Origin of the sequence: Candidatus Halobonum tyrrellensis G22 (genome assembly GCF_000495475.1) — an archaeon.
GTDB classification, from domain to species: domain Archaea; phylum Halobacteriota; class Halobacteria; order Halobacteriales; family Haloferacaceae; genus Halobonum; species Halobonum tyrrellense.
This window is the reverse complement of the sequence record NZ_ASGZ01000028.1, coordinates 111,505-168,471: the sequence shown is the minus strand read 5'-3', so window position 1 is coordinate 168,471 and position 56,967 is coordinate 111,505. Positions and strand designations below refer to the sequence as shown.

55 protein-coding genes (2 of these 55 cut by a window edge) are annotated in these 56,967 nt (G+C 71.8%); 31 read left to right on the top strand and 24 right to left on the bottom strand.

The window, feature by feature from the left end; genetic code table 11:
- A protein-coding gene (locus tag K933_RS08855) for a 2Fe-2S iron-sulfur cluster-binding protein (protein WP_023394378.1) crosses the window boundary here: on the top strand, window positions 1-325 show its 3' portion. 11 nt of this gene lie to the left of the window's left edge; the window shows 325 of its 336 coding nt (coding positions 12-336); its start codon lies beyond the left edge, outside the window; its stop codon occupies window positions 323-325.
- A 1-nt stretch (window position 326) separates the two neighbouring features.
- Here the strand turns inward: K933_RS08855 and K933_RS08850 are convergent, their stop codons facing one another.
- From K933_RS08850 to K933_RS08840, 3 genes are all read right to left on the bottom strand, one after another.
- On the bottom strand, window positions 327-1,148 hold the full coding sequence (locus K933_RS08850) for an aminoglycoside N(3)-acetyltransferase (RefSeq protein ID WP_023394377.1): 822 nt from the start codon (window positions 1,146-1,148) through the stop codon (window positions 327-329).
- A gap of 172 nt (window positions 1,149-1,320) precedes the next feature.
- Window positions 1,321-2,625: an MBL fold metallo-hydrolase gene (locus K933_RS08845; protein WP_023394376.1), complete on the bottom strand. Its 1,305-nt coding sequence runs from the start codon at window positions 2,623-2,625 to the stop codon at window positions 1,321-1,323.
- 4 nt (window positions 2,626-2,629) lie between these two features.
- Window positions 2,630-2,944 carry a hypothetical protein gene (locus K933_RS08840; protein WP_023394375.1) on the bottom strand — a complete coding sequence of 105 codons (315 nt, stop codon included), beginning with the start codon at window positions 2,942-2,944 and terminating at the stop codon, window positions 2,630-2,632.
- A 53-nt stretch (window positions 2,945-2,997) separates the two neighbouring features.
- Here K933_RS08840 and K933_RS08835 point away from each other — a divergent pair, with 53 nt between their 5' ends.
- From K933_RS08835 to K933_RS08805, 7 genes are all read left to right on the top strand, one after another.
- A complete protein-coding gene (locus K933_RS08835; RefSeq protein ID WP_023394374.1) occupies window positions 2,998-3,675 on the top strand; it encodes a hypothetical protein in 678 nt (225 codons plus the stop codon).
- 234 nt (window positions 3,676-3,909) lie between these two features.
- The gene (gene pyrB, locus K933_RS08830) at window positions 3,910-4,839 is read left to right on the top strand and encodes an aspartate carbamoyltransferase (protein ID WP_023394373.1); all 930 of its coding nucleotides are present in this window, start codon (window positions 3,910-3,912) and stop codon (window positions 4,837-4,839) included.
- A complete protein-coding gene (gene pyrI, locus K933_RS08825) occupies window positions 4,836-5,297 on the top strand; it encodes an aspartate carbamoyltransferase regulatory subunit (protein ID WP_023394372.1) in 462 nt (153 codons plus the stop codon). Before pyrB ends, pyrI begins: the two co-directional genes overlap by 4 nt.
- A gap of 303 nt (window positions 5,298-5,600) precedes the next feature.
- Entirely contained in the window at window positions 5,601-6,455 is an 855-nt protein-coding gene (locus K933_RS08820; RefSeq protein ID WP_023394371.1) for a hypothetical protein, read from the top strand.
- Between the two features lie 514 nt (window positions 6,456-6,969).
- Entirely contained in the window at window positions 6,970-7,632 is a 663-nt protein-coding gene (locus tag K933_RS08815) for an AIM24 family protein (RefSeq protein WP_023394370.1), read from the top strand.
- A 241-nt stretch (window positions 7,633-7,873) separates the two neighbouring features.
- Entirely contained in the window at window positions 7,874-8,623 is a 750-nt protein-coding gene (locus tag K933_RS08810) for a DUF7344 domain-containing protein (RefSeq protein WP_049947718.1), read from the top strand.
- A 49-nt stretch (window positions 8,624-8,672) separates the two neighbouring features.
- Window positions 8,673-9,914, top strand: coding sequence for a mandelate racemase/muconate lactonizing enzyme family protein (locus tag K933_RS08805; RefSeq protein WP_023394368.1), 1,242 nt, complete (start codon window positions 8,673-8,675; stop codon window positions 9,912-9,914).
- A gap of 79 nt (window positions 9,915-9,993) precedes the next feature.
- Here the strand turns inward: K933_RS08805 and K933_RS08800 are convergent, their stop codons facing one another.
- The 3 genes from K933_RS08800 to K933_RS08790 all read right to left on the bottom strand — a co-directional run bounded on the left by K933_RS08800 (window position 9,994) and on the right by K933_RS08790 (window position 13,078).
- Window positions 9,994-10,476 (bottom strand): MOSC domain-containing protein, encoded by a 483-nt coding sequence (locus tag K933_RS08800; RefSeq protein WP_049947733.1) that lies wholly within the window; start codon window positions 10,474-10,476, stop codon window positions 9,994-9,996.
- Between the two features lie 130 nt (window positions 10,477-10,606).
- Entirely contained in the window at window positions 10,607-11,863 is a 1,257-nt protein-coding gene (locus K933_RS08795) for a Glu/Leu/Phe/Val family dehydrogenase (RefSeq protein ID WP_023394366.1), read from the bottom strand.
- Window positions 11,864-12,187: 324 nt separating this feature from the next.
- Window positions 12,188-13,078: an HpcH/HpaI aldolase/citrate lyase family protein gene (locus K933_RS08790; protein WP_023394365.1), complete on the bottom strand. Its 891-nt coding sequence runs from the start codon at window positions 13,076-13,078 to the stop codon at window positions 12,188-12,190.
- Window positions 13,079-13,246: 168 nt separating this feature from the next.
- On the opposite strand from K933_RS08790, the gene K933_RS08785 reads away from it, so the two are divergent.
- The 4 genes from K933_RS08785 to K933_RS08770 all read left to right on the top strand — a co-directional run bounded on the left by K933_RS08785 (window position 13,247) and on the right by K933_RS08770 (window position 15,699).
- Window positions 13,247-13,768: a MaoC family dehydratase gene (locus K933_RS08785; protein WP_023394364.1), complete on the top strand. Its 522-nt coding sequence runs from the start codon at window positions 13,247-13,249 to the stop codon at window positions 13,766-13,768.
- A 91-nt stretch (window positions 13,769-13,859) separates the two neighbouring features.
- Complete coding sequence (locus tag K933_RS08780) at window positions 13,860-14,579, top strand: PH domain-containing protein (protein ID WP_023394363.1); 720 nt, start codon at window positions 13,860-13,862, stop codon at window positions 14,577-14,579.
- Window positions 14,576-15,163 (top strand): PH domain-containing protein, encoded by a 588-nt coding sequence (locus K933_RS08775; RefSeq protein WP_023394362.1) that lies wholly within the window; start codon window positions 14,576-14,578, stop codon window positions 15,161-15,163. Before K933_RS08780 ends, K933_RS08775 begins: the two co-directional genes overlap by 4 nt.
- A gap of 95 nt (window positions 15,164-15,258) precedes the next feature.
- Window positions 15,259-15,699: a DoxX family membrane protein gene (locus K933_RS08770; RefSeq protein ID WP_023394361.1), complete on the top strand. Its 441-nt coding sequence runs from the start codon at window positions 15,259-15,261 to the stop codon at window positions 15,697-15,699.
- A 21-nt stretch (window positions 15,700-15,720) separates the two neighbouring features.
- Here the strand turns inward: K933_RS08770 and K933_RS08765 are convergent, their stop codons facing one another.
- The 6 genes from K933_RS08765 to K933_RS08740 all read right to left on the bottom strand — a co-directional run bounded on the left by K933_RS08765 (window position 15,721) and on the right by K933_RS08740 (window position 21,701).
- Window positions 15,721-16,110 (bottom strand): hypothetical protein, encoded by a 390-nt coding sequence (locus K933_RS08765; RefSeq protein ID WP_200862306.1) that lies wholly within the window; start codon window positions 16,108-16,110, stop codon window positions 15,721-15,723.
- A gap of 161 nt (window positions 16,111-16,271) precedes the next feature.
- The gene (locus K933_RS08760; RefSeq protein WP_023394359.1) at window positions 16,272-18,071 is read right to left on the bottom strand and encodes an acyl-CoA carboxylase subunit beta; all 1,800 of its coding nucleotides are present in this window, start codon (window positions 18,069-18,071) and stop codon (window positions 16,272-16,274) included.
- 91 nt (window positions 18,072-18,162) lie between these two features.
- The gene (locus K933_RS08755) at window positions 18,163-19,158 is read right to left on the bottom strand and encodes a phosphatase PAP2 family protein (protein ID WP_023394358.1); all 996 of its coding nucleotides are present in this window, start codon (window positions 19,156-19,158) and stop codon (window positions 18,163-18,165) included.
- Between the two features lie 500 nt (window positions 19,159-19,658).
- Window positions 19,659-19,886, bottom strand: a complete 228-nt coding sequence (locus tag K933_RS08750) for a hypothetical protein (protein WP_023394357.1) — start codon at window positions 19,884-19,886, stop codon at window positions 19,659-19,661.
- Window positions 19,887-19,961: 75 nt separating this feature from the next.
- A complete protein-coding gene (locus K933_RS08745) occupies window positions 19,962-20,816 on the bottom strand; it encodes a class 1 fructose-bisphosphatase (RefSeq protein ID WP_023394356.1) in 855 nt (284 codons plus the stop codon).
- A gap of 75 nt (window positions 20,817-20,891) precedes the next feature.
- Entirely contained in the window at window positions 20,892-21,701 is an 810-nt protein-coding gene (locus K933_RS08740; protein WP_049947731.1) for a class I fructose-bisphosphate aldolase, read from the bottom strand.
- Window positions 21,702-21,924: 223 nt separating this feature from the next.
- Between K933_RS08740 and K933_RS08735 the strand changes: the two genes are divergently transcribed.
- Window positions 21,925-22,818, top strand: a complete 894-nt coding sequence (locus K933_RS08735) for an alpha/beta fold hydrolase (protein WP_023394354.1) — start codon at window positions 21,925-21,927, stop codon at window positions 22,816-22,818.
- 18 nt (window positions 22,819-22,836) lie between these two features.
- Here the strand turns inward: K933_RS08735 and K933_RS08730 are convergent, their stop codons facing one another.
- A complete protein-coding gene (locus tag K933_RS08730; RefSeq protein WP_023394353.1) occupies window positions 22,837-23,493 on the bottom strand; it encodes a DUF7409 domain-containing protein in 657 nt (218 codons plus the stop codon).
- A 128-nt stretch (window positions 23,494-23,621) separates the two neighbouring features.
- Between K933_RS08730 and K933_RS08725 the strand changes: the two genes are divergently transcribed.
- From K933_RS08725 to K933_RS08700, 7 genes are all read left to right on the top strand, one after another.
- Complete coding sequence (locus tag K933_RS08725) at window positions 23,622-24,473, top strand: 3-hydroxyacyl-CoA dehydrogenase family protein (RefSeq protein WP_023394352.1); 852 nt, start codon at window positions 23,622-23,624, stop codon at window positions 24,471-24,473.
- A gap of 96 nt (window positions 24,474-24,569) precedes the next feature.
- Window positions 24,570-26,390 carry a sensor histidine kinase gene (locus tag K933_RS08720; protein ID WP_023394351.1) on the top strand — a complete coding sequence of 607 codons (1,821 nt, stop codon included), beginning with the start codon at window positions 24,570-24,572 and terminating at the stop codon, window positions 26,388-26,390.
- A gap of 25 nt (window positions 26,391-26,415) precedes the next feature.
- A complete protein-coding gene (gene mvaD / locus K933_RS08715) occupies window positions 26,416-27,438 on the top strand; it encodes a phosphomevalonate decarboxylase MvaD (protein ID WP_023394350.1) in 1,023 nt (340 codons plus the stop codon).
- A gap of 283 nt (window positions 27,439-27,721) precedes the next feature.
- Window positions 27,722-28,867 carry an NAD(P)/FAD-dependent oxidoreductase gene (locus K933_RS08710; protein WP_023394349.1) on the top strand — a complete coding sequence of 382 codons (1,146 nt, stop codon included), beginning with the start codon at window positions 27,722-27,724 and terminating at the stop codon, window positions 28,865-28,867.
- Between the two features lie 245 nt (window positions 28,868-29,112).
- The gene (locus tag K933_RS17955; RefSeq protein ID WP_023394348.1) at window positions 29,113-29,262 is read left to right on the top strand and encodes a rubrerythrin-like domain-containing protein; all 150 of its coding nucleotides are present in this window, start codon (window positions 29,113-29,115) and stop codon (window positions 29,260-29,262) included.
- Between the two features lie 92 nt (window positions 29,263-29,354).
- Entirely contained in the window at window positions 29,355-32,192 is a 2,838-nt protein-coding gene (locus tag K933_RS08705; protein WP_049947717.1) for a DEAD/DEAH box helicase, read from the top strand.
- Window positions 32,193-32,313: 121 nt separating this feature from the next.
- On the top strand, window positions 32,314-32,673 hold the full coding sequence (locus K933_RS08700; protein WP_023394346.1) for a group I truncated hemoglobin: 360 nt from the start codon (window positions 32,314-32,316) through the stop codon (window positions 32,671-32,673).
- A gap of 21 nt (window positions 32,674-32,694) precedes the next feature.
- Here the strand turns inward: K933_RS08700 and K933_RS08695 are convergent, their stop codons facing one another.
- Entirely contained in the window at window positions 32,695-33,108 is a 414-nt protein-coding gene (locus tag K933_RS08695) for a DUF7522 family protein (protein ID WP_023394345.1), read from the bottom strand.
- Window positions 33,109-33,218: 110 nt separating this feature from the next.
- On the opposite strand from K933_RS08695, the gene K933_RS08690 reads away from it, so the two are divergent.
- Complete coding sequence (locus tag K933_RS08690; protein ID WP_023394344.1) at window positions 33,219-34,004, top strand: class I SAM-dependent methyltransferase; 786 nt, start codon at window positions 33,219-33,221, stop codon at window positions 34,002-34,004.
- Window positions 34,005-34,035: 31 nt separating this feature from the next.
- On the opposite strand, the gene K933_RS08685 is transcribed toward K933_RS08690, so the two are convergent.
- Complete coding sequence (locus tag K933_RS08685; RefSeq protein ID WP_023394343.1) at window positions 34,036-36,315, bottom strand: AAA family ATPase; 2,280 nt, start codon at window positions 36,313-36,315, stop codon at window positions 34,036-34,038.
- Between the two features lie 209 nt (window positions 36,316-36,524).
- Between K933_RS08685 and K933_RS08680 the strand changes: the two genes are divergently transcribed.
- A complete protein-coding gene (locus K933_RS08680; protein ID WP_049947716.1) occupies window positions 36,525-37,913 on the top strand; it encodes a hemolysin family protein in 1,389 nt (462 codons plus the stop codon).
- A 134-nt stretch (window positions 37,914-38,047) separates the two neighbouring features.
- Window positions 38,048-38,914 (top strand): universal stress protein, encoded by an 867-nt coding sequence (locus tag K933_RS08675; RefSeq protein ID WP_023394341.1) that lies wholly within the window; start codon window positions 38,048-38,050, stop codon window positions 38,912-38,914.
- A 19-nt stretch (window positions 38,915-38,933) separates the two neighbouring features.
- On the opposite strand, the gene K933_RS08670 is transcribed toward K933_RS08675, so the two are convergent.
- The 3 genes from K933_RS08670 to K933_RS08660 form a co-directional block, all read right to left on the bottom strand.
- On the bottom strand, window positions 38,934-39,377 hold the full coding sequence (locus K933_RS08670) for an acyl-CoA thioesterase (RefSeq protein ID WP_023394340.1): 444 nt from the start codon (window positions 39,375-39,377) through the stop codon (window positions 38,934-38,936).
- 164 nt (window positions 39,378-39,541) lie between these two features.
- On the bottom strand, window positions 39,542-41,758 hold the full coding sequence (locus K933_RS08665) for an amino acid permease (protein ID WP_023394339.1): 2,217 nt from the start codon (window positions 41,756-41,758) through the stop codon (window positions 39,542-39,544).
- Window positions 41,755-42,207, bottom strand: a complete 453-nt coding sequence (locus K933_RS08660; RefSeq protein WP_023394338.1) for an NAD-binding protein — start codon at window positions 42,205-42,207, stop codon at window positions 41,755-41,757. The genes K933_RS08665 and K933_RS08660 overlap by 4 nt, the downstream gene beginning before the upstream one ends.
- 203 nt (window positions 42,208-42,410) lie before the next feature.
- On the opposite strand from K933_RS08660, the gene K933_RS08655 reads away from it, so the two are divergent.
- A complete protein-coding gene (locus K933_RS08655; RefSeq protein WP_023394337.1) occupies window positions 42,411-42,899 on the top strand; it encodes an Lrp/AsnC family transcriptional regulator in 489 nt (162 codons plus the stop codon).
- A gap of 69 nt (window positions 42,900-42,968) precedes the next feature.
- Here K933_RS08655 and K933_RS08650 read toward each other — a convergent pair whose 3' ends face one another.
- Window positions 42,969-44,324: a sodium/calcium exchanger protein gene (locus tag K933_RS08650; RefSeq protein WP_023394336.1), complete on the bottom strand. Its 1,356-nt coding sequence runs from the start codon at window positions 44,322-44,324 to the stop codon at window positions 42,969-42,971.
- 215 nt (window positions 44,325-44,539) lie between these two features.
- A complete protein-coding gene (locus tag K933_RS08645) occupies window positions 44,540-44,734 on the bottom strand; it encodes an HVO_2922 family protein (RefSeq protein WP_049947730.1) in 195 nt (64 codons plus the stop codon).
- A gap of 457 nt (window positions 44,735-45,191) precedes the next feature.
- Between K933_RS08645 and ileS the strand changes: the two genes are divergently transcribed.
- Window positions 45,192-48,440, top strand: a complete 3,249-nt coding sequence (gene ileS / locus K933_RS08640) for an isoleucine--tRNA ligase (RefSeq protein WP_023394334.1) — start codon at window positions 45,192-45,194, stop codon at window positions 48,438-48,440.
- A 66-nt stretch (window positions 48,441-48,506) separates the two neighbouring features.
- Here the strand turns inward: ileS and K933_RS08635 are convergent, their stop codons facing one another.
- Window positions 48,507-49,319, bottom strand: coding sequence for a class I SAM-dependent methyltransferase (locus K933_RS08635; protein WP_023394333.1), 813 nt, complete (start codon window positions 49,317-49,319; stop codon window positions 48,507-48,509).
- 241 nt (window positions 49,320-49,560) lie between these two features.
- Here K933_RS08635 and K933_RS08630 point away from each other — a divergent pair, with 241 nt between their 5' ends.
- On the top strand, window positions 49,561-50,046 hold the full coding sequence (locus K933_RS08630) for a metal-dependent hydrolase (RefSeq protein WP_049947729.1): 486 nt from the start codon (window positions 49,561-49,563) through the stop codon (window positions 50,044-50,046).
- A gap of 154 nt (window positions 50,047-50,200) precedes the next feature.
- On the top strand, window positions 50,201-50,821 hold the full coding sequence (locus tag K933_RS08625; RefSeq protein WP_023394331.1) for a peroxidase-related enzyme: 621 nt from the start codon (window positions 50,201-50,203) through the stop codon (window positions 50,819-50,821).
- A 377-nt stretch (window positions 50,822-51,198) separates the two neighbouring features.
- Here the strand turns inward: K933_RS08625 and K933_RS08620 are convergent, their stop codons facing one another.
- The gene (locus K933_RS08620) at window positions 51,199-51,399 is read right to left on the bottom strand and encodes a heavy-metal-associated domain-containing protein (protein WP_023394330.1); all 201 of its coding nucleotides are present in this window, start codon (window positions 51,397-51,399) and stop codon (window positions 51,199-51,201) included.
- Between the two features lie 238 nt (window positions 51,400-51,637).
- On the opposite strand from K933_RS08620, the gene K933_RS08615 reads away from it, so the two are divergent.
- Together K933_RS08615 and K933_RS08610 are read left to right on the top strand one after the other, a co-directional pair.
- Window positions 51,638-54,247 carry a heavy metal translocating P-type ATPase gene (locus K933_RS08615; RefSeq protein ID WP_023394329.1) on the top strand — a complete coding sequence of 870 codons (2,610 nt, stop codon included), beginning with the start codon at window positions 51,638-51,640 and terminating at the stop codon, window positions 54,245-54,247.
- 107 nt (window positions 54,248-54,354) lie between these two features.
- Window positions 54,355-55,068, top strand: coding sequence for a ferredoxin--NADP reductase (locus K933_RS08610; protein ID WP_023394328.1), 714 nt, complete (start codon window positions 54,355-54,357; stop codon window positions 55,066-55,068).
- On the opposite strand, the gene K933_RS08605 is transcribed toward K933_RS08610, so the two are convergent.
- Window positions 55,069-55,254, bottom strand: a complete 186-nt coding sequence (locus K933_RS08605; RefSeq protein ID WP_023394327.1) for a hypothetical protein — start codon at window positions 55,252-55,254, stop codon at window positions 55,069-55,071.
- Window positions 55,254-55,475: a zinc ribbon domain-containing protein gene (locus K933_RS08600; RefSeq protein WP_049947715.1), complete on the bottom strand. Its 222-nt coding sequence runs from the start codon at window positions 55,473-55,475 to the stop codon at window positions 55,254-55,256. Before K933_RS08600 ends, K933_RS08605 begins: the two co-directional genes overlap by 1 nt.
- Window positions 55,476-55,715: 240 nt before the next feature.
- Here K933_RS08600 and K933_RS08595 point away from each other — a divergent pair, with 240 nt between their 5' ends.
- Both K933_RS08595 and K933_RS18340 read left to right on the top strand, forming a co-directional pair.
- A complete protein-coding gene (locus K933_RS08595; RefSeq protein ID WP_023394325.1) occupies window positions 55,716-56,693 on the top strand; it encodes an aldo/keto reductase in 978 nt (325 codons plus the stop codon).
- A 143-nt stretch (window positions 56,694-56,836) separates the two neighbouring features.
- Window positions 56,837-56,967, top strand: partial view of a hypothetical protein gene (locus K933_RS18340; protein ID WP_161631412.1) — the 5' portion only. 7 nt of this gene lie beyond the right edge of the window; 131 of the gene's 138 nt are visible here — the first part of the coding sequence; its start codon is at window positions 56,837-56,839; the stop codon falls past the right edge of the window.

Below are 56,967 nucleotides of genomic sequence, written 5' to 3'. Positions count from 1 at the left end.
CACCGTGGAGTTCGTCGGCACCGGCGAGACGGTGGAGATATCCGACACGCAGACGATCCTCAGCGCCTGTATCGACGCCGGGATCGCCCAGGAGTACTCCTGCCGCGTCGGGATGTGTCTCGCCTGCTCGGCGGAGATAGTCGAAGGCGAGGTTGCACAGCAGGCCGCCGTCGCGCGCGGGCTGACCGAGGAGGAGGCGGAGACGTACGCGCTGACGTGTATGGCCCGCCCGCAGTCGGACCTCAAACTCGACCGCGGGAAGTACCCCCCGAGCATCGAGGACGACGCCGCCGGCGAGACCGGTCCGGCCGCGGCCGACGACTAGCTCACCGGTTCTCCGCCATCCACTCGACCGCGAAGTCGACCAGCGGCCGCATCCGACACAGCGTCGAGTCGGCGGTGCCGACGGTCCCGCGGCGCATTCCGTCCTCGCCGTCGCCGCGTTCGCGCTCGAACGCCGCCTCTATCTCGCGGAAGTCGTCGCGGCTCACGGGTTCCTCGAACGTGACCCACCGGCGCTCGCCCCCGTCCAAGACGGGACCGCCGTTCGACTCGTACGCCTTCCCCTCGTAGTCGGCGCGGTACTCCGCGAGGTGGAGCGACGTGTTCGCCTCGACGCCGACCCGGAGCACGAGCGCGTCCATCTCGTACAGCGCCCCGAGCGGCGACGCCTCGCCCAGCGGCGAGTCGTACGCGTGGTCGGCGACGACCCGGTCGGCGTCGGCGCCCCGCGCCGCAAACGAGTGGGTCGGGTGGCGGCTCCGGACCGCACCCGGGTAGTCGCGGAGACACTCGGGGACGGCACCCATCCCCCGCGACGGCGTGAGTTCCGGGCGGAACGGCGGCGCGGTCTCCCGTATCGCCTCGACCCACTCGTCGGGGACGGGCGGGTTCCCCCAGCCCGCGGGGTCGGACAGTTGCGTGGAGTGGGTCGGCACCGCGACCGTCCCCGACGCGCCGACCGCCGCCAACAGCGCGTCGACCGCCGCGGGCACGCCGCCGGGCATCCAGCCGATGGCCGACAGCGACGAGTGGACGAGCGCCGTCTCGCCCGCCCCGACGCCCAACTCGCGCAGGTCCGCCGCCACCCGGTCGACCGAGAGCGGCGCGTCGGTCCGCTCGACCGTCTCGCGTTCGCCGTCGTGCATGGGTGGAAGGGGAGCCGCGAGCCGAAAACCGCTCCGCCCGCGTGCCACCCGGTCGCACGCCGGGGTCGTCGGTCGCACGCCGGGGTCGTCGGTCGCACGCCGGGGTCGTCGGTCGCACGCCGGAGTCGCGCGTGACTCCCCGACCGGGGCGTCCCGGACCCGCCCGGGCGGCTCACTCCACCGCGCAGTTGTTCGGCCCGAGTTCCGCCTCGAACGCCTCGTCGTCGTCCATCGTCTCGCGGCCGAGGTTGACCGCGACGATGCGCTCGTAGTTGGCGGGCCGCGGCGGGAGCGACCCCGCGACCCGGTCGACGAACGCCTCGCGGTCGAGCGACAGCGCGGGCATCCCGCGCACCTCCGCGAGCGGCGCCGCGTACGTCCCGCGGGTCGCGTCCGCCGGGTCCGCGAAGTGGCCCGGCGCGACCAGCGTCGCGTCGGGGAGCCCGAGCAGGCGGTCGTGGAGCGTGTCGAACGTCGTCCCGGCGTACTCGCGGGCGGCCGCGTCGCCGGATTCGAGGTCGGGCCGCCCGACGCTCCGGAGGAACAGCGCGTCGCCCGTGAACAGCACGCCCGCGTCGGTGTCGGCAGTCGCGTCGTCCGCGTCCTCCGCGGTCCCGTCCTCGCCGCCCCGACTGTCAGTCCCCGTCCCGTCCGCGTTCGCCGCCGTCACGCCGGGGTCGGTGTCGCCGTCGTGGAGCAAGAACGCGGTGAGTTCGCTGGTGTGACCCGGCGCGTGGACCGCGTCGAGCGCACGCTCCCCGAGCGGGAGGCGGTCGCCGCCCGCGAGGAAGCGCGCGTCGAACGAGACGCCGCGCTCGCGCGCGCCCGTCGGGAGCACCGGCACCGCGTCGGTCGCCTCGGCGACCGCGCGCACGCCGCTGACGTGGTCCGCGTGGACGTGGGTGTCCACCGCGTACCGGAGCGTCGCGCCGTACTCCTCGGCGGCGGCGGCGTACCGGCCGGCGAACGCCCGGAGCGGGTCGACGACCGCGGCCTCGCCGTCGGCGACGACGAGGTAGCCCAGACAGCCCGAGGAGGGGCGCTGGAACTGGACGACCGTCGCCCCCGCGGGCGCGTCGAGCGGTTCGGCGAGGTACACCCGCGCCCACGCCGCCATTCCGCCCGCGAGGTTGACCGCGTCGACGCCCGCGTCGGTCAGCATCCCCGCCACGTCGGCGCTGGCCTCGCCGCGGCCGCAGACCGCCACCACCGGCTCCGAGAGGCTCTCGGGCACGAGCTCCGCGGGGTCGCCGGTCGCGCCCGCGGCGACGAACTTCACGTGCGGCACCTGCGCGGCGGTCACCGACCGGCCGTCGACGTGCCACGCCTCGAACTCGTCGCGGTCGCGCACGTCGAGTATCGACACCGGGTCGCCGTCGCGCAGGCGGCGCGCGAGCGCCTCGGGGGCGAGCGGTTCGCCGGCCGCCGCCCACCCGGCGTCGCCGGCGTCCGCGTCGCTTCGACCGCTCTCGCCCATCGCGTCACTCCCGCCGCTCGAACGCGTGACGCACGACGGGCGAGTCGTCGTCCCACTCGAACTCGTCGTGGACCCGTTCGAGCCGTTCCCTGTACGCGTCGAGGTCCTCCGACCCCTCCGCACGGGCGTCCGCGTCGGTCAGGTCGCCGAGCGTGCGCTCCTCGACGGCGGTCACCTCGAACTCCGTCCCCGCTAGCTCGAACGTGTCGCCCTCGTCGGCGTAGCGGTTCCCGCGGTGCATCTGGGTTATCTCGCCGTCGCGCGCCGCCCGACGGACGTGTTCGTTCGGCAGGAGCGTCCCGGCGTCGATGGTCGCCATACCGGACGTACGGTCCGGGGAACCCTTAATCTCCGCCCCGACGACGGGCCGACATGGACGCCGCGACGTTCCGCGACCGACTGGAGACCGAGAAGGCGACCGAACTCGACCGGCTCGGGTCGAACAAGTCGCTCGTCGCGCTCACCGACGCCGCGCTGGAGGCGGGGGTGGTGCTCCGCGCGGCCGCCGACAGCGAACACGCCGCCCACGTCACGTTCTCGGGGTGGGCCGCCGACGCCGACGGCGGCGGCGACGCCGACGGGAGCGGAGACGGCGCGCGCGACCTGTTCGCGTGGGTGGCCGACCGCGAGGCGACCCACCGCGACCGGGTGGTCGACTCGCTCGCCGCCCTCGACGACGGCGCCGACTACGAGCCGTCGGACGGCGGCGACGGCGGGCCGATGCACGCCTACCTCCGCGAGCGGGCGGACCCGATAGAGCGGGTCGCCGCGGGGCTGGTCGGCCGGCCGCTGGTGAGCGTCCGGAGTCACGTCCAAGTCGTCTCCTTCTTCGTCAACGAGGCGGACGAGACCCGCGCGGACCTCTTCCGGGAACTGCGCGCGGAGACCGAGGAGGAACTCGACCGCGGGCTGGCGTACCTCGACGACCACTGCGAGGGCGACGACTGGGAGCGCGCGCGGATGGTCGCCGAGTACACCGTCCAACTCGCGTACGACGACTACGCCGACGCGCTCGGACGGTTGGGCATCGACGTGAAGCCGGTGTGCTAGGCGGGGAGGGAGAACCGGACCCGCGCGCCGCCCGCGGACCACTGCCGCCGGGTCGGGGCGGCGTCGCCCGGCCCCTGCCACGACCGACCCGCCCGCCGGGACACGACGGCGGCGAGTCGTTACGATTCTCGAAGCCGCGCCGACGCGGGGACGCATCGACGTGCAAAACCGCGTGACTGCGCCGGGATCTCTCACCCGAGAGATTGAAGGCTCGGCCCGACCCCCACACGAACGATGCGACACGACAACCTCCTCTCGGCGGGGCAGTTGAGCCGGGAGGACATCGAGGCGGTGTTGGACCGCGCCGCCGAGGTGGCCGCCGACCCGGGGCGCGTCGCGGAGCGACAGGCGGGCCGGCTGCTCGCGCTGTGTTTCTTCGAGCCGAGCACCCGGACCAAGATGTCGTTCGACACCGCGATCAAGCGGCTGGGCGGCGACACCGTCGACATGGGGACGGTGGAGTCCTCCTCCGTGAAGAAGGGCGAGTCGCTCGCCGACACCGTCCGCGTCATCGAGGGGTACGCCGACGGCATCGTGCTCCGCCACCCGAGCGAGGGCGCGGCCAAACTCGCCAGCGAGTTCGTCGACGTGCCCGTCGTCAACGCGGGCGACGGCGCGGGCCAACACCCCAGCCAGACGCTGCTCGACCTGTACACGATGCGCGAGAACGCCGGACTCGACGACCTCACGGTGGGGATCATGGGCGACCTCAAGTACGGCCGGACGGTCCACTCGCTCGCGGAGGCGCTCACCAACTTCGACGCGCGGATGCACTTCGTCAGCCCCGAGTCGCTCAAACTCCCGCGGGGCGTCCAGTTCGACCTCCACGAGGCGGGCGCCAGGTTACGCGAACACACGGACCTGGAGGCGGTGTTGCCCGACCTGGACGTGCTGTACGTCACGCGGATCCAGCGCGAGCGGTTCCCCGACGAGAACGAGTACCAGCAGGTCGCCGGCGAGTACCGCATCGACGCCGACACGCTCGACCGCGCGCGCGACGACTTCACCGTGATGCACCCGCTCCCCCGCGTCGACGAGATAGCGCCCGACGTCGACCCGACCGAGCAGGCGGCGTACTTCGAGCAGGCGCACAACGGCGTCCCCGTGCGGATGGCGCTACTGGACGAACTGCTGGGCGGGGACGACGGGGGGGCCGGGCGGTGAGCGAACACGAACTCCGCGTCGCGAAGATCCGCAACGGCACCGTCATCGACCACGTCACCGCGGGACAGGCGCTCAACGTCCTCGCGGTGCTCGGCATCGACGGCGACGGGGGGTTGGGCGTCTCCATCGGGATGAACGTCCCCTCGGACAAACTCGGGACGAAGGACGTGGTGAAAGTCGAGGGGCGGGAACTGTCGCAAGGCGAGGTGGACATCATCTCGCTTCTGGCGCCGGAGGCGACGGTGAACATCGTCCGCGAGTACGAGGTGGTCGAGAAGAACCGGGTCGAACGCCCCGCCCGCGTCGTCGGCCTGCTGTCGTGTCCTAACCACAACTGCATCACCAACGCCGACGAACCGGTCGACTCCGCGTTCGCCGTCGTCGACGATGGCGTCCGGTGTGAGTACTGCGGCGAGATCGTTCGCGAGGGGATCGGCGACCACCTCGCGGTCGACTAGCCGCCCCGGACCGCGCCGACCGCCGGGCGACCCCCGGACCCGCGGGCGGGCGGGGGCCGCCGCCCCGCCGTCCGCGGTCGAAACCACTTAGTTGGGACCCGTCGTACGCCGGGGTATGTCGAAGCTCAAACTGCTCGTCCTGCTCGGTGTCGTCGCCGCCCTGTACGTCGTCCTCTCCTCGGAGAGCGAACCGGTCGAAGTCGAAGTCGACCAGTAGACTCGACGGCCGCCGGCCGCGCGGCCGGCGGGTCGACGCACCCTCCTCCGAACGACTTACCCCCGCTAGCCCGCTACTCCCGAGTCATGACCGACTACGGGGTCGTCACGCGAAACGCCGAGGAGGTGGCGTGGTCGGCGTTCGACCGCGGCTTCTACGAGGTGAAGGACGTCACCGGCCGCTCGGCCGAACCGCTCGCGGACGCGACCAGCATGGTGTCGTGTTTCGCCGACAACGCCGCCGCGGAGTCGAACCCCGACCTGGTTCCGGTCGACGCCGCGGGCGACCCCGCGACGCGGGACCGCGAGTACTTCGACTGGGCGCACGTCTGCCCGACCAACCCGGACTACCGCGCGGGCCTACTGGAGATCGTCGAAGACTGCGCCGCCGTCGCGCCCGACGTGCGCCTCGACGACGTGGGGTTCCCCCGCGAGGGGTTCTGTCACTGCGACCGGTGTGACCGGCTGTTCGCGGAGAGCGAGTACGACGACCGGGGCGCGTGGCGCGCGTCGGTGATCACCGGGTTCGTCGCCGACGCCGCCGACCGCGTGCCGGGCGACCTCTCGCTTGCGGTCCACCCCGACCCGTACCCGGGGCACCTGTTCGACCGCTCCGGGGTGGACATCGAGGCGCTCGCGGCCCACGTCGACCGGTTCGTCGCCCCGTTGTACGACACCGCCTACGGGACGACCCACTGGCTGGAGACGATCGCCAAGGGGTTCGAGAGCCGGCTGTCGGGCGTCGACGCCGCGCTGTCGGTCGAGTTGTACGCCGTCGACGTCGACGTCGACGCGCTGGTCGGCGCGATAGAGGTGGCGAGCGCGTACGCCGACGAGGTGACGCTCGGCTACGACGCCAGTCAGGCGGCGGCCGCGCTCCGTCGGATGCGCGCCGACGAGCGGGAGGGCGTCACGCACGGCGACGCGAGTGGCGCGGAGTGACGCCCCCGACGGGCGCTCTCGACCGGACTCGTCCGGTCGGGGGCTAGGCTGACCGGGTCGAGTCACACCGAGTCAGGTCGGGTCACGCGAACGGGCCGTACGTCAGCGCCCAGACGACGCAGATTCCGAGCAGGCTGATGAGGAGCGCGAGCGCCGCGAGTCCGACGAGCAGCCGGGCGGTCGCCGCCTCGTCCGAGGCCATACCCGTTCGACGCCGGGCGCACGGATAGCTCCGACGCCCCGCTCGCCGTCCCGACTCGCGGGGCGCACTCGACCGCGTCGCGGGGGTCGACTCTCCGGCGCGGGCGGCGGGCTTCAGAGCCGGGGCGGGCTACGTGTTCGTCGCCGGCGGCGACGAGGCCGTCGGCGCGTTCGAGCGGACGGTCGATGCGTCCCGACGGCGTGACGACGCCCGGTCGGACGCCGCCGACGTAGCCGACGGGCCTCGGGTACACTTATCGTGGTAGCGGAACGTGTTTCCGGTAGCCGTCCGCCGACGGCTCGGAGCACACACATGGACCTCGACGAATTCGTCAACACGCACGCACCGCAGGAGACCGGCGCCCCGTTCGAACTCGAGAACTCGAAACTGCTCGACGTCTCGCTCGACGGGACGGTCATGGCGAAGGCGGGGACGATGGTGAGCTACACCGGCGACATCTCGTTCGAGCGCAAGTCCGCGGGCGGGCTCACCGGCATGCTGAAAAAGCAGGTGACGGGCGAGGGTGCGGTGATGATGGAGGCGACGGGGAGCGGCCACCTGTATCTCGCCGACCACGGCAAGGAGGTGCAGATCCTCGAACTCGACGCCGACGACGAGATCAGCGTCAACGGCAACGACGTACTCGCGTTCGACTCGGGCGTCGAGTGGGACATCAGGATGATGGACTCCATCGCGGGCACCTCCACGGGCGGGCTGTTCAACGTCTACCTCGCGGGTCCCGGCAACGTCGCGATCACCACGCACGGCAAGCCGATCGTCATCCCGACGCCGGTCAGCACCGACCCCAACGCGACCGTCGCGTGGAGCAGCGACGTCTCGCCGTCGACCAAACGGGACCTCGACATCAAGGGGTTCCTCGGCCGGTCGTCCGGCGAGACGTTCCAACTCCACTTCGGCGGCGAGGGCGGCTTCGTGATCGTCCAGCCGTACGAGGAGTCGACGCCCGGCCAGTAGGTCGGAGGCGAGCGGCGTCCCCGCCGCGTCTCGACGGGCATCCGGGCGGACGCGGCCGACACCCGGGCGGACACGGCCGACACCGGGGTCGTCACCGCCGACGCCCGGTCGCTCGCGGCCGAGTCGAATCCGACACCCCCGTCCGGCCGCGCCGCTCGGGGAAACGTATATGTACCCCTACTCATCACCTCGGTGGGGTTTCGGCCGGTGAGGTGAAGCGGTGGTCACCCCCCGGTCCGGTGTGTCATCGAACACCGGCGGAGAGGGGGGATCGGCGAGCGCTGGGAACGGGCCGGGCTGGCGGGTCGACGCGCCCGGGGTCGCGGTCGGTCGCGGGCCGACGGCGGTCGACCCGGACGACGTGTTCGGCGCGGTCCGCGAGCGGCCGCGTCGGTACGTGATACACGCGCTCGCGCAGTCGGACGGGCCGGTCGCGGTCGACGACCTGGCCGACCGCGTCGCCGGGTGGATGGACGGCACGCGCGGGTCGTGGGGGCCCCGCGACACTGCCGAACCGCGCGGCACGCCCGAGGCGCACGGCAGTCCGAAGGCGCTCGAAACGTCCGGAGCGCGCCGGGAAACGGCGAACCCGGCCCCCACGGCGCCGGGGGCCGACGCGGGACCGACCCCGGCGCGGATGCGGCTCGCGCTCCAGCAGGTCCACCTGCCGAAGATGGCGGAGGCGGGCGTCCTCGAGTACGAACCCGACCGCGGCGTCGTCCGGTCGACGGCGGCGACGGCGGCGGTCCGCTCATCGCTGGAGGCGGTCCCGCCCGCGGACGTGCCGTGGCGACTGCACGCGGCGCTCGTCGTCGGGGCGTTCCTCGTCGGGGTCGCGGTGGTGGGCGGGGCGGCGCCGGTCGACTCGCTCCCGTCGCTGGTTGGTGTGTTGCTCCCCGCGGCGGCGGTCACCGTCGTCGGGGCGTCGCTCGGCGCGACGCTCCGCGGGCGGCGCCTCGGCCGGGACGGTCCGCCGCCGAGACAGCTCTGAGCCGCCGTCGTTCCGAAAACGTTACCGGATTTCGAGTGAAGATGCGACCATGAGCAGGGACTACCGGTCGCTCCACGACCCCAACGCGGAGTACACGATGCGGGAGCTGTCGGCGGACACGATGGGCGTGGCGGCCAAGCGCGGCGGCGGGCGCGACGTCGAGATCACGGACGTGCAGTGTACGATGGTCGACGGGAACTTCCCGTGGACGCTCGTGCGCGTGTACACCGACGCGGGCATCGTCGGCACCGGCGAGGCGTACTGGGGCGCGGGCGTCCCCGAACTGATCGAGCGGATGACGCCGTTCGTGGTCGGCGAGAACCCCCTCGACATCGACCGGATCTACGAGCACCTGATCCAGAAGATGTCGGGCGAAGGCTCCATCGAGGGCGTCACCGTCACCGCCATCTCGGGGATCGAGACGGCGCTCCACGACGTGGCGGGGAAGATCGTCGAGCTTCCGGCGTACCAGTTGCTCGGCGGGAAGTACCGCGACCGGATGCGCGTCTACTGCGACTGTCACACCGAACAGGAGGCCAACCCCGAGGCGTGCGCCGACGAGGCCGAACGCGTCGTCGACGAGTTGGGCTACGACGCGCTCAAGTTCGACCTCGACGTGCCGACCGGGTTCGAGAAGGACCGCGCGAACCGCCACCTCCGCCCGGGGCAGATCCGTCACAAGAAGGACATCGTCGAGCAGGTGACCGAGCGCGTCAAAGACGAGGCCGACGTGGCGTTCGACTGCCACTGGTCCTTCTCGCGCAACTCCGCCCAGCGACTGGCGAACGAACTGGAGGAGTACGACGTCTGGTGGCTCGAAGACCCCGTTCCGCCGGAGAACCTCGACGTCCAGCAGGACGTCACCGAGTCGACGGTGCTGCCGATCGCGGTCGGCGAGAACCGCTACCGCGTGACCGAGGCGCGCCGGCTGATCGAGGCGGGCGCCGTCGACATCATCGCGCCCGACCTCCCGAAGGTCGGCGGGATGCGCGAGACACAGAAGATCGCGAACGTCGCCGACCAGTACTACGTCCCCGTCGCGATGCACAACGTCGCCTCCCCCGTCGCGACGATGGCGGCGGTCCACGTCGGCGCCACCATCCCCAACGCGCTCGCCGTCGAGTACCACAGCTACGAACTCGGCTGGTGGAACGACCTCGTCGAGGAGGACGACCTGATCGAGGACGGCTACATCGACGTGCCCGAGGAGCCGGGGCTGGGCGTGACGCCCGACCTCGACGCCGTCGGCGAGCACATGGTCGACGGCGAGGAACTGTTCGACGAGGCGTAGCTTCGTCGAACACGCGGCGCATCGCGTCGAGTCGTTCGACGGGGCGTAGCGACGCGGCGTCGCCCGAACCCGACGCCGCCTACCCGCCGCCGAGCGCGCCCCTGAGCCGGTCGGCTATCTTCCGCCCCTCGCTGCGGGCGTCCTCCTCGACCACTCCGAGTTCGTCGCCCACCGACACCGACCCCGGCTCGCTCACGTCGGCGCAGATGCCGCCCCGGCGGTTCTTGAGCGCGCGGGTGACGCCCTCCTCGTCGGCCACCTCCTCGACGTGCGCACACGGCGGCCGGGGGCGCGTCCCGCGGAAGACGGCGTCGCCGACCCGGAAGGTGGCGCCGAGTAAGTCGTGGAGTTCGTCCGTGCCGACGCCCGAGAGCACGACGTTCCGGCGGTGGCGGCCGTCGGTCAGGTCGATGCCGTACTCGTCGCGGATCGCCTCGACGGCTTCACGCGCGACGAACGTAACCTCGCAGACGTCGTACGGCGAGTAGTACCCCGTCCCCGACTGGTAGCGGTCCCCCTCGATCCCTCCCTCGACGCAGTCGATGCTGTCGTGACTCTCCATCGGCGCGGACCCCTCGCGCGCGGTGAACAGCTGTTCGACCCTGACGCTCACGGCCGTCGGTCGGTGCCACGCGAGGAAAGGTGTTCGGCTCGCGTACGCGGCGTCGCCGGCACCGACCGCGTCGCCGACGCTACGGCCAGTTGCCGCTCTTCCGGTAGGCGTCGACGACCCGCTGGACCGCGACGACGTACGCCGCGGTCCGGAAGTTGGGCAGGTCGCGCCGTTCGAACGCCTCGGTCAGGTCGTCGAACGCCGAGACGATGTGGCGTTCGAGTTCGTCGTTGACGCGCTCTTCGGGCCAGTAGAACCGCTGGCGGTTCTGGACCCACTCGAAGTAGCTGACGGTCACCCCGCCCGCGTTCGCGAGGATGTCCGGGAACACGTACACGTCGGCGTCGGTGAGCACGTCGTCGGCGCCGGGCGTGAGCGGCCCGTTGGCCGCCTCGACGACCACGTCCGCGCGTACGTCCTCCGCGAGGTCGGCGTCGATGGCGTTCTCCAGCGCCGCCGGGATCAGGAGGTCGACGTCGAGGGTGAGCAGTTCCTCGTTGGTCATCGACTCCTCGCTCTCGGCGTAGTCCGACACCGACCCGGTCTCGTTTTTGTGCTGTTTGACGTCCCGCGGGTCGAACCCGTCGGCGTTGTAGATGGCGCCCGACGAGTCCGACACCGCCACCACGTCCGCCCCGAGGTCGTCGACGAGCGAGGCGGCGACGCTGCCCGCGTTGCCGAACCCCTGGACCGCCACGTCCGCCCCCTCCATCTCCTTGTCGAGATACGAGAAGGCCTCGCGGGCGGTCAGCATCACCGACCGGCCGGTCGCCTCGACCCGGCCCTCGCTCCCGCCGGTGTCGAGCGACTTGCCGGTGACGACGCCCGGTTCGGTCCGCCCCTCCAGCGTCTCGTAGGTGTCCTTGATCCAGTTCATCTCCCGCTGGCCCGTGTTCACGTCGGGCGCGGGGATGTCGGTGTCCTCGCCGATGAACGGGCGGAGTTCCTCGGCGAACGCCCGGGTCATCCGTTCGAGTTCCGCCGTCGAGTACTCCGCCGGGTTGACGACGACGCCGCCCTTCCCGCCCCCGTACGGGATGTCGACGACCGCGCACTTGTACACCATCCACCCCGACAGCGCCTTCACCTCGTCGCGCGAGACGTTCGGGTGGTAGCGGATCCCCCCCTTGTACGGCCCGCGGTCGCCGTTGAACTCCGAGCGGAACGCCTCGAACCGCTCGACGGTCCCGTCGTCGCGCTCCACCGACAGGTTGAGTTCGAGCACCCGTTCGGGGTGTTTCAGCCGCTCGATGACGTCGTCGCCCGCGTCGAGATACGCCGCCGCGTCGTCGATCTGCTCTTGGAGGCTCTCGAACGGATTGACTTCCCCTGACATCGGTTTAACGTCCCCGCTCGCGCGGTTAGGTCTGTCGACCGCGTTCTCGGGCGTCTGCCGCGCGGATTCGGCCGATCCCGAGCCGGCGGTGACGAGTGACGACCCGTTTCGGCCGATACTGTACGAGGTAGTAGTATCACGCGTCACGGGATAGCGCGCCCGAGACGCTCCGTCCGCCGCGTCGACCCCGGCATCCTCGCGAGCGCGGGCGGCGTGACCGCGAGCCACGTCGAGCGACTCCAAGACACCACCCGCCGGCGGTGGTCGCTCGCCCGGGCGACCCGGGAACTCGACGGCGGCTACTCGCCGTCGCGGCGCGGCGCGCTACGCTTCGGGCTCCCCCCGGTCGTCGCCGTCCGACTCGTCCCTGTCGTCCTCCGCGGCCCGCGCGTACGCCAGCACCCGTTCGGCGCGCGCCACCAGCGGCGCGTCCACCATCTCGCCGTCGACGGCGAACACCCCCCGGTCGTCCGCGTCGGCCGCCGCGCGCGCGTCGAGCACCTTCCACGCCCACTCGACCTCCTCGGTGGCGGGCGCGAACGCGTCGTGGATCGCGTGAACCTGCGCGGGGTGGATCGCCATCTTGCCGTCGTAGCCGAGACCGGCGGCCGCGCGCGTCTCCGCGCGGAGCCCCGCCTCGTCCTCGAAGTCGGTGTACACCGTGTCGACGGCGTCGACGCCCGCGGCGGCGGCGGCGGTCACGACCCGCTGGCGGGCGTACAGGACCTCGGTCCCCTCGGCGGTCCGGGTCGCGCCCACGTCGGCCGACAGGTCCTCGGCGCCGAACGCGAGCGCGTCGGTCGGAGCCGCGTCGGCTATCTCGACGGCGTTGACGACGCCGCGGGCCGTCTCGACGAGCGCGAGCACCGGAACCGCACAGCCGTGTTCGCGCAACTGCTCGCCCAGATCCTCGACCGCCTCGCCCGACGCCGCCTTCGGGAGCATCACCGCGTCGAAGTTCCCCCCGCCGTCGTCCGCGAGCGCCTCCAGGTCCCGGTACGTCTCGGTCCCGGTGAGGCGCACGCACACCTCCGCGTCGGGGGCGAAGTCGGGGTCGTCGAGCACCGCGCGGACCGCCGCACGCGCCTCGGACTTCCGGGCGGGCGCGACGGCGTCCTCCAGGTCGAACACGAGCGTGTCCGCGCCCGTCCGCGGCGCCTTCCGCATCAGTTCCGGTCGGTCGCCCGGCGAGAACAGGACGCTCCGTCTGACCATGCCGGCGGTTGGGTGGGAGGCGGCTTGAATCCGACCGCCGCCCCGCTCGCCGCCCGCGCCCCGACCCCCGCGCACCGCCGCCGTCCCGCTCCGTCCCGCCGTCCCATCCGTCCCACCGCTCCGCTCGGCCGGCCACAGGGCTTTGTTCTCCCCCACGCACTCCCCTCCATGGCCGGCAAGTACTACGAGGAGTTCACGGTCGGCGAGACGATAGCGCACGAGAAGCGCCGGACGGTGAGCGAGCGGGACAACCAGGCGTTCTGCGACCTCACGATGAACCAGCAGCCGCTCCACCTCGACGCCGCGTTCGCCGCCGATACGGAGTTCGGCGAGCGGGTGGTGAACGGGCTGTACACGATGGCGCTCGCGACCGGTCTCTCCGTCCCCGACACCACCGACGGCACCGTCGTCGCCAACCTGGGATACGACGAGGTGTCCCACCCGAACCCCGTGTTCCACGGCGACACGCTGTACGCCCGCTCGACGGTGACCGACAAGCGCGAGACCGGCGACGGCGAGCGCGGTGTCGTGACGATGCGCGTCGAGGCGTTCAAAGTCGACGGCGAGGACGGGACGAACGGCGACGACGGGGACAGGGACGGCCAGGGGGACACGCTGGTCTGCGAGTTCGAGCGGACGGTGTTGAGCCTGAAGCGCGAACACGCCGAACAGGAAGCCGCCGAGGAGTAGCGGGAGCGGGCGGACGAACGCGAGCGCCGAGCCGTCGGGGACCCCCGCCGGCGGCCGGGGATTTATCCCGCCGGCCGCGACACCCACGGGTGTGCGTTCGCCCTCCACGCCGTCCGACGACCCCGCGGCGAGCGAATCGCCCGGCGGCCCGGACAGCGACGGCCGCGACGACGCCGCCACCGACGACCCGGCGTTCGACGAGTCGCTCCCCGAGGGGTTCGACTGGCTCTCGCTCGACCCCGACGAGCGGGTCGTCTGGACGGGCAAGCCCCACTCGATGAGCCTGCTGCCCGCGCTGCTCGCCGGGATACCCCTCCTCGTGGTCCTGATCGGCGCGCTCGTCATCGCCTCGGAGTACCTCCGCCGCGAGAACACCGAGTACGTCGTCACGACCGACGCGCTGTACAAGAAGCGCGGCGTGTTCTCCCGCGACGTCAAGCGGGTCGGCTTCGAGAAGGTGCAAGACACCTCCTACACCCAGGGCTTCTTCGGCACGCAGTTCGGCTACGGCACCGTCGAGATATCCACCGCCGGCGGCTCCGGCGTCGAACTCAGCTTCGACAACGTCGCCGACCCCCGGCGGGTGCAGGAACTCGTCAACGACCGACTCCGGGCGGGCGAGACGCGCGAGTCGGACAGTGCCGACGTGCTCGACGACATCCTGACCGAGTTGCGCGCCATCCGCGCCGCCGTCGAGGACGGGGAGGACGAAGGCGAGGCGACCGACCGCGCGCCCGGATCCGAGGCGGGGCGCGACCGGCCGGCCGCGACCGACGGCGCCGACCCGGACGCCGACGACTCGGGGCGATGAGCGACCGGTCCGGCGTCCCGCCGTCGCTCCCGCTCGCGCCCGACGAGGACGTGGTCTGGAGCGACCGGCCGCGGCTGTCGGCCGCCGCGCCGGCCGTCGTCGCGGGCGTCCTCGTCGCCGTCGTGAGCGTCGGCGCCGCCCTCGCGCCGGCGGTCCGGCTCCGACTCCCGACGTGGCTCCCGCCGCTGGTCGCCCTCGCGGGGGTGTTCGTCGGCGCGCTCGTCGCCGGGTGGCCGCTGCTGTCGCTGCTCAACACCCGGTACGTCCTCACCGACCGCGCGGCGTACGTGAAACGCGGCGTCGTCGGCCGGTCGGTCTCGCGGGCGCGGCTGTCGATGGTGCAGGACAGCGCCTACGCCCAGTCGCTCTCGGGGTCGGTGTTCGGCTACGGCACGGTCGAACTCCGGACCGCGGGCGGGCAGTTCGACTTCCGGCGGGTCGACGACCCGGCGGGCGTCCGCACGCTGGTGGACCGCCAGCGCGGCTCCGGGGACGCCGACCGACTCCCCGGGACGCCCGACCAATGGCGCGCCGTCCTCGCGGAGGCGCGCGCGCTCCGCCGGACGGTCGAACCCGACCGGTAGCGCCGGGTCGGTCGACGCCGCCCGGGCGGGCCGAGCGCCGACGACCGCCGCGGCTCGGCCGCATCGGTTTTCCCGCCGGCACCCCTGCCGATCCCATGTCACGGTCGATCCGCGGGACGGAGCGCGCGCTCGCCGCCCGCCTCCCGCCGGCGGCGACGCTCGCGCGGTGGGCGCTCGCGGCGTTGCTGCTGCTCGCGGGCGTCCACAAACTCGTCGACCCCGGCGCGTGGACCGACTACGTCGTCGACTGGCTCGAACCGTTCGTCGTCTCGCCGCTCTGGTTCATCCTCGCCAACGCCGCCTTCGAGCTAGCGATCGGCGCGGCGCTGCTCGCAGACCGCTACACGCCCGAGGCGGCGCTCGTGACGGCGGTGTCGCTGTTCGGCACGTCGGGCTACCTCGCGGTCGTGTGGGTCACTGCCGGCCGGTTCGGTCCCTCGATGGTGCGCGACTTCGGGCTGGGCGGGTTGGCGCTCGCGGTGTTCGCGGCGGCCGTCGCCGACGGGTCGCACGACGAGCGAGCGGAGGGAAAGTAGCGGGAGGAGCGGGGTCGAGAACTACGAGACGACGAGGATCAGCCCGGCGTTGACGCCGAGCGCGACCAGCCACGGGAGCGCGAGCGCGACGGGGACGACCCCCCGGTAGAGCGACGGGAGGACGGCCCGCCACCCGAGCGCGAGCGCGGTCGCGGGGAGCTTCAGCGCGGCCATCCCCACCAGCCCGTGGGCGCCGAGCACCGACGCGGCGACCGGGTTCTGCTCGACAAGTCCGATCGACAGCCCGTAGCCCGTCAACAGGAGGTCGCCGACGAGCGCGAACGCCACCACCGCCCACAGCGCCCGCTCGCGCCGCGCGAGCGTGTCGAGCGCCTCCGCGACCCGCCCGCTCGGCTCCTCGGAGTCGTCGGCCGGTTCGAACGCCGTCCGCGTCACGCTTCGTATCGACACCCTGGTCACCTGTCTCGGAGCACGGATCGGGGGGCCATTGTTATCGGCGCGATACTCCGCCGGAACGACCCCGTTCGGCGGGGCGAACGACTCCCTTCGGCCGTCGCGCCCGCTCGGTATGGAGTCGGTACGCCGGCGCGAGCGGTCCCGTGGTCGGGGCGTTACAGCACCGTGCCGTGTTTCTTGTCGGGCAGCGACTTCTCGACGTCGGCGTAGAAGTCGAACCGGCGGACGAGTTCCGTCCGGAGGTCGCTCGGCGGCACGATCTCGTCGATCACCACCTCGCTCGCCATCCGGTGGATGTCGATGTCGCGGCGGTACGCCTCCCGCAGTTCCGCCTCCCGCTCGGCCCGTTCGTCGGGGTCGTCGATGTCGTCCAACCGGTTGGCGTACACCGCGTTGACCGCCGCCTCGGGTCCCATGATCCCGATCTCGCCCGACGGTAGCCCGATCACCGACTCGGGGTCGTACGCCGGTCCGCCCATCGCGTAGATGCCCGCGCCGTACGCCTTCCGCACCACGACGGTCTGTTTGGGCACCGTCGCCGACGAGGTGGCGTAGATGAGCTTCTTCCCCGCCTCCAAGATGCCCTCGCGTTCCACCTCCGAGCCGGCCATGAACCCCGGCGTGTCACAGAGGTACAGCAGGGGTATCTCGTAGGCGTCGCAGGTCCAGACGAACTCCGCGGCCTTCTCGGCGGCGGCCGGGAAGATGGCGCCGGACCGCCGCGCGGGCTGGTTCGCCACCACGCCCACCGGCCGGCCGTCGATGCGGGCGAAGGCCGTGACTATCTCCGCGCCGTACTCGGGTTTGAGTTCGAGCACCGACTCGGCGTCCGCCAGCCGCGCGAGCAGGTCGCGGGCGTCGTACGGGCGGTTCGGCGACGCGGGGACGAGTTCGTCGATCCCCTCGGGCGGGTACTCGGGCGGCTTCGGGTCGCCCCGCGGGGGGCTCTCGCCCGCCTTGTCCGGCAGGTAGCCGATCAGGTCGGCGACGAGTTCGCGGGCGTGTTCCTCGTCGCGCGCGACCAGGTCGGCGCTCCCCGTGTGTTCGGCGTGGACCGCCGGGCCGCCCAACTCCTCCATCTCTATCTCCTCGCCGGTCACCATCTTCACCATCCGCGGGGAGGCGATCGCCATCGCGGACATCCCCTCGACCATGACGGTGAAGTCGGCGAACACCGGGGTGTAGGCGGCGCCCGCGATACACGGGCCGTAGAGGACGCATATCTGCGGGACCCGGCCGGAGAGCATCGAGTGGTTGTAGTAGTACTTCCCGATCCCCTCGCGGTTGGCGAAGAAGCCCGCCTGCTCGTCGATCCGGCCGCCCGACGAGTCCATCAGGTACAGCACGGGCTTGCCCGACTTGAGCGCGCGCTGTTGCATCCGGAGGAACTTCTCGACGCCGCGGCGGGCCATGCTCCCCGCCTTGACCGTGAAGTCGTTCGCCATGAAGTGGACGGACCGCCCCTCGAACGTCGCCGCGCCGGTGATCAGGCCGTCGGCGGGTAGCCGGTCGGAGTCGTCCGCCTCGTCGACCTCGGGACTCGCGGGGTGCCAGTCGTCGAACGCCGCGAACGTGCCGTCCTCGAACTCCAGGCGGTTCCGGGGGTCGCCCCCGCCGGCCCGTTCGCGCTCCCCGCCCTCGCCGTCGCCCGCGCCGCCGAACCAGAGGTCGAGGCGGTCGCGGACGAACAGTTTCCCCTGCTCGGGCAGGCGACGCTTGTACTTCTCGGGACCGCCCGCGAGGATGTCGGCTATCTCCTCGCGGAGCGCCGCCTCGCGGTCGGTCGGCCCGCGGTCGTCCGACCGCGGGTACGCCGTCGCGGGCGCCGCGGCGGTCGCCGCCGGGTCGTCCCCCCCGGCGTACACCTCGATGTCGACCCCGAGGTGCTCCGCGAGCGCCGACGCGATGGCGCTCGCCTCCTCGTCCGTGGCGCCGGACCCGACGTGAACTTTCACGCCGAACGATCCGGCAGAATACCGGAAAGCGTTTTCCCCCGCGGACGCCGCCGGTCGGCCGCCGACCCGGAGCGGGCCGGGCCGGGCCGGGTCAGCCCGCGTCCGCGGGACCGAACCGGTCGACGAGCGTCGGCGCCGCCACCGTCAGCCCGCCGAGGAGCGCGGTCGCGGCGACGACTATCGGGAGCGACAGGGTCAAGAAGTACGTCACCACCCACAGCGCACCCGTCGGGAGCCCCACGATGAGCGCACCCTTCGACGCGAGTTCGCGCGACGGCCGGACCAGGTACCACGCGACCCCGCCGCCGAGCGACGCGCCGAACCACTGACCCACCGGCGGCAGCGCCCCGGCGGGGGGGAGCGCCGTCGCGCCCAGGGCGGCCGCCCCGACCGCGGTGCCGAGTCCGAACACCCGGAGCGGGCGGTGGTCGCCGATCCAGATGGCGGCGCCCAGCAGCGCCGACCCCGCGAGTATCCCGCCGACCACGTCGACCACGAAGTGGACGCCGATGACGACCCGCGACAGCGACACCAGCGCGACGCCGAGCGCCGCGGCCGCCCACCGCCGCCGCTCGCTCCCGACGTTGAGCGTGTACGCGAGCGCGCCAAACACCACGGTCGTCCCGAGGGCGTGCCCGCTGGGGAAGGCGAACCCGTCGCCGACGAGCGTGTTCCGGACCGCGCCGTCGACCACCGGCGGGAGCCACGTCGGGACGGTCGCCTCGGTCGCCCCCGCCGGCCGGGAGTAGCGGAACAGGTGTTTGAGCAGGTCGACGAACGAGAAGCCCGCGAACGTCGCCGCCAGCACGAACGCGCCGCCGGCGGGACTCTCGACCACCGACCGCTCGACGCCGACGAGGAACACCAGCATCGCTACGACCAGCAGGAACCAGGGGTCGCCCAGTTGGGTCAGCGCGCCCATCGCGACGAGCACCGGTTCCGAGGAGGTCAACCCCGAGACCCCGAACCCGCGCGACGGGGAGGGGACCACCCCGACCGAGACGGAGACCCACGCGGCGAACGCGGCGAACACCACCGCGACGAGGGCGGCGACCCACCCCCACCGCTCCCGGCCGTCGACGTTCACGCGACGACCCCCCGCGGACCGCGCTCCGCCGGCGTCGCCGCCGTCGTTCCCGTCGCCCTCGTCGGTCCCCTCACCGCCGGCGGGGCCGACGGCGGCGCCGTTCGCGCCGATGTGGACGACTCGCCCGGCGTGACCGCGACGCTCCCGCCGCGGCCCGCCGGGGCGCCGCTGGAGGCTCGGTCGGAACCCAACCGTTCCATTGGACGCGATATGGAGGCCGACGTATTTGAGCGATCTGGCATCGGGGCCGAGGTGGAGGCGAGCCGTCGTCCGAGCGCCGCCGAAACCCGTCGGGAGCGCTCCGCTCGACCCGCGTTATCCCTCGTTATCCCTCCGGGCGGCTCGGCCCGAAGACCTCGCCGCCGTCGTATCGCGGTTCTCGGTCGCTCGCTCCGCACTCAGTCGCGCAGTATCTCTCTGGGCGGCTCGGCCCGAAGACCTCGCCGCCGTCGTCCCGCGGTTCTCGGTCGCTCGCTCCGCTCGCTTCCTCGAACCGCGCTTCAGTCGAACATCTTGTCGTCGAACTCCGGGATGTCGAACCCGCCGTCGCCGCCCCAGCCGTCCATCACGCGGCTCTGGTACAGCGCCATCGCCACCTGCGGGACCGCCTGTGCGGGGACCGCCGAGGGGTCGTCGAACGCCTTCTCGGCCCACTCGTTGTACGTGTCGACCACGTCCATCCCGTCCTTGAAGCTCCGCAACATCAGCTCCTTGTACTTGTCTCTCATTGCCCGGACGAGGAGGGGGTCGAAAGTAGGTCCGTCGGTTCCGGCTCTCGTCGTCCTCCGGTCTCGGAGCCGGCCTCAGGCCAGCGCCGCTTCCAACCGGTCGACCAGCGCCGCGTTGCCGACGTGGACCGGCGTCCGCTCGTGGAGCGACGCCGCCTCCCGGTCGAGCACCGACCCCTCGCCGTCGGACGAGCGGCCGCCCGCCGCCTCGACGAGGTACCCCACCGGGTTCGCCTCGAACTGGAGTCTGAGCTTCCCCTCCGGCGCCGACTCCAGCGCGGGGTAGCCGAACACGCCGCCGTACGTCAACACCTGGCTCACGTCGGCCACCATCGCGCCGCCGTACCGGAGTTTCAGCTCGTCCTCCTCCAGTTCCTCGACGTACGACGCGAACGCGTCGGGCCAGTCGGGCACCCGCCCGCCGAAGCCGTACACCGTCGGCTCCTCGGGCAAGGAGAGGTCGCCGAGGTCCTCCCGCTCGCCGTCGGCGACGAGGTAGTCGCGCGCCGCGCCGTCGCGCGCACAGACCATCGTCGTCACCGGGCCGTACAGCACGTACGCCGCGCCGAGCAGATCCCGGCCCGACGCGGGCAGGTCGCCGTCGTACACCCCGACGATGGTCCCCATCGGGTTGTTCGACTTGAGGTTCGACGAGCCGTCGAGCGGGTCGCACGCGACCGAGACGCCGCCCGACTCGTCGGCCTCGACGACCGCCTCGCGCTCCTCGCTGGCGTACGCGCCGACGCCGTCGACGCCGGTCAGCCGGTCGGCGAGCAGGTCGTCGGCGTGCGCGTCCGCCGCCAGCATCGACTCGCCCGAGGGGTTCTCGTCGTCGAGGTACGCCCGGCGGCCGGGGAGGCTCGCGCGCACCTCGGGCGCGCTCGCGGCGACGGCGTCGAACACCCGCTCGGCCACGGAGTCGGAACTCACGCCGACCGCTCCCGCGCCGGCGGCCGCGTTCGCGAAGCCGACACCGACCCGCCCGCCCGGTCGCCGGCGGTGCGCTCAGTCATCCGCGGGGGCGGTCCCGCCTTCGAGCGCTTCTTCGGCGCTCTGCTCGTCGAAGATGACCGCTTCGAGCGCGTCGAGGATCTCCTCGGGATTCTCCCGCTGGAACACGTTCCGCCCGACCGCCAGCCCCGAGGCGCCGTTCGCCACCGCGGCCTCGACCGTCGAGAGGAACGCCTCGTCGTCGGTCTTCGACCCGCCCGACATGACCACCTTCGCCGGGCCGGCCATCTCGACGGCGTGTTGCATCGCCTCGGGCGAGCCGGGGTACTTCACCTTCGCGATGTCCGCGCCGAGTTCGAGCCCCAGCCGCGTCGCGTACGCGATGGTGTCGGGGTCGGTGGTGCTCTTCATCCCCTGCCCGCGGGGGTACGACCACATCACGACGCCCATGTCGTTCGCGCGCGCCTTCTCTTGGGCCTCGGCGAACTCCTCGGCCATCTCCACCTCGTGGTTCGACCCGCCGTACAGCGTGAAGCCGATGGCGTCCGCGCCGAGGTCGGCGGCGTAGTCGACCGACCAGTTGACCGCCGAGTCCGGCTCGCCCACCCACATGTTCGACGTGCCGTTGAGTTTGGCGAGCAGCGCCATGTCGTCCTCGTAGGAGGGGTAGTACGCCTCCGCCATCCCCTTGCCCACCGCGACCGACGTCACCGCGTCGTGGGTCGCCAACTCGAATATCTGCTCGGGGTCCGCCGTCTCCGGGTTGGGCTCGAAGTCGACCGGTCCGTGTTCGAGACCGTGGTCGTACGCGAGGATGAGCGTCTTGCCGTCGCGCGTGATGGCGTCGTCCGCTTGGGGGAGCATCTCGTCTGACGACGTGGCGTCGGACACCATAAGTATCGCGGCACTACGCGTCGAAAATTTATTCGTAGCCGAGTTGCGACTCGGCGTCGGACGGCGGTGCGCCGCCAGTGGGTCCGCTACCGGTCGGGCGTCGCCGCCGCCGTCCGCGACCGGTGTCCCGCCCGCCGGCCGGAGGCGGGTCGACCGCACAAGCGTGATGCGTCCGCGGTCCCTCCGGCCGACGATGGCTCACTCCGCGCCGTCGCTCGACGCGGTGCCGTCCGCCGAGTCGCGCGTCCGGGAGGTGAACGGCGTCCGCCTCCACGTCGTCGAAGCCGGCGACCCCGACGGGCCGGCGGTCGTCCTCCTCCACGGCTTCCCCGACTTCTGGTACGGCTGGCACGAACAGCTTCCGCCGCTGGTCGAGGCGGGCTACCGCGTGGTCGTCCCCGACCAGCGGGGGTACAACCGGAGCGACAAGCCGGTCGGCGTCGGGTCGTACACCCTCCCGACGCTGTCGGCCGATATCGCCGCGCTCGTGCGGGCGGTCGACCGCGACGCCGCCCACGTCGTCGGCCACGACTGGGGCGGCATCGTCGCGTGGGACCTCGCGCTCCGCCGCCCGAGCGTCGTCGAGAGTCTCGCGACGCTCAACGCCCCGCACCCGGGCGCGTTCGAGCGACGGCTCCGGCGCGACCCGGGACAGCTGGCCCGGAGCTGGTACGCCGGGCTCTTCCAACTCCCGTGGCTGCCCGAGTGGGCGCTGACCCGCGACGACGCCGCGCTGCTCGCGTGGATGCTCAAGGGGACGGCGGCGCCGGACACGTTCGGCGACGCGGAACTCGCGCGCTACCGCGAGGCGTGGACCCGCGAGCGCGCGGTGGCGTCGATGGTGAACTGGTACCGCGCGTTCCCCCGTTCGCCCCGGCCGACCGGGCGCGCGTCGCCGCCGACGCTCGTCTGCTGGGGCGAGCGCGACCCCGCGCTCCGGCCGCGGCTGGCGCGCGAGAGCGTCGACCGCTGTGCGGACGGCCGGCTCCGGCGGTTCCCGGACGCCTCACACTGGGTCCACCGCGACCGGCCCGACGAGGTGAACGCGGCGCTACTCGACCACCTGCACCGCGAGCGCGAGGAGTAGCGGAGAACCGACCCCGACTCAGAGCGACGCGTCGGCGGCGTCGCGGAGCCGTCGGAGCCAGTCGGCGTCCCGGCCGAGGGCGTCCGCGACGGCCGTTGGGTCGACAGCCGCGAGCGCCCGCACCGAGGTGATGCCCGCCTCCGCGAGCGTCGCGCCCGCCTCGTCGTCCACCCCGTCGAGCGCCGTCACCGGCGTCGGCCGGGAGCGCTCGCGCCACGCCGACTCCGCGGCGATGGGGTCGCCGGAGCCGTCAGCCTCCGCGGCCGCGTCCCCGGAGCCGACGGCGGCCGGCGGCGTCTCGTCCGCCGCGTCGTCGGTCGCCGCCTCGCCGGCGGCCTCCCAGTCGCCCGACGAGGCGGCGACCCACGCCCGTTCGTCGTCACCCAGCCCGCGTATCTGGGCGGACCGGCGCTTCAGGTCGTCGCCGTCCTCCGACTCGAACGACCACGACAGCGAGTGCTCGCGGCGGATGCGCGCGGCGACGCCGGGGTTGACCCCCGCGTCGACGAGCATCCGGAACGACACCGACTTGCCGCGCACGTCGTCGGCATCGAACGACGCCTCCGAGAGGACGGCCGCCGTCGCCGGGCCGACGTGCTTGAGCGCGACCGGGTCGGGGTCCGCCGACTCCGCCGATTCCGCGGGTCGGTCGGACTCCTCGGACTCATCGGGCACGAGCGTTCGCCTCCGGGTAGGTGTCGTCGCGCTGGTTCTTAACGTTTCCCTGCCACCAACCGACGAGTTGCGCCCCGGAGGGCGACCGCGGCGGCATCCTTACGGTCCGCGACGGCCGACGTCGGCGCATGCGCGGACTCGCGGAGGTCGACACGGTGGCGGTCATCGGCGCCGGGACGATGGGCAACGGCATCGCGCAGGTCGCCGCGACCGCCGGCTACGACGTGGTGATGCGCGACGTCGAGACCGACCTGGTCGAACGCGGGGTCGACGCCGTCGAGTCGTCGCTCTCGCGGCTGGCGGAGAAAGGTGAGGTGGACGACCCCGAGGCGGTCCGCGCGCGCATCGAGGGGACGACCGACCTCGCGGCCGTCGCCGACGCCGACCTGGTGGTCGAAGCGGTGGTCGAGGAGGTCGGCGTGAAACGCGACGTGTTCGCCGACCTCGCGAGCGTGACCGACGACGACGTGGTGCTCGCGACCAACACGTCGACGCTGTCGGTGACGGAGATAGCCGCCGCGACCGACCGGCCCGACCTGGTGGTGGGTCTCCACTTCATGAACCCCGTCCCCCTCATGCGCGGCGTCGAGGTGGTGGTCGGCGAGCGGACCGACCCCGAGACCGTCGCGTTCGCCCACGAGTTCGCCGAGCGACTCGGGAAGGAGACGTGGGAGAGCGACGACAAGCCGGGGTTCGTCACCAACCGGATCTTGATGCCGTGGCTCAACGAGGGGGTCCGCGCGTACGACGAGGGTGTCGCCTCGAAGGAGGATATCGACCGGGGGATGAGACTCGGCACGAACGTCCCGATGGGACCGCTCGAACTCGCCGACCACATCGGACTCGACGTCTGTCTGCAGGCGAGTCGGACGCTCCACGACGAACTCGGCGACCGCTACAAGCCCGCCTACCTCCTCGAACGGAAGGTGGCCGCGGGCGACCTGGGCAAGAAGACCGGCGCGGGGTTCTACGAGTACTGACGACGGGTTCCCGACGACCCACCGGCCGGGTCCGTTCCGCCGTCTGATACGCGCGGCGTCAACCCTTTGTTCCCGCGGGCCGGGCATCGGACGACGTTGCCTTCGGCGATCACGAACGCGCTCGCGTTCCTGTTGGTGCTCGCCGCGGTCGGGTCGGTAGCGGTCGCGCTCCGCGTCCGCCGGGGCGACAACGGCGGGCGGTGGCTCGCGGTGGTGATGGTCGGGGCCGCGTGGGTCGGCGTGCTGACGGCCGCCGGCTTCTACGCCGGGTCGGCCGAACGCCTCCTGCTGGCGCGGAAGGTGCGCTACGCGGGCTACGCCGTGATCCCGCCCGCGTGGTTCCTGTTCGCGGCCCGGTTCACCGACGCCGACCGCCTCGCCGGCCGGCGCGCGGTCGCGGCGCTCGCCGGGTTCGTCGCCCTCACCCTCGCGGTAGTCGCGACGACCCACGTCCACGGGCTGTTCTACACGGGCGAGGCGAGCTACCGCCTCGTCGACGGCGTCCCCGACCTCTCGGCGACCCGCGGCGCGTACTTCGACCTGTACATCGGCGTCACGTACGTGCTGATAGCCGTCGGGACCGCCCTCCTCCTGCTACAGGCGGTGCGGACCCGCCGGGCGTTCCGGCGACAGGCGCTGACGCTGGCCGTCGCGGCGCTCGTCCCGTGGACCGCCAACGCGGCGTCGCTGGTGTGGCCGACCGCCTTCCCGTTCGACCCGACGCCGGTCGCGCTCCCCGTCTCGGGGGCGCTGATCGCGACCAGCCTGCGGCGACACCGGCTGTTCGACACCGCGCCGGTCGCCCGCGATATCGTCGTCGACCGCCTCGACGACGGGGTGCTCGTCCTCGACGGCGACGACCGCGTGCTCGACTTCAACCCGGTGATGGAGGCGTTGCTCGTCGCGGGAACCGAGGTCGGCGACCCGCTCGCCGACGCCGCGCCGCCGGGCGTCGTACGCGCCATCGGCGACGCGACCGGCGACGGCGGGGCGAACGGCGACGCGACGGACAACGGCGGGACGGACGACAGCGACGACGGAGACGCGTCGTCGGACCGGGGGGTCACGCTCGCGGTCGGTGGCGACCGGCGAACGTACGACGTCCGGGTCACGCCGCTTTCGGGTCGCGTCGCCGGCGCCGGCCGGGTCGCGCTGTTCCGCGACGTGACGCTCCGCGAGCGGCGCGAGCGGGAGCTGGCGGCGCGCAACGAGCGGCTCGACCGGTTCGCGGGCGTCGTCAGCCACGACCTCCGCAACCCGCTCAACGTCGCCGAGGGCTACCGCGAACTCGCCGCCGCCGACCGCGACTCCCCGTACCTCGACCGGGTCGCCGACGCCCACGAGCGGATGGAGACGATCATCGACGACCTGCTGTTGCTCGCGCGCGGCGATGCGGTGGAGCCGCGGTCGGTGCGGCTGTCGACGCTCGCCCGGGAGGCGTGGGAGACGGTCGACACGCTGGAGGCGACCCTCTCGGTCGAGTCGGACCGCCGCCTGCGCGCGGACCCCACACGCACCCGCCGGCTGTTCGAGAACCTGTTCCGCAACGCGGTCGAACACGGCGGCGACGGCGTCCGGGTCGAGGTCGGCGCCACCGACGACGGGTTCGCCGTGGCCGACGACGGCCCGGGGGTCGACCCCGCCGACGCGGACGACCTCTTCGAGGCCGGCCGGTCGGGCGCCGGCAGCACGGGGTTGGGTCTCGCCATCGTGCGGACGGTCGCCGAGGACCACGGCTGGAGCGTCGGCCTCGACCGCGACGCCGCGGGCGCGCGGTTCGTCGTCTCGGGCGTCGCGGACGCCGCCGATGCGCCGGTCGACGCGGACACGGACGCCGACGACCGCGTGGGTCGCGGCGACCGCCCCGGCACCGGCCGCGACTCCGACCGCGACCCGCCGGGCAGTCGGAACGACTAACCCCCGGCCGGCCCCTCCGGCGGGTATGAAGGCGACCGCGACCGCCCACCCGATCCAGGGGCTGGTCAAGTACCACGGGATGCGCGACCCCGAGATGCGGTTCCCGTATCACGACTCGATCAGCGTCTGTACCGCCCCCTCACGGACCACCACCACCGTCGAGTGGCAGCCCGACGCGAGCGCCGGCGACGACGACCTGACCATCGACGGCGAGTCGGTCGAGGGGCGCGGCGCCGAGCGGGTCGGGATGGTCGCCGACCACGTCCGCGAACTGGCCGACTTCGACCACGGGCTGCGCGTGGTCTCGGAGAACTCCTTCCCCTCGAACGTCGGGTTCGGGTCGTCGTCGTCGGGCTTTGCGGCGCTGGCGGTGGCGCTGGTCGAGGCGGCGGGACTCGACATGAGCCACCCCGAGATGTCGGCGGTCGCCCGCCGCGGCTCCTCCTCCGCGGCCCGGGCGGTGACGGGGGCGTACTCCTGTCTGTACGCCGGGTTGAACGACGAGGACTGCCGCTCCGAGCGGCTGGCGGTCGGGACGGCCGACGGCTCGGCGGGCGGCGCGCCCGAGGGGTTCGACCCCGAGGAGGACCTCCGCGTGGTGACGGCGCTCGTGCCCGCGTACAAGGAGACGGAGGCGGCCCACGAGGAGGCCGAGGCCAGCCACATGTTCGACGCGCGGCTGGCGCACGTCCACGAACAGCTCCAGCGGATGCGCGACGCGCTCCGCGACGGCTCCTTCCCGGGAATCTTCGAACTCGCGGAGCACGACTCGCTGTCGCTGACCGCGACGACGATGACCGGCCCCGCGGGCTGGGTGTACTGGCAGCCCGAGACGCTCGCGGTGTTCAACGCCGTCCGGGAACTCCGCGAGGAGGAGGACGTCCCCGTCTACTTCTCGACGGATACGGGCGCGAGCGTCTACGTCAACACCACCGCCGACGCCGTCGACCGGGTCGAACGACGGGTCGCCGAAACCGGCGTCGACACCGAGGTGTGGGAGGTCGGCGGTCCCGCCGAGGTGCTCGCCGAGTCGAAGGCGCTGTTCTGAGTCGGAACCGGCGGTCCGGACGGGCGAGGTGGCCGAACCTGGTGGTCCGGACGAACCGGCGCGGACTCGGCGCCGTCGCTCCGAGCGCGCGTGGGCGAACTGGCGGTCGAGTACTGGAGGGCGAACGCCGCGGCGGTCGACCGCGCGACCGCGAGCCGCCGCGGGCGAGGGTCAGGGCACGGGGGCCGTGCCCGCCCCATCCGGGATGAACGTTCGGTCCCGGTCGCGGCCGTCCCGCCCCGCCGTCGGTACGCTCTTTTCGCCGCGACCCGTACACCGACCGATGCATGTCGCCGTTCTCGGTGCCGGCTACGCCGGACTGTCGACCGCGCGCCGCCTCGAGTCGAGACTGCCACCGGAGGTCGACCTCACCGTCGTCAACGACGGTCCCGACCACGTCCTCGTCCACGAGGTTCACCGCGCGGTGCGCCGGCCGGCCGTCGCCGACGCCATCACCATCCCCCTGTCGGACGTACTCGACAGGGCGACGGTCGTCGACGCGCGCGTCGAGTCGGTCGACGCCGAGGCGGGCCGGGCCGACCTCGACGCGGGCGAGACGCTGTCGTGGGAGTACGGCGCGCTCTGTCTCGGCTCGGAAACCGCCTACTACGGCATCGACGGGTTGTCCGAACGCGCGACGCCGCTGAAGTCGCTGTCGGACGCGGCGGCGATCCGCGAGCGGTTTCTGGCCCTCTGTGACGCCGGCGGCGGCCAAGTGGTCGTCGGCGGCGCGGGCCTGTCGGGGGTACAGGTCGCCGGCGAGTTGACCGCGCTCGCGGAGGAACGCGGGCTGGCCGTCCCCGACGACATCGAGGTGGTGTTGGTCGAGCAGTTGGAGGAGGTGGCGCCGAACTTCCCCGCGAACTTCCGGCGGGCGGTCCGCGAGGAGTTGACCGACCGCGGCGTCGACGTCAGGACCGGGACGACCGTCGAGCGGGTGACCGACGGCGGTGTCGAGACGGACGCCGGCCCGCTCGCGTACGACCAACTCGTCTGGACCGGCGGCATCACGGGCGACGACGCGACCGGCGGCGACCGACCGACGGTGCGAGCGGACCTCCGGCTGACCGACCGCACGTTCGCGCTCGGCGACGCCGCCCGCGCGGTCGACGCCGACGGCGAACCCGTGCCCGCGAGCGCCTCGGCGGCGATCCGGATGGGCAAGACCGCCGCCGAGAACGTCGGACGGCTGGTCGACCACGAACTGAACGGGTCGGCCGACGAGTTCGACCCCCGGCTGGAGCGCTACCGGTTCGACGTGCCGGGGTGGCTGGTCTCGGTCGGCGACGGCGCGGTGGCACAGATCGGTCCGACCGTCCTCCGCGGGACGGCCGCCCGGGCGAGCAAGACCACGGTCGGCGCGGGCTACCTCACGTCGGTCGGCGCCGTCCACAACGCCGTCAACCTCGCCGAGGAGGAACTCCTGTAGGGCACTCACGCCGGGACGACCGGCCGCGCGCGGAAGTTGCGTCGGGCCGACCGCCGATTCGACCGGCGGCCGCCCGGACGCCGCGGCGCACGCGGACGCACCCCCGATGTGGGCGCTCGATCCGGTTCGCGCCGGGTATCGGTCGAACTATCGATCGTTCGTCAACCCGATGCGTTCTAGGATACTATACGCGTAATATCGATACCCGGGGAACGTTTAACCGTGTCACTAACCCACACGATACTGTGCCAGCCATCCAGATCGACCCCTACGAGACGACGGACGGGCTGTTCGAGTGCGTCGACTGCGGCCACCGCGAGACGGCGGCGACCCACCCCGGGGCGTGTCCCGAGTGTGACGGCGAGGTCCGGAACATCGCGATCAGCCGGGAGTAGCCACCCGTCCGCGGGGCGCGCGAGCCGGCGAGCGGACGGTCGGATCGACCGGGAGCGCGGGGCTTAACAGCCTCGCGCCCCTACTTTGGGTGATGAGTGATACGGCGGAGGCGGCCGGGATGGACGCCTTCGCGGCCCTCGGCGACCCGGTTCGGGCGGCGCTCTCCGAACGCGGATTCACCACGCCCACGGAGCCGCAGCGCCGCGCCATCCCGCCGGTCGCGGACGGGCGGGACGCGCTGGTGATCGCACCGACCGGGACGGGCAAGACGGAGACGGCGATGCTCCCCGTGTTCAGTTCGCTCGCGGAGACGCGGCCCGCGGGGCTGGGCGCGCTGTACGTCACGCCGCTGCGCGCGCTCAACCGCGACATGCGCGAGCGGCTGGAGTGGTGGGGGGAGTACCTCGACCTCGACGTGCAGGTCAGACACGGCGACACCTCCGACTACCAGCGGAGCAAGCAGGCTGACGACCCGCCCGACGTGCTCGTGACGACGCCCGAGACGCTCCAGGCGATGCTGACGGGCGAGAAGCTCCGGAAGGCGCTGTCGGACGTGCGCCACGTCGTCGTCGACGAGGTGCACGAACTCGCGGCGTCCAAGCGGGGCGCGCAGTTGACGGTCGGGTTAGAGCGGGTCCGCGCGCTCGCGGGCGACTTCCAGCGGGTCGGTCTCTCGGCGACCGTCGGCGACCCCGAGGAGGTGGGGAAGTTCCTCACCGGCGACCGGGGCTGTGAGATAGTCGAGGTGGACGCGGGCACGAACGTGGAGTTCACGGTGACGACGCCAGAGGTGACCGAGGCGGACGAGCGGCTGGCGGGCGAACTCGCGACGGACCCCGAGATAGCCAGCCACGTCCGCGCCATCCGCGATATCGTGCGGGAGAACGAGTCGACGCTCGTGTTCGTCAACACCCGCCAGACAGCGGAGGCGCTGGGGTCGCGGTTCAAGACGCTCGAGGAACCGATCGGCGTCCACCACGGCTCGCTGTCGAAGCAGGCGCGGATCGAGGTGGAGGACGCGTTCAAGGCGGGCGAACTCGACGGGTTGGTCTGTACCTCCTCGATGGAACTCGGCATCGACGTGGGTCGGGTCGACCACGTCGTCCAGTACAACTCCCCGCGGGAGGTCGCCCGACTGCTCCAGCGGGTGGGGCGGGCGGGCCACCGGCGCGGCGAGACCAGCCACGGGACGGTCGTCACCGACCACCCAGACGACACGCTCGAAGCGCTCGCCATCGCGCGCCGCGCCATTGCGGGCGACGTGGAGTCGGCGGGCATCCACCACGCCAGCCTCGACGTGGTGGCCAACCAGACGGTCGGGCTGTTGATGGACTTCGGCGAGGTGGATATCCGGAACGCACACGACCTGCTCACGGCCGCGTACCCGTTCCGCGACCTCCCCGAGGAGCAGTTCCGCGCCGTGATCGAGGAGCTGTCGGGCAACCGCCTGCTCTGGCTCGACGAGGAGCGCGACGTGATCGAGAAGTCGGGCGGGACGTGGCAGTACTTCTACGCCAACCTCTCGATGATCCCCGACGAGGAGACGTACGAGGTGTACGACATCTCCTCGCGCAGACAGATCGGCACGCTCGACGAGCGGTTCGTCGTCAACTTCGCCGCCCCGGGCGAGACGTTCATCCAGCGCGGCGAGATGTGGCGGATCAACGACATCGACGACGACGAGAGCGAGGTGAACGTCGCGCCAATCGAGGACCCCGCGGGCGAGGTGCCGTCGTGGACCGGCCAGGAGATACCCGTCCCTCGGGCGGTGGCGAGCGAGGTGGGCGAGATGCGCGGCGTCGCCGAACCCCAGTTCGCGGGCGGCGCCTCCCGCGACTCCGTCGCGCGGGAGTTCGCGAACCGGTACCCGACGGACGTCCACACCGCCGCGGGCGGGCTGGAGGGCGTCGAGCGGCACGTCGAGGCGGGCCACCCGATGCCGACCGACGGCCGGGTCGTCGTCGAGGGTCGCGGGCGGTCGATAACGCTCAACGCGGCGTTCGGCCACGAGGTCAACCGGACGCTCGGCCGCCTGCTGTCGGCGCTGATCGGCCAGCGCACCGGGTCGTCGGTGGGGATGGAGGCGGACCCCTACCGCGTGGAGTTGGAGGTGCCCGCGAAGGTCGACCCCGGAACCGTGATCGAGGTGTTGGAGGGGACCGACCCCGCCCACGTCGAGGCGCTGCTCGAACTCGCGTTGAAGCACTCGGACACGCTGAAGTTCACGCTCGCGCACGTCGCCGCCAAGTTCGGCGCGCTCAAGCGCTACCAGGGGAGCGGCCGGTTCGGCGCCGACCGCCTGATGGCCGCGCTGGAGGGCACCCCGGTGTTCGACGAGGCGGTCCGGGAGGTGTTCCACACCCAACTCGCGGTCGACGAGACGGCGGACCTGCTCGCGAGCATCCAGTCGGGCGAGGTGGAACTCGTCGCCGCGCGCGACCGCACCCCGCTGGGCACGGGCGGGCAGTCGTCCGGCCGGGAACTGCTCGTGCCCGAGAACGCCGACGCGTCGGTCATCGAGACGATCAAAGACCGGATCATGGACGACCGCGTCATCCTGCTGTGCGTGCACTGTCGGGAGTGGGACCACACGACGAAGGTCCGCCGCGTGCGCGACCAGCCGGAGTGTCCGGAGTGCGGGTCGACGCGGATAGCGGCGCTCAACCCGTGGGCCGACGAGGTGGTGAGCGCGGTCCGCGCCGACGAGAAGGACGACGAACAGGAGAAACTGACGCGGAAGGCGTTCCGGTCGTCGAACCTCGTGCAGGCGCACGGCAAGCGCGCGGTGGTCGCGCTCGCGGCCCGCGGCGTCGGCCCGCACAACGCCGCGCGGATCATCGCCAAACTCCGCGAGGACGAGGACGACTTCTACCGCGACATCCTCGCCCAAGAGCGGCAGTACGCGCGGACCCAGAGCTTCTGGGACTGAACTGCCGACGCCGTGCGGTCGCGCCGTCCGGGCGTCCGCGGCGGGCGGGTGTCCCGTGGCGGGCGAGACGCGTTCGGGAAAGCCACTATACCCCTTCGGTCCCCAGCCACGCCCGGACACGATGGCCGACTCGATCTACGCCGATATCGGCGGCAGGGACGCGGTGGAGGCCGTGGTCGACGACTTCTACGACAGGGTGCTCGCGGACGAGCACCTCGTGGACTTCTTCGACGGGATGGACATGGTCGAACTCCGCGCCCACCAGGTCCAGTTCATCAGTTCGGTCGCCGGCGGACCGGTCGACTACTCGGGGGCGGAGATGCGCGAGGCGCACGACCACCTCGACATCGACGACGACGACTTCGACCGGGTGGCGACCCACCTCGAAGCCGCGCTCCGCGAGAACGGCGTCGGCGACGACCACGTCGACGCGATACTCTCGGAGGTGGAGGCGCTCCGGGCGCCGATCGTGGGGCGGTAGCCGAACGGCGTCACCGTCGGCTCAGTTCGACGACTCCGCCTGCCCGCCGCTCTGCCACTCGTCGAGCGTCGAGGCGACCGCGCGCGCGAGTTCGTCGAAGTCGCGGAGTTCGAGGCCGTCGGTGGTGACGACGACGCCCGCGCTGTCGGTGGCGATGCGGACGAGGTAGCCGTTCTCGAACACCCGGAGCGTGTAGCGGTAGTCGCCGAGTTCCGACGCCTGGTAGGTGTCGGTGGTCAGCTTGAAGTCCTGCCACTCGGTGCCGATGAACCCCATCAGGTCGACGTCCTGTTCGAGGTCCTCGCGGAAGTACACCCGCTCGAAGTCGCTGCGCGTGAAGTACGTCACCGAGCGGAGTTGGTCGCCGACGGTGGTCCGGCACGTCGCCGTGAGTCGCTCTTCGGCCTCGTCGGGGAGGATGTCTGCCTCTGGCACGACCGGCGTGTTCGCGCCGGGACCGCTTCATCCCACCGACTGTCGGCGCCCGTGCGGACCGGTGACACGGGTGAGAAAGCGTTACCGTCCGCGAGGCCGGTCGTCCGGCCGTGTCCGACCCGTTCGGCCGAGCCATCCGGGAGTTCGCGCGCGGCGAACAGACGGAACCGCTCCTCCAAGTCGACGGCGAGCGGGAACGCGAACACCCGGTCGAGGAGTTCTACTTCGCGGAGCGCGACCCCGAGAGCGAGTACGCGCGGTGGCTCGAGTCGCACCTCTCGGGGCCGTTGCTCGACCTGGGGGCGGGCGCGGGCCGGGACGCGCTCCACTTCCAAGCGCGGTTCGAGACGGTGGCGCTGGAGGTGTCCGCACACCTCGTCGAAACCATGCGCGACCGCGGCGTCGAGAACGCGGTCCGCGGCGACATGTTCGACCTGCCGGCGACGTTCGGCCGCGACCGGTTCGCCGCGGCGTACGCCCACGGCACCCAGTTGGGGCTGGTCCGCTCGCGCACGCACCTCCGGGAGTTCCTCGGCGACCTCGCGTTCGTGACCTCCGACGACGCCGTCGCGGTCCTCGACAACTACGACCCCGAGGCGGCGACCGCCGGCGAGTTGCTCGGCGCGCGCGCGGATCCGGAACCCGGGATGGGTCTGCGCGCGTTCCACTTCGAGTACGAGCGCGAGCGCGGAGAGACGCTCGTGTTCCGCCCGTTCGCCCCCCGGATACTCGACCGCGCGTGCGTCGGCACCGCGTGGAGGCTCGTCGAGGTGCGGTACACCGACGACCACCACTACGACGCCGTGTTGCGGAAGGAGCACGCGGGCGACCCGAACGGCGGGCCGACCGACGACCCGACCGGGAACGGGGGCGCGAGCGGCGACGCCGAGACGTGACTTCCGGCCGACTCGGGTCGGCGACCCGGCGTCAGTCGTTCGGGTCGACCGCTTCGACGGCCGCCTCGAAGTCGGCCATCGTGACCGACAGCGCCTCCGCGTGGTCGTTGGCCTCGTCGCCGAACTCGTCGGCGACGCGTTCGACCGCGCGCATCGTCGCGTCGCGCGCGACCGCGGTGAGGTCCGCGCCGGAGTAGCCCGCGGTCCGCGCCGCGACCGCGTCGAGGTCGACGTCGTCCGCGAGCGGTTTCTCGCCGGTGTGGACGCGGAGGATGGCGAGCCGCGCCTCCCCGTCGGGTTTGGGTACCTCGACATGGTCCTCCAAGCGCCCGGGTCGCAGCAGCGCCGGGTCGAGCGCGTCCTTCCGGTTCGTGGCCGCGAGCACCGCGAGGCTGGGGTTCTCCGCCGCGCGGTCGAACTCGGTGAGGAGCTGTGAGACCACCCGCTCGCCGACGCCGGAGTCGCCCGCGAAGTCGCGGTCGCCCGCGATGGCGTCTATCTCGTCGAAGAAGACGATCACGGGTGCGGCCTGTCTGGCGCGCTCGAACAGTTCCCGGACCGCCTTCTCGGACTCGCCGACGTAGCGGTCGAGCAGTTCCGGACCCGCCACCTGGATGAAGTTGACCTCCGACTCGCCCGCGATGGCGCGCGCGAGCAGCGTCTTCCCCGTCCCGGGCGGGCCGTGCAACAGCACGCCCGTCGGCGGGGCGGCGTCCGCGGCGGCGAACAGCGGGCCGTACTGGAGCGGCCACGTCACCGCGCGTTCGAGCGCCGCCTTCGCGTCGTGCAGTCCCCCGACGTCGTCGAACGTGGTCGACGGCTGTTCGGCGACGTACTCGCGCATCGCGCTCGGCTCGACCGACGACAGCGCGTCTTCGAAGTCCGCGCGGGTCACCTCCACCGTCCCGAGGTCGGCGTCGGCGTCGTCGTGGCGGGTCCGCCGGAGCGCGGTCAGCGCCGCCTCCGTCGTGAGCGAGTCGACGTCCGCGCCGACGAACCCGTAGGTGCGCGCCGCCAGCCTGTCGAGGTCCACGTCGGCTGCGAGCGGCATCCGTCGGGTGTGGACGTCGAGGATCTCGCGGCGGCCCGCCTCGCCGGGGACGCCGATCTCGATCTCGCGGTCGAACCGGCCGCCGCGGCGCAAGGCGGGGTCGATCGCGTCGACGCGGTTGGTCGCGCCGATCACCACCACGTCCTCGCGGGCGTCGAGGCCGTCCATCAGCGACAGCAGTTGCCCGACCACGCGGTTCTCCATCCCGCCCTCGTCCTCGCGTTGGCCCGCGATCGAGTCGATCTCGTCGAAGAAGATTATGGAGGGTGCCTCCTCGTTCGCGCGGTCGAATATCTCGCGGAGGCGCTCCTCGCTTTCGCCTTTGTACTTCGAGGTGATCTCGGGACCCGACACCGAGATGAACGTCGCGTCCACCTCGTTGGCGACGGCCTTCGCGATCAACGTCTTCCCCGTCCCCGGCGGGCCGTACAACAGCACGCCCTTCGGCGGGTCGATGCCGAGGCGGGTGAACACCTCCGGCTCCGAAAGCGGGAGTTCGATCGTCTCTCGAACCAAGTCGAGTTCCTCGTCCAACCCGCCGATGTCCTCGTAGGTGATGTCGCCCGTCGGCCGGGCCGCGGTCGGCGCGTCCCCGTCGTCGACCCCGCCACTCGCGCCGGGTCCGCTCCGCCCGTCGGCTCCGCCCGTTCCGCTCGCACCCGCTCGGCCGCTCGCCCCGCCCGACCGGTCGGTCGAGGTCGACCCCGACTCGCCCCCGCCGGTCACGTCGATGCTGACCGGGCCGTCGTCGGAGCCGCCGCGGCGTTCGACGGTGACGTCGGTCTCGTCGGTGACGCGGACGGACCCCTCGGGGAGCGTCTCGCGGACGACGAACACGTTGCCGCCGAGATGGGAGAGCCGGACCTGCTCGCCCGCCCGCACCGGCCGGCCGTCGAGGTCGCGCTTCGCCGCCCGCGAGAGCGTCTCGCCGTCGATGTCGACCGAGTCGAGCGCCGCCGGCGCGACGAGCGTGACGGACTCGGCCTCGGCGACCCGCTCCTTTTCGACCCGGACGGTCGTACCGATCTTCACGTCCGCGTTCGCGCGCGTCTCGGCGTCGACCCGGATCTCGCCGGGTTCGGCGTCCGTGCCGGCGGGCCACACCTTCGCGACGGTGTCGCGGCCGCCGCTGATCCGGACCGTCTCGCCCGAGAGCACGCCCAGCGCGCTCATCGCGCGTTCGGGCAGCCGGGCGATCCCCCGCCCCGCGTCCCGCTTGGCCGCGCCCCGGACGGTCAACTCGATGGCGTCCGTGCTCATGCCGGCGCGTTCGGCTGCGGGGGGTTTACCGCTTTCCACCGCGGGGGTGAGCCGCGGTCAAGGCTGCCGTACCCGCCGCGCGGTCCCGTGCGCGAACCGGCCGCGGAAGTCGGAGAGGTCTCCCGTCCCGTTAGACACATATAAGCGTCGGTCGTCGGGAGTCCATCCGGTTCATAAGGATTAATTCCGTTCTGGGAGTACGGCTACCGATGGGATCATCCGCACTCACAGCAGTGCTGGGGACCGCTGTCGCCCAGTACACCGTGCCGGTCCTCGGAACCGAACTGGGACGGACACAGGTCACCCTGGTCGGCGTCGTCATGATCCTGTTGTTGATCATGGGGTCGGGGTTCTTCTCGTCGTCGGAGATCGCGCTGTTCTCGCTGCCCGCCCACCAGGTGGACGCGATGGTCGAGAAGGGCGAACGCGGCGCGCGCCTGGTCAAGTCGCTCAAGGAGGACCCCCACCGCCTGCTCGTGACGATCCTCGTCGGGAACAACATGGTCAACATCACGATGTCCTCCATCTCGACCACCGTCGTCGGCTTCTACTTCGACGCTGGCACGGCGGTCCTCGTCTCGTCGCTCGGGATCACGTCGATGGTCCTGCTGTTCGGCGAGAGCGCGCCCAAGTCGTACGCCGTCGAGAACACCGACTCGTGGGCGCGGACCGTCGCGCCCGGGCTGAAGTTCGTCGGGACCGTGCTGTGGCCGCTCATCACCCTGTTCTACTACCTGACGAGCGCCGTCAACCGGCTCACCGGCGGCAGTTCGTCGATCGAGTCGTCGTACGTCACCCGCGACGAGATCCGGAACATGATCAAGACGGGCGAGCGCGAGGGGATCCTCCACGAGGACGAACGGCAGATACTCCAGCGCACCCTGCGGTTCACCGACGCCACCGCCAAGGAGGTGATGACCCCCCGCCTCGACATCACGGGCATCGCCGCGGACGCGACCGTCGAGGAGGCGATCGAGGAGTGCATCCGGGCGGGCCACGCCCGCCTGCCGGCGTACGAGGGGTCGCTCGACAACGTGACCGGCGTGTTCGACATCCGCGACCTGCGGGAGTCCGACTCCGACGCCTTCGCCGACCTCACGGTGGCGGAGGTCGCCGCCCCGACGCTGCACGTCCCCGAGTCGAAGAACGTCGACGAACTCCTCTCGGAGATGCGCGAAAACCGGATGCACATGGTCGTCGTCATCGACGAGTTCGGCACCACCGAGGGGCTGATCACGATGGAGGACGTGACCGAGGAGATCGTCGGCGAGATACTGGTGGCCGACGAGGACCACCCGATCGAGTTCGTCGACGACGACACGGCCGTGGTGGACGGCTCGGTCAACGTCCACGAGGTGAACGAGGCGCTCGACATCGTCCTGCCCGAGGGGGAGGAGTTCGAGACCATCGCGGGGTTCACCTTCAACCGGGCGGGCCGCCTCGTCGAACAGGGCGAGGAGTTCGACTACGAGAACGTGACGCTGCGGGCCGAACAGGTGGAGAACACCCGCATCCAGAAGGTCCGGCTGACCGTCGACCGCGACGCCGCCGACCCGGTCGGCGGACGGCCGCCGGCGGGCGGAGGCGAGACCGACTGAGCGGCGCTCCCCGGTGGGCGCCGAACGGGGGAGTGGGCCCCGCGGGAGCCTCGGGCGGGGTCGGTGTGCCCCCGCAGCGCCTTCCGGCGGGTGAAGACCCATACGCGTCGCCACCGTACCGCCCCCACCGAGCCATGTACGACACCATCCTCCTCCCGTTCGACGGCAGCGAGGGCGCGGCCGAACTGCTCCACCACGCCGGCGAGATCGCCCACTGGGCCGACGCGACCGTTCGGGTGCTCTACGTCGCCGATACGGCCCGCGACAGCGTCACCGTCGTCGACGGCTCGACCGTCGACGGACTCGTCCAACGGGGAGAAGAGGTCGTCGACGAGGCCGCTGAGACGCTGGAGACGCTCGGGGTCCCACACGAGACCGACGTCGTCCAGGGCGACCCGGCGCCGACGGTCGTCGAGTACGCCGAGCGGTACGACCACGACCTGATCGCGATGCCGACCCGCGGCCGCGAGGGGGTCTCGCGGTACGTCAACGGGAGCGTCACCGAGAAGGTCGTCCGGCTCTCGTCGGTCCCGGTTCTGACGGCCCGCATGCGCCCCGACGAGACGTTCGCGTTCCCGTACGAGGACGTCCTCGTCCCGACGGACGGGAGCGCCGCCGCGGCGTACGCCGCCGAGCACCTCGTCGAGTTCGCGGCGGCGCTCGACGCGACCGTACACGTCCTGTCGGTCGTCGACGACACCGCCCTCGGACTCGCCTCCCGGTCGGCGAGCGCGGGCGAGGAGAACGAGACGGCGGCGGCCGACGCCGTCGAGAGCGTCGTCTCGACGGCCGACGCACACGGGGTCGACACCGTCCGCCACGTCGAACACGGGTCACCCATCGAAGTGATCGCCGACAGCATCGAGTCGAACGACGTGGACGCCGTCGGGATGGGGACGACCGGGAGGCGCGGCACGGACCGTATCCTGCTCGGTAGCGTCGCCGAGGAGACCGTACGCTCCGCGCCCGTCCCCGTCGTGACCGTCGCGGAGCCGGAGTGAGCCGTCCCGCGTCCGCGGGTCAGCCCCTCGGTTCGTCGGCGAGCGCGGCGGCTCGGAGCTCCTCCCCCCGCTCCGTGTCGACGGCGAGGTCCGGGACGGGCGTCGGGGCGCCGTCGGCGTCGACGGCGACGAAGACGAAGTAGGCGTCCGTCGTCCGTTCGCGGTCGCCGGTGGTGGGGTCCTCGTGGAACGCCCGTATCCGGACGCGGATGCTCGTCCTGCCGGTGGCGTACGCGTACGCGCCGATCACGCAGGTGTCGCCCCCCGGAACCGGACGCTTGAAGTCGAGGTCGCCGACGTGTGCGGTCACGCACGTCTCGCCCGCGTGACGCATCGCGGACATCGCGCCGACCTCGTCCATCCAGTGCATGATCTTCCCCCCGTGAGCGCTGCCGTGGTTGTTGGTGTCGTTGGGCTGGATGCGTTCGCGGTTCTCGATGTGCGTCTCGGTGAGACTCGCCACGTTCGCGGTAGCGGCCCCCGACGGAAAACCGACCCGTGTGCGGCTCCGTCGACCCGTCCCCCCCGGGCGGGAGACGGCGAACCCGTACACCGGGAGCGGACGCCGACGGAGGCGGGAGCCGCGAGGGGGAACGACGAGGAGAACGTCCCCGAGCCGCGACCGGCTCAGAAGACGACCCGTTCGACGAGCCGTCGGGCCAGCCCCGGCCGCCGGGACTCGCGGGCGTAGACGGTGACCGTCGTACAGCCGGGGCTGGGGAACGCCGGCCGTTCGTCGAACAGCGCGTCCCGGAGCCGGAGACCGGCCCCGCGGCGCACCAGCAGGTCGGGGGTCGGCGGTCGGCCGCCGTCCGGCCGGACCGGTTCCTCGCGGACGGGAACGGAGAGGAGTTCCGACAGTCCCGACCGGTACTCCGTCGAGGCGCCGTCGCGACCCGTGCCGCCGTCCCGGCCGGGCCGCCACAGCGAGAGCCGTCCCCGGTTCGCGAGGGCGACGGCCTCCGCCACGGAGACCGCGAGCGGCGAGTACGGGGTGCCCCCGGTCGAGACGGCGACCTCTCCGGGCGTCTCGTACCCGAGGTTGTCGACGAGCAGGACGTCACACGGAGCGTGCCGGACCACCCAGTCGATGGGGTCGCCGAACAGCCGCGAGCGGAGCCGCAGCGGCTCGTGTTCCGCGACGACCGTCTCGACGCCCCGGTCGGCGGCGAGGTTGACGACCGCGTGTTTCGTGTCGTGGCTCACGACCTCGTCGGCCTCGATATCGACGTCGAGTTCGGCCGCGAGCGCGTCCATCCGCGTCTCGAAGGAGACGTCCGACGACGACTGGACGGTCGTGTCCCCGGTGAGCGGCATCTGGTCGGGTACCTCCTCGAACCGAACGACGACCACCCGACCGTCGTGCGGGCGGGCCACGTCCGCGGCGAGAGCGACCAGCGAGCGCTCCCGGTCGGCGTCGAGTTCCTTCGTGAGCGCGACGAGCACCTCGTGGCGACCGCTCGCCTCGTCGTTCCCGTCCGACCCGCTCGTCCGTTCGGTGGCGGTCGGGGCGGCGTCGATGGCCGTGAGCGCCTGTCTGCTGGCGCGCTGCCGGATGACCCCCGCGGCCACGCCCTCGCGGTCGACCCGCGGGCGGACGTACGCGAGATACCAGAGCACGCTCCCCGCGACGATGACGGCCGCCCCGACGAGCGCGACGGTCCCCATCTGCGTGAGCAGCAGGACGCCGGTCACGACGCCGAACAGCTGCATCCACGGGTACAGCGGCGACCTGAACTCGGGGTCGTACTCCGCGGTCCCCTCGCGGAACGCGAGGACGGCCGCGTTGATCAGCGCGAACACCATGATCTGGAAGGCGCTCGCGAGTTTGGCGATCTCCAAGATCGGGACGAACGCGATCAGTGCGAGCAGCACCGCGCCCGTGAGCGTGATCGACGCGACGGGCGTCCCGAACCGCTCGCTGACCGACGACAGCGACGGCGGCACCAGCCCGTCGCGGCTCATCGCGAACGGGTAGCGCGACGACGAGAGGATGCCGGCGTTGGCCGTCGAGATCAGCGCGAGGATGGCCGCGAGGATGACCGCGACGACGCCCGCCTCCCCGAGCGTCACCTCGGCGGCGACCGCGACGGGCGTGAGTGACCCGGCGACGCTCCCGGGGTCGGTGATGCCGACGAGCACCGCGACGATGGCGACGTACAGGACGGTCGTGAACACGAGCGACCCGAGGATGCCGAGGGGGATGTTCCGGCCCGGCGACTCGACCTCCTCGGCGACGCTCGCGACCTTCGTCACCCCGGCGTACGAGACGAACACCAGCCCCGTCGCCGCCAGCAGGCCGCCGACGCCCGCGTCGAAGAAGCCGGCGTAGTTGGCCGCCTCGACGCTCGGTGCGCTACCCGCGGCGAACCAGCCGAGCGCCGCGAGCATCACGACGACGATGCCGAGCTGGAGCCGCCCGGTCTGTTTGGCGCCGAACACGTTCACGAGGATGAGCAGCCCGGCGAGTCCGAGCGCGACCGGTTTCAACGGCAGGTCGAACAGCAACAGCAGGTACGGGACGCCGCCGACGAGCGCGAGCGCGCCCTTGAACGACAGCGAGAACCACGTGCCGACGCCGGCGACGGTGCCGAGCAGCGGTCCCATCCCCCGCTCGATGAAGATGTAGGTTCCGCCGGCTTCGGGCATCGCGGTCGCCATCTCGGACTTCGAGAGCGCCGCCGGGACGACGAGCAGGCCCGCGAGGAGGTACGCGACGATGACGGCCGGGCCGGCTATCTCGAGCGCCAGCGCCGGCAGGATGAAGATGCCGCTGCCGATCATCGCGCCGACGCTGATGGCGAGGACGGACGGGAGTCCGAGGTCGCGCTCCAGTTCCTTCATGCCTCGCCCACCACGTCCACCAGCCCGTCCGAGAGCGCGGTCGTCGCGCAGACGGTCTCGTAGTCGGCCGCCGCGAACGCGTCGAGCCGTCCCCGGTCGTTGACGAGGACGACGATCCGCGCGGCGTCGAGGTGGGCGCGGACGAGCTGTGCGATCAGCAGGTTCCGTCGGTCGGAGGCCGTGGCGACGACGACCGTCGCCCCCTCCGGTACGTCCGCCTCGACCAGCGTCCGGGGGTCGGCCGGGTCCCCGCGGACGCCGGTCGTCTCCGAGGGGTCGTGCAGTTCGTCGACGACGCTGACGGCGTGTCCGGCCGCCCGAAGTCGGCGAGCCGCGGTCGCGCCGACGCCGCCGCCGCCGAGGACGTGACAGTCGGCGGTGGCGTCCGCGGGCGGCGGGTCGGGTCGGGTCGAGTCGGCGTTCGGGTTCGAATTCGGATTCGGGTTCATGGGACTGTGGGATGGCACGGCGAGTTGGTCCGGCGACCGAACTTAGATAACGGAACCGCATAAACTAGCCGGTTCGAGTAACAGTTCGTCAAATAAAGTCCTTGATATACCGGTTCCGTCGTCATAGGGCGGCGGGCGGCGGTCGCGGGCCGGCGCGGCGGGGAGGCGAAGAGCAATAGTGGTCCTCCCCCACCTTCGAGGGGATGAAAGACGGCGACCTGGACTCGACCGATCGGCGCATCCTGTACCACCTCCAACAGGACGCCCGTCACACGTCGTCGAGCGACATCGCGGAGCGACTCGACCTCTCGTCGAGCACCGTCCGGATGCGTCTCGGCGAACTCGAACGGAACGGTATCGTCCGCGGCTACCACGTCGACATCGACTACGACCGGGCGGGCTACCCGCTGTACACCAAGATCATCTGTACGGCCCCCGTCTCCGAGCGGGGGGAACTCGCCAAGCGCGCCCGCGACGTCGAGGGCGTCACGGCCGTCCGGGAGGTCATGACCGGCCAGCGCAACGTGTACGTCAACGCCATCGGAACCGACCACGACGACCTGACGCGGATCGGCGAGGACCTCGACGAACTCGGACTGGAGATCATGGACGAGCAGATAATCCGCGACGAGTACGTCTGTCCGTACCACGGCTTCCTCGACGGGGAGGAAGCGGAGTCGGCCGAGGAGTAGCCGAACCGCGTCGGGGCGTGCCCGACCCGGCCACCGTCGCCGGAGCGCACCGCGGGGCGGCACCGCCGCTCAGTCGACGCGTTCCGCCGATCCGGAGCCGCTCCCGAGGGCCGCCCGAGCGGTCGAGGCTGTCCGCCTGCCGAGTCGGCGGAGACTCTCCCGGCGGGTGGCGAACAGCCCGACGCCGAGGAGGACGTACACCGCCGTGTACGCGTAGAGGATGGTCATGCTGACCTCCGTCGCGGCCGGTTCGGCGTACGTCCGGATCACGTAGAACTCGGCGAGGACCTGTGTGAGAAACAGGACGAGGAGTCCGACCGCCTCGCGGACGCTGATCTCGAAGTTCGTCAGGATCGCGACCGCGAAGAGGCTCTGGGCGGCGGTGATCCAGATCTCCGCGGCCTGTTTCGAGTCGAACGGGAGGGTACCGACGGCGCCGGCCGAAATCGAGTAGACGACGGCGAGCGTCCCGACGAGTAGCGTCCACTGGTTGAGCTTCGAGGAGATGAGCGCGTTGAACCCCGCCGTCGACCGCGCCTTGTTCACGAGGTAGGCGACGACGATGAGTTCGGGGCTCTCCGAGGCGAGCGGCGCGAGCCACTGGATCATGAAGAACTGAGGGATGCCGTACTGGAGTCCGAGCCGTTCGAGCCCCTCGGCGAACGGGTGGACGGCAGTGAAGATGACCGCACCCGAGAACGCGAACCCGGCCAAGACGACGGCGATCCGCGGCACCTTCGACCACTGCTGGAAGTACGCGGGGACGCCGACGTGTTCTTCGGACGCCGCCACGTCGCCGCGGATGATGACGAGGAGGTAGAGCACGTACAGCCCCACGAGGACGAACGTGTCGAGCGGTCCGACGCCGCCGCCGAGGGGGACGAAGAACGCGTACGCCGTCGCCGCGAGCAGGAACGCGATCTCCGTGGAGATCTTGCGGTCGAGTCCGACCACGTCCGCGAGAAATCCCGAGCGGTGTTCGACCGCCGCGTCGTCGGTGCGCTTCGCACGGTAGATCGTGAACAGGGCGATCCCCGACCAGCCCAACCCGATGAGGATCCGGTTCGCGCCGGTCATGTTCGCGACCGCGAGGTTGGCCGCCTCCATCGACCCGGTGCCGGCCTCCCACGCGTACAGCGCGTCGACGGCGTACTCGGGCGCCACCGCCAGCACCGCCAGCACCGCGATCGCGAACGCCTGCGGGACGTCCTTCTCGGCGGTCTCGGCCGCCCACGCCAGCAGGAACGCCGCGCCCAAGATGGCGAGTCCCGCGACGACGACGGCCGTGACGGGCGTGACGTTCTCCCCGGGGTGTACCGTTCCGTACCCGCCGTACGAGAGGAACGTCCCGATCCACGGGACGGTCAACACCAGGGCGACGAGAACGGCGACGAGCGGGTGGCGGAAGCGATCAACCGCTGACATCTGAGCTCCTCATTCAGCCACGTACACGATTCTCCGGCGTATAACACACAAGATATTCGCGAGACGTACAGTTCTCGGGGGGACAGCCGCTGCGTGTCCGGGATCGCCGCTCGACCGGGTCACCCGCCGATCCGCGCTTCCCCGGCCCGAGACCGCCGAATTCGCCGGCGGGGGCGCGAACGCGGTGCGCCGCCTGCGAAACGACACCCCGGGGGTCACCCGTCGTCGACGACCCGGACGTCGGCCCCGTCGGCGTTCGCCTTGACGCTCGCTATCCCCCGCTTGGCCCCCTGTTTCGACCGGTACCCCTCGCCGCTGTCCGCGATGATGTTCCCGTTGGCGGCGACGAGTCGCCACCGCCACTCCTCGGCTCTGTCCCGGTACAACTCGAACGTGGCCTTGCTGGACATCTCCACTCGCATCTCCCCCGCCGCACACAATACCGTTCCGGGGCGGGCGCCCGCCGTCGGGAGCGCGGTCGGAGCGGCCGCTCGACCCGGCGAGGGAGTATCGGTATCGCGGTAACCGATTCACGTTCCCCGAGAGCGTCCTCGCCGGAGTCGCGTCCGCCGTCGCGCTCCTCGTGATAGTGGTCGCCCCGTCATACCTGCTCGCCGACCCGGTCCTCGTGGTGTTCGACCGACTGTCGGTCTCCGGGACCGACACCGAGTAGCCCGGCCGCCGGCCGCTCGTCTGCTCGACGCTCGACTCGGTCCCGCCGGTCGCTCGTCCCGGGGACGCACTCTCGGTGGGCGGCGCGGCCTCGGGCCGCGCCGCCGTCGTGCCGTCCGCCTCGTTCGCGTCGCTCACCCGGCAGACGCTCTGCGAGACCACCGACTTGATGTACGCGCGGGGATTTCCCCCGATATGGACGACCAGGAGGTCTCGGACCAGTACGCCCCGGAGGCGGTCGAATCCGCCGTCTCCGAGCGGTGGGACGAGACGGACGCCTACGAGGCGGCGAAGGCGGCACACGCCGACGACCCCTCCTTCTTCTTCGTCGACGGGCCGCCGTACACCACGGGCCAGATGCACCTCGGGACGGCGTGGAACAAGACCCTCAAGGACACCGTCATCCGCCGGACGCGGATGGAGGGCCACGACGTGACCGACCGGCCGGGCTACGACATGCACGGCCTCCCCATCGAGACGAAAGTCGAGCAGGAACTCGGCTTCGAGACGAAGCGTGACATCGAGGAGTTCGGCATGGAGGCGTTCATCGAGGAGTGTCGCGAGTTCGCCGAGCGCAACCGACAGAAGATGGACGAGGACTTCCAGTCCATCGGCGCGTGGATGGACTGGGACGACCCCTACCGCACCGTCTCGCCGGAGTACATGGAGGCGGCGTGGTGGGCGCTCGCGCGCGTCCACGACCGCGGGCTGGTCGAACAGGGCAAGCGCGCCATCTCGCAGTGTCCGCGGTGTGAGACCGCCATCGCGGACAACGAGGTGGAGTACCACGAGATAGAGTCGCCCAGCATCTACGTCAAGTTCCCGCTGCGCGAACGCGAGGGGAACCTCGTCGTCTGGACGACGACGCCGTGGACCGTCCCCGCGAACACGTTCGTCGCCGTCTCGCCCGACCTCACCTACCAGCAGGTCCGCGCCGAACGCGACGGCGAGACGGAGACGCTGTACCTCGCCGAGCAGTGCGTCGAGGGGGCGCTGAAGGAGGGTCGGTACGACGACTACGAGGTGGTCGACGAGTTCTCGGGCGAGGAGTTGGTCGGCTGGGAGTACGAGTTCCCCCTCGCCGAGGAGGTGCCCGACTACCCCGACTTCGAGGGCGCCGGCCAGGTGTACACCGCCGACTACGTCGAGGCCGACCGCACCGGGCTTGTCCACTCCGCGCCCGGCCACGGCCAGGAGGACTTCGAACGCGGGCGGGAACTCGGGCTGGACGTGTTCTCGCCGGTCGGGGGCGACGGCGTCTACACCGACCAAGCGGGCAAGTACGCGGGCACGTTCGTCCGCGACGCCAACGACGACATCATCGCGGACCTCGACGCGAAGGGGCTGCTGCTCGCGTCGGGCACCCACCGCCACCGCTACGGCCAGTGCTGGCGGTGTGACACGGACATCGTCTTCCTCGCGACCGACCAGTGGTTCATCCGGATCACCGACATCAAAGACGAACTCCTCACCAACATCGGGACCAGCGAGTGGCACCCGGAGGGCGCCCGGGACGGCCGCTTCCGCAACTTCGTCGAGGAGGCGCCCGACTGGAACATCTCCCGACAGCGCTACTGGGGGATCCCCCTCCCCATCTGGGTCCCCGAGGGGCAGGAGAACTACGACGCCGCAGACCTGCTCGTCGTCGCGACCAGGGAGGAACTCGCCGAGCGGGTGGACCAGGATATCGACCCCGACAGCATCGACCTCCACCGGCCGTCGGTCGACGACCTCACCATCACCGAAGACGGGACGAGGTACGAGCGCGTGCCCGACGTGTTCGACGTCTGGTTCGACTCGTCGGTGGCGAGTCTGGGCACCATCGGCTACCCCGGCGACGAGGCGGCGTTCGAGGAACTGTGGCCCGCCGACCTGATCATCGAGGCGCACGACCAGACCCGCGGGTGGTTCTGGTCGCAGCTCGGGATGGGGACGGCCGCGCTCGGCGAGGCGCCGTACGACGAGGTGTTGATGCACGGGTTCACCACGCTCGGCGACGGCACCAAGATGAGCAAGTCGCGGGGCAACATCGTCACCCCTCAGGAGGCCATCGAGGAGGTGGGCCGCGACCCGCTCCGGTGTTACCTGCTGAGCCACGAACAGCAGGGACAGGACCTCGCGTTCGAGTGGGCGGGACTCCACGAGACCCAGTCGACGCTCAACATCCTCTGGAACGTGTTCCGGTTCCCGCTGCCGTACATGAACCTCGACGGCTACGACCCCGCCGAGGCGGACCTCGGGGACGGCGAGCTCACGGTGGTCGACGAGTGGGTGCTCTCGCGGCTCCAGAGCGTGAAAGCCGAGATGGACGAGGCGTGGGACGACTACCGCGTCGACGACGCGCTCAACGCGCTGCTCGACTTCGTGACCGCGGACGTGTCGCGCTTCTACGTGAAGGCGATCCGCGAGCGCATGTGGGAGGAGGAGGACTCGCCGAGCAAGCGCGCCGCGTACGCCACGATGTCGACCCTGCTCGACGAGGTGACCCGCCTGCTCGCGCCGTACGCGCCGTACCTCACCGAGCGGATGTACCAGCACCTCGACGGCGCGGCGACGACGGTCCACCAGCTGTCGGTCCCCGAGGTGGACGAGACGCTCCGCGACGAGGAACTGGAGCGCGACATGGCGGTGCTCAGGGGCGTCGAGGAGGCGGCCGCGAACGCGCGCCAGCGCGCCGGCCGGAAGCTCCGGTGGCCCGTCACCCGGGTCGTCGTCGAGAGCGACGACGCCGCGACCCGCGAGTCCGTCGAACACCTCCGCGGCCTGCTCGCCGACCGGGTGAACGCCCGCGAGATCGAGGTGGTCGAGTCGTACGGCGAACTCGTCGAGGTCGCGGAACCCGAGATGTCGAAGCTCGGCCCGGCGTTCGGCGGCGACGCCCAGCGGGTGATGGAGGCGGTCGAGGGAGCCGTCCGCGCGGAGTTGGAGACCGGCGAGGGCCTGTCGGTCGCCGTCGACGGCGAGACGTACGAACTCGACGACGGCATGGTGACGTTCCACTCGCAGGCGCCCGAGGGCGTCGTGAGCGCCGAGTTCGACGGCGCCGCGGTCGACGACGGCGCGCGCCAGCCCGGCGACGGCGGCGGGGCGGTGTACGTCGACACGGAACTCACCGACGACATCGAGTCGGAGGGGTACGCCCGCGACGTGGTGCGGCGGGTCCAGGAGATGCGGAAGGACCTCGACCTGGAGGTGGACGAGACCATCCGCGTGTCGGTCGACGTCGAAGACGACCGGGTCGCCGGCTTCGTCGAGGAGCACCGCGCGTACGTCGCCGAGGAGGTCCGCGCGAGCCACCTCGACACCGACGAGTTCGACCCGGACGCGCCGCAGTTCGACCTCGTCGAGGAGTGGGACGTCGAGGGCGTGAGCGTCACCATCGGCGTGGCACGCACCCCCGCCGGCGAGAGCGAGGAGGGCGAGACCGAGGCGGCCGACGACTGAACCCGGCCGACGTCCGCGTCCGGCCCTCCCCCGGGCCGTCCGCGTCGCTCGCACCGCCCGCGCCGCTCACGCGGGTTCGACGACGAGGTAGACGTACCGCGATCCGGCGCGGCTCACGGCGCCGCTGGCGGTCACGTCGAACCCGCCGTCGGCCAGCAGCGACGCCCAGCGGTCGAGCGGGTCGTCGCCGCCCGTTCCGACGGACGGCCCGCCCCCCTCGACCGGTTCGAGCACGCCGACCCGCCCGTCGTCGCACACGACGCGCCGCGCCTCCGCGACCGCGCGCTCGGCGCCGTCGGTCAGGTCCGAGAGCGCGCCACACATCGTCACCACGTCCTGAGAGTCGGCACGGACCGGGAGGCAGTCGGCGGTTCCGCGGACGGCCGCGGCGTCGAGTCCCGCGGCCGCGGCGTTCCGTTCGGCGAGGCGCGCGGCGTCCCCCCGCAGGGTGGTCCCGAACGCGTCGACGGCGGTGACGCGGACGCCCGCGAGCGCCGCCGCCCGGTCCGTCTCGGGGTCGGGCGGGGTGTCGTCGGGCGGTGCGGCCCCCGCCGTCGCCACCCCGACCAGCGAGCGTCCGGTGTCCGTCCCGACGTCGAGCCAGCGGTCCGCCCCCTCCGGGTCGAGCGCGTGCCGGAGCGGCGCGTACCGCCACGCCTCGGGCTGCCAGGGCGCGGGCACCAGCAGCCGCGCGAGCGCCGGGCGGGCGTACCAGAGACCGACGAAGACCGCGACCAGTCCGACCAGGAAGGCGGGCCGGGTGGCGACGAGCGTCCCCGCCGCCAGCCCGGCGAGCGCGACGCCGACCCCGACGGCGACCCGTCGGCCGTGCCGTCGCGCGTCGGAGACGCCGAAGTAGTAGCTGAACGGGTACGCCACGGTGTGGTCACCCCCACCCGGCCGGCGGCCTTCGGCCTGTCGGTCGGCGGCGGGATGGCGCGACGGCGCGGACCGTACGGTGCGTGGACCCGGCGGCGTGACCCCCGGGCGAGCGCTGGCGGGCGACTGGACGCGCGCCGCGGCGGAGGCGACCCGCCGCGGTGCGCCCGCCGGTGGGTCGGTTATCGGCGCCGAGACGCGGCCCGCATCGGTTATGTGCGGCGGCGGGGAACCGGCGGGCGTGTACCGGACGGGACACCTGGGGGTGTCGCTGCTCGCGTTCGCGCCGGTCGGCTACTGGCTGGTGTCGGCGGGGTTCGTGGCGCTCGCGTTCGTGACCGCCGCGACGATGTGCTACCTCGCGATGCTGCCCGACGTCGACCACCGGCTGCCGGGGATTCCACACCGCGGGCCGACCCACTCGCTGGCGTTCGCGGCGCTCGTCGGCGGCGCGTTCGCGCTGGTCGCCGGCGGACTCTCGCGCGTGCTGTCGGTCGCGACCCCCGCGGGGCTGTCGATGGCGGCGTTCGGCTTCCTCGTCGGGTTCGGCTCCGTGTTCGCCCACCTGCTCGGCGACGTCGTCACGCCGATGGGCGTGCGCTTCCTCTGGCCGAGTTCGCGGTCGTGGAGCCTGCGGCTCACCACCGCCGACAGCCGGGTCTGGAACGGCGGGCTGTTCGCGCTCGGGGTGTTCGCCGTCGCCGCGTCGACGTACCTCGCGCTGTGAGCCGGGCGGGGAGCGGGGGATCGACCCGTCGTCGCCCTGGATCGCTCGCGCTCCTGTCGGCGGGGCGGCTCCCGCGCGACTCGACGGAGGGGTAGCCGACGGCCGCGACGCGGCGGAGCGTAGCGTTAAGTTCCGATCCGACCAACCGCGGCGCGTGAGCGACGAACACGACGACCCCGACGGCGCGGCGGACGGCCCGACCCCGGAACTCGACGCCGACGCACAGCGGCGGTTTCCGGTGCCCGACTACGACGACCTGCCCGCGGACCTGCGCGAGCGTATCGCCGACGAGACCGAGCGCGCGGGCTTTACGCCCAACGTGTTCGCCGCGCTCGCGTACAAGCCGAGCCACTTCCGGGCGTTCGTCGCCTACCACGACGCGCTCGTCGAGGAGACGGACCTCGACCGCGAGGAGGTGGAGATGATCGTGGTCGCGGTGTCGGGGCGGAACCACTGTCTCTACTGTAACGTCGCCCACGGCGCGCTCGCGCGCGTCTACGCGAAGGACCCGCAGTTGGCCGACCAGCTGATATCGAACTACCGCTCGGCGGACGTGAGCGACGAGCGGTTGGCGATGCTAGAGGTGGCGGTGACGTTGACCGAGGAGCCGGACGCGGTGACGACCGCCGACCTCGACCTGCTGTACGAGGCGGGGTACAGCGAGTCGGAGGTGTGGGACATCGGCTCGGTCGCGGCGTTCTTCAACCTGAGCAACCGGCTGGCGACGTTCGCCGACTGGCGGCCCAACGACGAGTTCTACGCAATGGGACGGTAGCGTCGGGTTCGTCGGCAAAAGAACGGGAGAACCCGGGTCGCGGATCGGTTTGTGTGGACGGTTCGACCACGGCGCTCGGTCACACCTCCGGGCGGCTCGGCCCGCAGACCTCGCGGTCGTTTCGAGGCGCTCGGTCGCATCCTCCGGGCGATTCGACCACGGCGATCGGTCGCATGCTCCGGGCGGCTCGGCCCTTCGGACCTCGCCGCCGTGTGCCGAGGCGCTCCCTGCGGTCGCGTTCTCTGGGTGATTCGACCAGGGCGCTCGCTCGTATGCTCCGGGTGGTTCGACCGAGGTGCTCGGTCACACTCTCTGGGCGGCTCGGCCCGCAGACCTCGCCGCCGTGTGCCGAGGCGCTCCCTGCGGTCGCGCCTCGCTTACGCCGAGTCGGCCTCGTAGCCCGCGTCCTCGACGGCCGCGATGAGGTCGAGCGTGTCGGCGTCGCCCTCGACGGTCGCCGTCTCGCTTTCGCGGTCCGCGCTGGCGTCGCGCACGCCGTCGACGCCTTCGAGCGCGTCGGTCACGGTCGCCTCGCAGTCGGCACAACTCATCCCGTGGACGGAGAGCGTCTGACTCACACGGAGAGGTAGACGGCTGCGACTCATGCCCGTTACGGTTACGCGACCGGTCGCGCTCGGAGCCGCCGAGCGGTCCCAGCTCCTCCAACCGAGCGGTCGACCGGATCCGATCCCCGGCATACGGTTTCGATACGATAGTGGGATCCGATCTCGATCCGCGAGATCGAAACTCTCGCAGCGTTCGACCCCCGGACTCACAGCGGAAAGGCCAATGAGTGAGGAGCCCCTACATCCGACAATGAGCGACCCGCGCCGGACGACGGTCGAGATACGCGGGATGAGCTGTGCGAACTGTTCACAGACGATCGAGGAGCGAGTCGGTTCGCTCGACGGTGTCCGGGAGGTGGACGTCAACTACGCCACCGACGAGGGGACCGTCGCGTACGACCCCGAGACGGTCGGTCTGGGCGGGATATACGACGCCATCGAGGACGCCGGCTACGACCCGGTGACGGAGTCGACGACGGTCACCGTCACGGACATGACGTGTGCGAACTGCTCGGGGACCGTCGAGGAGGCGGTCGGCGGCGTGCCGGGCGTCGTCGCGGTGGACGCCAACTTCGCCACCGACGAGGCGCTCGTCCGCTACGCACCCGGGACCGACCGCGGGGCGGTGTACGACGCCATCGAGGACGCCGGCTACACGCCGGTCCGGGAGTCGGGGGACGCCGAGGCGGACGAGGAAGCCCGCGAGTCGGCGCGGGACGCCGAACTCCGCCACCAGCGCCGCCTGCTCGCGGTCGGCGTGCTGCTGTCCGTCCCGCTGTCGCTGTTGATGATGGGCGAGTTGGTCGGCCTGCCGGTGCCCGACACTCCCCTCGGCGTCGGCCGCGAGTGGTGGGCGCTCGCGCTCGCGACGCCCGTGCAGGTCCTCTTGGGCCGCGAGTTCTACGAGAACAGCTACACGGCGCTCGTCCGCAACCGCACCGCCAACATGGACGTACTGATCGCGTTGGGGTCGACCACCGCGTACGTCTACTCGCTGGCGGTGATGGCGGGGCTGGTCGTCGGCGGACTCTACTTCGAGTCGGCCGCGCTCATCCTGACGTTCATCACGCTCGGCAACTACCTCGAAGCCCGCTCGAAGGCGCAAGCGGGGGACGCGATCCGAAGCCTGCTCGAACTCGAAGCCGACGAGGCCCACCTCGTCACGCCCGCCGACGGCCGCGAGGGGTACGGAGACGAACGCGACGTGGAACTCGAAGCGGTCGAGGAGGGCGACACCATGAAGGTGTACCCCGGCGAGACGGTGCCGACCGACGGCGTCGTGGTCGGCGGGGAGTCGGCGGTCGACGAGTCGAACGTCACGGGCGAGTCGGTACCGGTCGACAAACGCGAGGGCGACGAGGTGGTCGGCTCGACGGTGAACCAGGACGGCGTCCTCTACGTCGAGGCGACGAAGGTGGGCGAGGAGACGGCGATCCAGCGGATCGTCCAGACGGTGAAGGAGGCGCAGAGCAGCCAGCCGGAGATCCAGCGGGTCGCCGACCGCGTGTCGGCGTACTTCGTGCCCGCGGTCATCGCCAACGCCCTGCTGTGGGGGACGGTGTGGTACGCGTTCCCCGAGGCGCTCGCCGGCTTCGTCTCGGGGCTGCCGCTGTGGGGACTGGTCGGCGGCGGCCCGGCGAGCGTCGGCGCCTTCGAGTTCGGCGTCGTCGTGTTCGCCTCCGCGGTCCTGATCGCGTGTCCCTGCGCGCTGGGGCTGGCGACGCCCGCGGCGACGATGGTCGGCACCACCATCGGCGCGCGCAACGGGATCCTGTTCCGGCGGGGCGACGTGCTCGAAACCGTCGAGAGCGTCGACGCCGTCGTCTTCGACAAGACCGGGACGCTCACCGAAGGCGAGATGACGCTCACCGACGCGCGGGTCGTCACGCCCGCGACCGACGGCGCGGTCCCGGCCGACGCGGACGGACCCGACGCGGCGGGCGCCACCGACGAGAGCGGCGGGGAGCGCGTGACCGACGAGCGCCTGCTCGCAGTCGCCGCGAGCGCCGAGGCGGGCAGCGACCACCCCATCGCGCAGGCGGTGGTCGCCGGCGCGCGCGAGCGGGGTGTCGAGGTGACGGAACCCGACGTGCTCCAGAGCGTGACCGGGAAGGGCGTCCGCGCGCGGACCGTCCACGGCACGGTCGTGGTCGGCAAGCCCGACCTCCTGGAGGAGGAGGGGGTCGACCCCGAACCCGCCCGCGAGACGATGGAGGCGTGGGAGTCGGAGGGGAAGACCGCGATGCTGGTGGCGCGCGACGGCGAACTCCTCGGCGTCCTCGGGGTCGCCGACGAGGTGAAACCCAGTTCGAAGGAGGCGGTCGCGGCGCTCCGCGACCGCGGGGTGTCGGTGTGGATGCTGACCGGCGACAACGAGCGGACCGCCCGCGCCGTCGCCCGCGAGGTTGGTATCGACGAGTCGAACGTCCGCGCGGGCGTACTCCCCGACGAGAAGTCGGCGGTCGTCGAGGAGTTGGAGAGCGAGGGGAGCGTGATGATGGTCGGCGACGGCGTCAACGACGCGCCGGCGCTGGCGGCCGCGACGGTCGGCGTCGCCATCGGCAGCGGCACGGACGTCGCCATCGAGGCGGCGGACGTGACGCTGATGCGCGACGACCCGACCGACGTGGTGCGGGCGATGAACGTCTCCGCGGGGACGCTCGCGAAGGTGCGCCAGAACCTGTTTTGGGCGCTCGGCTACAACACCGCGATGATCCCGCTGGCGTCGCTCGGACTGCTCCGGCCGTCGTTCGCGGCCGCGGCGATGGCGGTGTCGTCGGTGTCGGTGCTGACGAACAGCCTGCTGTTCCGCCGTTACTCGCCCGACGAGGCGTACCGCCTGCTCGGACGGTTCCGGTAGGGCCGGCGGGGCGGACACCGACGGCGTCGGCGCCGCTGTCGGCGCCGGGTCCACCGCCGACCGCCGGAGGCCACCACCCCTAACCGCCCGCCCGCCCTGTCCGTTCTATGGTCACGACGACAGTCGTCTCCGTCCACCAGATGACGCCCGACGTCAAGCAGTTCCGCCTCCGCCGGTCGGAGGGGACGTTCGAGTACGACCCCGGTCAACACACCACCGTCCAGTTCGAGGACGACGGCGAGGAGGTGGTGCGGCCGTACACGCCGACCAGCCTCCCGGGCACCGACGAGGTGACGCTCGCCATCAAGCGATACGACGACGGCACCGCGTCGGTGTGGATGCACGACCGCGAGCGGGGCGACGAAGTGGAGTTGGGCGAACTGGAGGGGAACCTCCACCTCCGCGACCCCGAGCGGGACGCCGCGTTCGTCGCCACGGGGACGGGCATCACGCCGATGATGGCGATGCTGAAGGAGTACGTCGACCGCGGCGAGGGCGACGCCCACTTCTACTTCGGCGAGAAGGACCAGCGACACCTCGTCTACCGCGAGACGCTCGACCAGTTCGAGGCGAGCTACGAGAACGTCCACGTCACGTTCTCGCTGTCGGACGAGGCGTGGGACGGGCCGACCGGCCACGTCCAACACCACGTCGTCGACGCCGTCGGCGACGAACTCGACCCCGAGGGGACGGACGTCTACGTCTGTGGCGTCCCCGACATGGTGGTCGAGACGCAGGAGGATATCGTGGAGGCGGGCGTCCCCGAGGAGAACGTCTACGCGGAGGGGTGGGAGGACGACGAGGTGTCCGAGGACTCTTGACTACCGGGTCCGGTCACGGCCCGAACCGGTGTCGGTGTCCCTCCGCGCCGCCCGTTCGGCCGACCGGCGGTCGGTGACGTTGTCGGCGTCGCGCTCCCGTTCCCGTTCGACGAGGTACCACAGCGCGAACGGCGCCGCGAGCGCGAACAGGACGAGGACGACGAACAGGAGGCTCCCGGCGGGCATCAGCCGAAGAACACGTCGACCAGGTCGCTCCCGGTCGACCCCGTGTCGCGGTACAGTTCGGAGTAGCCGCAGTTGGTACAGGAGACGACCCTGAAGCTGTTCGTCTGGATGTCGAACATCTTGGAGAGCCCGCCGCCGGTGGTCGACATCTTCCCCACCTCGGCGTCGGTGTGACCGCACTTCGGGCAGCCGTCGTCGTGGTTGGAGGGCGCGTTCGCCATGAACGACGATTTTCCGAGCGACGGCATAAGTTTTGGGCGGAGGGAACGCCGGGGGCGCGGAGGGGGGACGCGGCGGCGGCCGCGACCGGACGTACGCGATGTGGCACACCACGACGGACGCCGGGCCGGGAGCCGTCCGGAGGCTCACGCGGATTCCAAGGCGTCCCCGAAGCCGCCGCGAACCGGCGAGTCGGGACGTGCGAACGCGGCTTTTTGGTCCGGCGCGTCGACGCCTCGCGCATGGAGTACACCACCCTCGGCGGCACCGGGATGGAGGTATCGAAGGTGTGTCTCGGCTGTATGAGCTTCGGCGACCCCGACTGGCGCGACTGGGTGCTCGAACCCGAGGCGGGCGAGGAACTGGTCGAACGCGCCGTCGAACTGGGTGTCAACTTCTTCGACACCGCGAACATGTACTCGAACGGCGAGTCCGAACGGGTGCTCGGCGACGTCCTCTCGGAGTACGACCGCGACGAGCAGGTGGTCGCGACGAAGGGGTACTTCCCGATGCGCGAGGGCGACCCGAACTCGGGCGGCCTCTCGCGGAAGAGTATCGAGCAGGAACTCGACAACTCCTTAGAGCGGCTGGGGATGGACACCGTCGACCTGTATCAGATCCACCGCTGGGACGACGACACGCCCGTCGAGACGACGATGCGAGCGCTCGACGACGCCGTCCGCCGCGGGAAGGCGCGCTACCTCGGCGCGAGTTCGATGTGGACCCGCCAGTTCGCCGAGGCGCTCCACACCAGCGACCGTCTGGGGCTAGAGCGGTTCGCCACCATGCAGAACCACTACAACCTCGTCTACCGCGAGGAGGAACGCGAGATGCTCCCGTTCTGCGAGGAGGAGAACGTCGGCGTCGTCCCGTGGAGTCCGCTCGCGCGGGGCTACCTCGCCCGCCCGCACGAGGAACTCGAAGACACCGCACGCGGGCAGTCCGAGTCCGCCGAGGGTCGACACCCGTACCTGGAGTACGGCGGGCGCGAGGTGAACGAGCGCGTCGAGGAACTCGCCGCCGAGGAGGGGGTGAAGATGGCGCAGATCGGTCTCGCGTGGCTGTTCTCGAAGGACGCCGTCGACGCGCCCATCGTCGGGACGACCAGCGTCGAACACCTCGAAGACGCGGTGGAGGCGCTCGACATCTCGCTGTCCGACAGCGACGTGGAGTACCTGGAGGAGCCGTACGAGCCGAACCCCGTCTCGGGGCACGACTGACCGAGCGCGAAACCACCGGGACGCGGCGGAGCGCGACACCGGCGGCACCCGTCGGCGGTCGTCGGGACGTTCGACCGCGTACCCGCACCGTACCGTCCGGTATCTCGTTCATTACTACCGGCCGGCGTCCCGTCGGCACGCACATGGGATTCATCTGGGTGGGCCAACGCCAGTGTGCGGCGTGCGGTGCGGGCACGCCCGCGAGCGACCGCGTCGGCGACGGCGTCGGATTCGCGGTCTGTCCCGACTGCCGAGGGTACGAGGCGCGCGTCAG

Bases quoted from the DNA above. Each gene is read 5' to 3' on its own strand.
- K933_RS08850 (WP_023394377.1), bottom strand. From the start codon at position 1,148: ATGCACGACGGCGAACGCGAGACGGTCGAGCGGACCGACGCGCCGCTC.
- K933_RS08845 (WP_023394376.1), bottom strand. From the start codon at position 2,625: ATGGGCGAGAGCGGTCGAAGCGACGCGGACGCCGGCGACGCCGGGTGG.
- K933_RS08840 (WP_023394375.1), bottom strand. From the start codon at position 2,944: ATGGCGACCATCGACGCCGGGACGCTCCTGCCGAACGAACACGTCCGT.
- K933_RS08835 (WP_023394374.1), top strand. From the start codon at position 2,998: ATGGACGCCGCGACGTTCCGCGACCGACTGGAGACCGAGAAGGCGACC.
- pyrB (WP_023394373.1), top strand. From the start codon at position 3,910: ATGCGACACGACAACCTCCTCTCGGCGGGGCAGTTGAGCCGGGAGGAC.
- K933_RS08820 (WP_023394371.1), top strand. From the start codon at position 5,601: ATGACCGACTACGGGGTCGTCACGCGAAACGCCGAGGAGGTGGCGTGG.
- K933_RS08815 (WP_023394370.1), top strand. From the start codon at position 6,970: ATGGACCTCGACGAATTCGTCAACACGCACGCACCGCAGGAGACCGGC.
- K933_RS08805 (WP_023394368.1), top strand. From the start codon at position 8,673: ATGAGCAGGGACTACCGGTCGCTCCACGACCCCAACGCGGAGTACACG.
- K933_RS08800 (WP_049947733.1), bottom strand. From the start codon at position 10,476: ATGGAGAGTCACGACAGCATCGACTGCGTCGAGGGAGGGATCGAGGGG.
- K933_RS08795 (WP_023394366.1), bottom strand. From the start codon at position 11,863: ATGTCAGGGGAAGTCAATCCGTTCGAGAGCCTCCAAGAGCAGATCGAC.
- K933_RS08790 (WP_023394365.1), bottom strand. From the start codon at position 13,078: ATGGTCAGACGGAGCGTCCTGTTCTCGCCGGGCGACCGACCGGAACTG.
- K933_RS08785 (WP_023394364.1), top strand. From the start codon at position 13,247: ATGGCCGGCAAGTACTACGAGGAGTTCACGGTCGGCGAGACGATAGCG.
- K933_RS08775 (WP_023394362.1), top strand. From the start codon at position 14,576: ATGAGCGACCGGTCCGGCGTCCCGCCGTCGCTCCCGCTCGCGCCCGAC.
- K933_RS08770 (WP_023394361.1), top strand. From the start codon at position 15,259: ATGTCACGGTCGATCCGCGGGACGGAGCGCGCGCTCGCCGCCCGCCTC.
- K933_RS08750 (WP_023394357.1), bottom strand. From the start codon at position 19,886: ATGAGAGACAAGTACAAGGAGCTGATGTTGCGGAGCTTCAAGGACGGG.
- K933_RS08740 (WP_049947731.1), bottom strand. From the start codon at position 21,701: ATGCTCCCCCAAGCGGACGACGCCATCACGCGCGACGGCAAGACGCTC.
- K933_RS08735 (WP_023394354.1), top strand. From the start codon at position 21,925: ATGGCTCACTCCGCGCCGTCGCTCGACGCGGTGCCGTCCGCCGAGTCG.
- K933_RS08725 (WP_023394352.1), top strand. From the start codon at position 23,622: ATGCGCGGACTCGCGGAGGTCGACACGGTGGCGGTCATCGGCGCCGGG.
- mvaD (WP_023394350.1), top strand. From the start codon at position 26,416: ATGAAGGCGACCGCGACCGCCCACCCGATCCAGGGGCTGGTCAAGTAC.
- K933_RS08710 (WP_023394349.1), top strand. From the start codon at position 27,722: ATGCATGTCGCCGTTCTCGGTGCCGGCTACGCCGGACTGTCGACCGCG.
- K933_RS08705 (WP_049947717.1), top strand. From the start codon at position 29,355: ATGAGTGATACGGCGGAGGCGGCCGGGATGGACGCCTTCGCGGCCCTC.
- K933_RS08700 (WP_023394346.1), top strand. From the start codon at position 32,314: ATGGCCGACTCGATCTACGCCGATATCGGCGGCAGGGACGCGGTGGAG.
- K933_RS08685 (WP_023394343.1), bottom strand. From the start codon at position 36,315: ATGAGCACGGACGCCATCGAGTTGACCGTCCGGGGCGCGGCCAAGCGG.
- K933_RS08680 (WP_049947716.1), top strand. From the start codon at position 36,525: ATGGGATCATCCGCACTCACAGCAGTGCTGGGGACCGCTGTCGCCCAG.
- K933_RS08675 (WP_023394341.1), top strand. From the start codon at position 38,048: ATGTACGACACCATCCTCCTCCCGTTCGACGGCAGCGAGGGCGCGGCC.
- K933_RS08665 (WP_023394339.1), bottom strand. From the start codon at position 41,758: ATGAAGGAACTGGAGCGCGACCTCGGACTCCCGTCCGTCCTCGCCATC.
- K933_RS08660 (WP_023394338.1), bottom strand. From the start codon at position 42,207: ATGAACCCGAATCCGAATTCGAACCCGAACGCCGACTCGACCCGACCC.
- K933_RS08655 (WP_023394337.1), top strand. From the start codon at position 42,411: ATGAAAGACGGCGACCTGGACTCGACCGATCGGCGCATCCTGTACCAC.
- K933_RS08650 (WP_023394336.1), bottom strand. From the start codon at position 44,324: ATGTCAGCGGTTGATCGCTTCCGCCACCCGCTCGTCGCCGTTCTCGTC.
- K933_RS08645 (WP_049947730.1), bottom strand. From the start codon at position 44,734: ATGTCCAGCAAGGCCACGTTCGAGTTGTACCGGGACAGAGCCGAGGAG.
- ileS (WP_023394334.1), top strand. From the start codon at position 45,192: ATGGACGACCAGGAGGTCTCGGACCAGTACGCCCCGGAGGCGGTCGAA.
- K933_RS08615 (WP_023394329.1), top strand. From the start codon at position 51,638: ATGAGCGACCCGCGCCGGACGACGGTCGAGATACGCGGGATGAGCTGT.
- K933_RS08610 (WP_023394328.1), top strand. From the start codon at position 54,355: ATGGTCACGACGACAGTCGTCTCCGTCCACCAGATGACGCCCGACGTC.
- K933_RS08605 (WP_023394327.1), bottom strand. From the start codon at position 55,254: ATGCCCGCCGGGAGCCTCCTGTTCGTCGTCCTCGTCCTGTTCGCGCTC.
- K933_RS08600 (WP_049947715.1), bottom strand. From the start codon at position 55,475: ATGGCGAACGCGCCCTCCAACCACGACGACGGCTGCCCGAAGTGCGGT.
- K933_RS08595 (WP_023394325.1), top strand. From the start codon at position 55,716: ATGGAGTACACCACCCTCGGCGGCACCGGGATGGAGGTATCGAAGGTG.